Genomic DNA, 55397 nt, shown 5'->3' on the forward strand with positions numbered 1-55397 from the left:
CGGAGTGGCCGCCCTCATGTCACATCGATCTTCCCTTACGGGCGCCAAGGTGACGAACGGGTTCAAACCCGTACACCACTCCCGTGGACGCTAACAGGAGTACGACCAGCTGCAGCGTGCCGTGGGCGAGATTGCCGAGCAAGGAATCGACACCCATGGCCTTATCGGGAGCGGCGGCGGGAGGCGCAGTTCACGCAGGTCTTGATGGCAGCGAGGATCTTCAGGCGCTCGAAGGGGATGCGTTGCCCGCGCCTCGCACAGGTCCCGTAGGTGTTATCGCGCGTAGCCGTTCCGGAAGCGAAGTCAAGTGCGATGCAGTCCGTGGTTCTGCGGCGGTCGGCGTCGAGCAGGTCTCGTATGGTTGCCTGCTGGATCGACTGCCCGTTCAGCGGCGGGACCTGCGAGGTGCAGACGCCCAGATCCCGCAGGTCCCAGTGGACGAATCTCTCGTACTGCTCGCCCGCTGTCATCGACGTCTCCCTCGACGTTTCCGCCCTCCGGGGATTTCTGCGACCGAGGAGGCAAGGGCGCGGCGCCGCCTAGTACTCCAGCCGCACTTGCTAGGCGGGCTGAGGTGCGTCGATGAGCTGGTGCACGATTAAGCGCGCTACAGCGCGATAGTGCACGCCGGTTCATAGGTACGCATGCGTAGGCGTGCGTGTAGCCGGGTGAAAGGCGAGCGACCACCGCTGTGATCATTCAGGTGTGGTGGATCTGAAGATCATGCGGTGGCCGCGTTGGCCAGGGTAGAACATCTCAGCGCAGCGCGTCTGCAGGCAGGCTGGATGCTGCGTTTGCGCTGGTGGCCGGGCGTTTCAAACGCCACGAAGTCCGGCAGCGGGCTCGCGCGTGTATCGAAGGGCTGCTGTCCGGGCTGGAGCGTAAGAACGCGTGGTCGCTGGCCGAGTACGCCGGCGAGCGCACACCGGATGGGATGCAGCGGCTGTTCAACGCCGCCAAATGGGACGTCGACGGCGTGCGCGACGATGTCCGCGGCTACCTGATGGCGCACCTGGGCGAGCCCGATGGAGTGCTGGTCGGTGATGACACCGGCTTCGCCAGGCAGGGCGACTGCTCGGCGGGAGTGCAACGGCAATACACCGGCACCCTCGGAAAATCACCAACTGCCAGATCGGGGTATTTCTCGGCTATGCCTCCAACCACGGCCGGGCGGTGCTGGACCGGGAGCTCTACCTGCCCCGCGACTCGTGGATCGCCCAGCCGCAGCGGTGCGCGGCCGCGCAGATCCCCGAGCAGATCGGCTTCGCCACCAAGCCGCAACTCTTGCAGGCCGTGATCGAACGGACGCTGGGAGGCCGGCGTGCCGTTCGGCTGGGTGACCGCCGATGAGGCCTACGGCGACAACGGACCCCTTCGCCGCTTCCTGGAGGACCAGCAGATCAGCTACGTGCTCGCGGTCTCCCGCTCGCACCAGATCTCCACCGGCGTGAGCAAGGTCCGCGCCGACGTCATGGCCGGCAAGGTGCCCAAGAATGGATGGCAGCGCCTGTCCTGCGGAGCGGGCGCCAAGGGCGAGCGACGCTATGACTGGGCACTGATCGACACCGACAACCCCACTCATCGCCTGCTGATCCGCCGCTCGCTCAACAACCGGGGCGACCTGGCCTTCTACCTGTGCCATACACCCCGGCCAGCCTCGTTACAACGCCTGGTCCAGGTGGCCGGAGCCCGCTGGACGATCGAGGAATGCTTCCAGACCGGCAAGAACGAGGCCGCCTTCGACCACTACCAGGTCCGCCTCTATCCCGCCTGGTACCGCTACATCACCCTGGCCATGCTTGCCCTGGCTTTCCTGGCCGTGACCCGCGCCGCCCTCGGCCCCGAACCCGCACCAGCGGCCGACACCGGCCGGCTCATCGCGATCTCCGCTAACGAGATCCGCCGACTCTTCGCTCTGCTGACCCGGCCACCCATCAACGAAGGCCACATTCTGCACTGGTCAAACTGGCGACGGCGCCATCAAACCCGTGCCCGCCAAAGTCACTACCTGCGACGACAACCCAAAGATCGATAAGTGCGGCTGGAGTACTAGGCTCAAAAGGTGAAGCTCGGCCTTTCCCTGAGCGGAAGGTTCGCGTCTAGACTGCCTTTTCGTTATTAGCACGGAGAGTGGTTCAGAAGTCCGAAACAGAAAGGGTCATGACACTCTCTGGTGTGCCCTGGACTGGATAGGGCGCGAAATCCAGCGGCAGGCAATTCGTCTAATTCGGGAGGAAATTCGATGGATGTTGTGCCGTCTCTTGACCCCGACGCCGAGCGACTGGACCGGCTCTTCGGTACGCCCGACGGTGTTTCCTTCACCAGGCTCTACCAGCGCATCGTCGCCCAGCCCGGCGGCCCGGTCTGGTTTCGCAGCTGGGTCGAGGAGATCGAACCCACGGCCCGCATCCTCCGCTCCTGGGATCCCCTCCTGATCCCCGGCCTCCTCCAGACCGAGGCCTACGCCCGGCACCTCTTCAGCCAAGCTCCGCAGATCACCTCCGACGAGGTGGAAGAACGTGTCCAGGCCCGCATGCGTCGCAAGAGGATCCTCGACCGGGACAGCCCTCCGCTCATCCTCGTGCTCGTCGACTCGGGCGTACTGTTCCGCAGGGTCGGCGGAGCCGAGGTGATGCGCGACCAACTCGACTATGTGTTGCAAATCGCTCAGATGCCGACCGTTTCCATCCAGGTAGTCAGCCCGGACTGCCTAACAGGTCTGATGGGCGCCTTCACTATCGCGGAACTTCCGGACGGGCAGCCGGACGCCATTCACGCGGAGTCCTCTGCAGAAGGACAAGTCACCACAGATCTCGATTCCGTGACCGCGATGTGGAACCGCTACGAGGCGATTCGGCTCTGGGCCTATCCTGAGCACGCATCCCTCCAAATGATCCAGAAAGCGAGATCCGAATGGACCTGAGCTCTGCCGTATGGCGGAAGTCGTCCCGTTCGGGAGACAGCGGTGGCCAGTGTGTGGAAGTGGCCTCCAACCTGCCCGGAGTAGTCGCCGTACGCGACAGTAAGAACCCGGACGGCCCCAAGCTGACCTTCACCCCCGCCGAGTGGAAGGCGTTCCTCGGCGGCGTCAGAGCCGGAGAGTTCGACTCCCTGGGTTGAACCGCCAGCCGCGATTTCCATCACCCCATGGCAGTCACCGGTGCGACGTCTCCACGCACGCCAGGTCACCACATGACAACGCTTCTTGAGGTCGGTGCGGCGGCGTTTGACCTGGATGGCCTGGGCGGCAAATCGGCGTCACTGCTGTCGAAGCCTCAAGAAAGATCGATGGTGAGACCGGAGGTGGCGATGCCGATCTCGCCGTCGTATTCGGCCTCAGCAGCGGCTCGCGCGGCTGTGGCGTCTGTGCCTGGCTGCAGGTGAGTCAGTAACAGGTGTCGGGCATCGGCTTCCTTGGCTTGCCGACCTGCCTGGCGGGCGCTCGACAGGTGGCGCCGCGAATCCTGCGGGACCCGGTCCACGAAGGTGGCCTCGGCCAGGAGCAGGTCAGCGGCGCGCGCCAGGTCAACCACATCAGGGCTCGGGCCGGTGTCCCCGGTGTACGCGAGCACTCGCTCGCCCGCTGTCAGCCGTATGCCCGCATTGGGCACCGAGTGCGGCAGTAGACGGGTCTGCGCGCGGAACGGGCCGATGGCGATCTGGTCGCCGGCGTTGAACTCGTGCAGGACATAAGCGTCGGTCAGCATCCCCGGGCGGTCCAGCGCGAGCACCGCATCCAGGGCGCTGGGCAGCGAGTACACCGGCAACGGCGCCGGTGGGTCATCACGTAACGCACGCGCACGCAACAGCGGGTTCAGGTCGGCACAGTGATCGGGATGTCCGTGACTGATGAACACCGCGTCGACCTGATCGGCGGTGATCCGTTCCAGCAGTCGCGGCACCGTCGCGTATCCAGGGTCGACGAGCAGCCTGAAGCCGTCGTGCTCCACGAGGTAACCGCTGCAGGCCTGGCCCGCCGCCGGCCACGCGCCGCACCCGCCAAGGATTGTCAGCAGCATCCATGAACTCTAACGGCCGGCTCACCAACCATGGCGCGCCCGCATCAGCCGTGCGCGTTCGCAGAGGGATGGTCGGCGTGCCTGAGCGCTTGCGAATCGGCCAAGCCGTAACTTTGCGCTGGTCGTACGTCATGGTCGAACCCCGAGCAAGATCCGGGAAGGCCGATGAAAGCGAATCGACAGCGTCCGGCACGCCCAGCCGGCCGCACCCTCGTCAGGCCGGGCAGGTCCAGCGGGCGCATCGCACGCTGAGGGAACAGCTGCTTCCTGGCGGAACACACCGAAAATCAGTGAAAGGGACCGCATGCACACCGTTGTCTCCGGAGTGATCGCGGACGTGGTCGCTCCCTCCGCGGCCCAGGCCGACCGGACCGGGGAGTTCCCCCGCGCCGCCGTCGAGGCCCTGGCCAAGGCCGGGCTGCTCGGCCTGACCAGCAGTGCGGAGGTGGGCGGTGGCGGACAGGGGCTGAGGGCCGCCGCCGAGGTCATCACCGAGCTCGCCTCCGCCTGCGGATCCACCGCGATGATCACTCTCATGCACTACTCGGCCACCGCGGCGATCGAGGCGCACGGCCCGGCCGAGGTGCGCCGGGCCATCGCGGAGGGCCTCTACCTGGCCATGCTGGCGTTCTCCGAGGCCGGTTCGCGCAGCCACTTCTGGGCGCCGCTGAGCACCGCCGAGGCCGACGGGGACGAGATCCGGCTCGACGCGCGCAAGAGCTTCGTCACCGCGGCGGGCGAGGCGGACGGCTACGTCTGGTCGAGCCGGCCCCTGTCCGGTGACGGCCCCATGACGCTGTGGCTGGTGCCCCGCGACGCGGCCGGGCTGAGGGTCAGCGGCTCCTACGACGGTCTCGGCCTGCGCGCCAACGCCTCCAGCCCGATGGCGGCCGAGGGGGTGCGCGTCCCCGCCGCCGCCATGCTGGGCGCGGACGGGGACGGGCTCGACATCGCGCTCGCCACCGTGCTGCCCACCTTCCTGGTGCTCAACGCCGCCTTCTCCCTCGGCGTCATCGAGGCGCTGGCGGCCAAGGCCCACGAGCACCTGGCCACGACCAACCTGGCCCACCTGGGGCAGCGGCTGGCGGACCAGCTCCCGGCGAGGTCCTCCTACGCCCGCATCCGTACCAGGGCCGACCAGACCTGGGCGTTCCTGAACGACACCCTCGCCGCGCTCGAATCCGGGCGTGAGGACGCCATGCTGCGGGTCCTGCAGGTCAAGGCCGTCGCGGCGGAGGCGTCGGTCGAGATCGGCGACGAGGTCATGCGGCTTTGCGGCGGGTCGGCGCTGCGGCGGGACCTCGGCATCGAGCGGCACTTCCGCGACGCCCTCGCCGCCCGGGTCATGGCTCCCACCACGGAGGCGCTGCACGACTTCGTGGGCCGCGTCTCCTTCGGCCTGCCCCTGCTCGACGGGGACGCGTCGTGACGCTCGTCATGGGAGCGGTGGCCTACGACGCGAAGGTGGTGCCGATCTGGACCGGGTTCCGCTCCTGGCTCCTGCGCAACGGGCTGCCGTTCGACTTCGTGCTCTACTCCAACTACGAGCGTCAGGTCGAGGATCTCGTCGCGGGACGCGTCCACGCCGCCTGGAACTCGCCGCTGGCGTGGGTCCGCGCCCGGCGGTTGGCCGCCGCCGCCGGCCGCTCGGTGCGTCCCCTGGTGATGCGTGACACCGACCGCGATCTGCGCTCCGTCGTGGTCGTACGCGCCGACTCCGGCATCACCTCCTTGGACGACCTCAAGGGGCAGGTCGTGGGCACCGGAGCCGTGGACTCGCCGCAGGCCACCCTCCTGCCGCTGCATCACCTGCGCATGGCGGGGGCGCGGTTCGAGGTACGGCGCTTCGAGGTGGGAGTGGGCCTGCACGGCGACCACATCGGCGGCGAGCGCGACGCCGCCCGGGCACTGCTGTCGGGCGAGGTGGCCGCGGCCTGCATGGTCGACGCCAGCCACCTGCTCTTCAGCCGCGAGGGCACGCTGCCTCCCGGCGCCACCCGGATCCTCGTCGGTACGGCGGCCTACGACCACTGCAACATGACCGTCGTCGACTCCGCGCCGGAGGAGCCCGTCCGGCTGTTCGGCGAGCTGCTCACCGGCATGTCCTACGCCGACCCGGAGGTGCGCCCGCTCCTCGACCTGGAGGGTCTCACCGCCTGGGTGCCGGGCCGTACGAGCGGATACGGCGAGCTGGAGGCCGCGGTGGACGCCGGCGGCTTCTACGACCTGGCCGGCCGGATCACCGCCGAGGGTTACCGGCCGTGACGGTCCGGGCCCTCGACCTGCGGGACGTGGGGTTCGACCGGGGAGCGCACCTCCTGCTGCGCCGGGAGCTGGCGCTGCTGCCCGTCGGCGGCCGGCTCGCGGTCGCCGGTACGGACGAGGCGCTCGTCGTGCACCTGGCCGCGTGGTGCCGCAGGGAGGGCCACGACCTGCTCCCTGGCGACGAGCGTGACGGCCGGGTGCGCGCGTGGGTCGTCCGCGGCCGGGCGGGGCACGACCGGTGGGCCGGCGCGGAACGGGCCGGTGGATCGTCACCCGCCGGCCTGGTCGCCCGGCCCCCCGCGCACTGGGGGCTGGCGGCCCGTGGGGCCCTGGTGGAGTCGGGCGGCCCGGCGGTCCGCTTCGACTTCGACCGCAAGGAGACCGTGTGGTCCGAGCTGGCGCCGAAACTGTATCTGCAGGCGGTGGCCCGGCAGTGGGATCCGGTGGCGGCGGTCGACTGGGACACCCCGTTCGAGTTGCCCGCCGAGATCGAGGCGGCGGTCGTCCAGGTGATGACCTACCTGGTGGAGAACGAACAGGCCGCCCTGGTCATCCCCGCACGGCTGCTGGCCCGGGTGCACCCGCACTTCCGGGAGGTGATGCAGCTGCTGGCCGTGCAGGCGGCGGACGAGGCCAGGCACGTCGAGGTGTTCACCCGCCGGGCGACGCTGAAGGGCGAGGAGCTCGGGACCTCCTCCGCCGGCGGGCGCGCCTCCCTGATGACGCTGCTGGCCGAGCCCGACTTCTCCCTCGCCTCGTTCCTGCTGTCGGTGCTCGGCGAGGGCAGCTTCCTCAACCTGCTGTCCTTCCTGGACCGGTACGCGCCCGACCCGGTCACGCGGCGGATCGTGGCCCTGGCCCACCAGGACGAGGCCCGTCACGTGGCCTTCGGCATCGCTCACCTGGAGGAGCAGGCCCGCGCCGATCCCGCCTTCCGGGGCACGCTCAGAGGAGCGATCGAGCGGCGGCACGACGCGCTGGCCGACACCGCCGGCATCAACGCGGACGTGCTCGACGCCCTGACCGTGCTGGCGGCCGGTGAGTGGAGTCCCGCCGCGATCGCCCGGGGGCACGCGGCGGTCCAGCTGCTCCAGACGGAGATGCTCGAAGGGCGCAGGAACCGGCTGGTCCGTCTCGGTTTCCCGGCTGACGAGGCCGCCGACCTGGCCGCCCTGCACACCCGCAACTTCATGTGAGAGCGGGGCGGGTCAGCGGCGGCGGGAGGCGCACTTCACGCAGGTCTTGATGGCCGGGAGGATCTTCAGGCGCTCGATGGGGATGCGTTGCCCGCACCTCGCGCACGTCCCGTAGGTGCCGTCGCGTAGCCGCTCGGAAGCGAGGTCCAGCTCGGCGAGGTGGGTCAGGGCCTGATCGAGAAGGGCCTGGACGTGGGCCCGCTCGAACGCCGTGGACGTGCCCTCGGGGTCGTGCTCGTCGTCGGAGGCCGTCAGCGCCGACGAGGTGACGATCTCGTCACGGTCGCGGCCCAGCAGGGCGATGCGCTCCGTGGTTCTGCGGCGGTCGGCGTCGAGCAGGTCTCGTATGGTCGCCTGCTCGGAGGGGGAAAGCGCGGCGTCCCGATCGTGTTCGGCCATCACGGCTCCTCACCTTCCCCACCAGATTATTCGCCGCCCCTCCCTGGACATGACCTGGGCCGGTGCCATTCGCCCGCGAAGACCACGGCCGCCGGGTCACGGCCAGCGCACCTCCGGGGTGCGTTCCATGAACCGCGCGTACGGCTCGAACGCCCGCTCGACCTCCGCCCGGTCGCTCCCGCCGAGCTGTGAGAGCGGCTGAACGGCGATCCGTACCCCGCTCTTCGTGAGGGTGCGTGTCCAGGTGGCCACGACCCGGCCGGCGCGCACCACGGTGGACCGGAAGACCCCGTTGCCACCGGGGATGATGGCCGCCTTGTGCTCGTCGGCGACCATGAGGGAGCGGTCCTTGTAGCCCAGCAGGTATTCGTCGAACCCCGGCAGCACGAGCACCTCGTCGTCGCCGGCCGGGGGAGGGGCGGTGTCGAGGAGCGCGGCGTCGACGTACGTCTCCACCCCGTCGACGGTTACCCGGGCCAGCGCGTCGCCGGCCACGGCGATGCCGCGCTTGGCGTCGGCCGCGGTCAGGCCGGTCCAGCCCGCGAAGTCCTGCCGGGTGGTCGGTCCGTGGCCGCGGAAGTAACGCAGGGCCATGGTGCCCAGCGCCTCGTCGCGCTCCGGCCGGTGCGGGTCGGGGACCCACTCGTCGAGCAGCACGAAGCTCTGCTCGTTGCCGAGGTTGGGTGCGATGCACAGCAGGCCCCGCTGGCTGGCGTACCACAGCAGGTGGTAGCCGCGCTGGCCCCCGGTGTCGATGCCCTTCTCGGCCAGGACGGCCAGGCACTCCGACCGGCTCAGCCGCCCGCCGCCGGCCAAGGCCGCGCCCAGCACGTCCATGGCCTGGACGGCGGTCTCCTCCGAGAGGCCGAGTTGTTCGCGCCGCCTCGCCGCGCCGTTCAGCACCCGGACGCCCATCAGCTCGACCATCCAGCGGGCGTCACGGGACGGAACGAAATGGATGGTGCCGCGCATCGGCCACGTGCGCAGCGCCTCCCGCCGCTCCAGCGCGGCGGTGACGTCGGCGGCGGTGTGTCCGGGCAGCCGCGCACCGAACGACCACAGCCCGCTGGCCAGGTCCTGCGCCTGCATCGCCCCGAGCCAAGTCACCACCTCGGCCACGCCCGCCGCCCCGCCGGCGCCGCCGGACGACGCCCGGAGCAGCAGGCTGGACATCCGCAGGCCGAGCACCTGCTGGGGGGAAAGTTCCACTGGTTAACGCCTCCTCGCGCTCACCGTAGCCTTCGCCACCGACAATCCGGCCTACGGTGCGCGCCCACGTCCTCGACAGCCCGGGGGCGCCTGAGGTCGCCGAACTGCGCGAGGCGTACCGTGAGCTCTGCGCCCCTGCCGCCCAGCCTTCATGACGATCGCTTGACACGGTGAACTTGAAGATCAAGTTCTCGGTTCGGCGAGAATACTCCCACGGTTGCCCGTCACGTTCAGTTCGCCGCCGCTCTCCCCGCGACTTCGCCGGCAGTCAGCGCCACCGAGCGCGAGCCAGAGTGAGCCCGTACACGTTCACCGCGCCGCTCGCCTTGAGCCGCATGGCCACCGCGTTGAGGCTACTACCAGCGGTGAAGACGTCGTCGTAGACCATGACGCGTCGGCCTCGCACACGAGCCGGGTCCGGCACACGTAGCGCGGCGTACAGCTCATTCGCCGCGATCTGACGCTCGATAAGGGAGGTCGTGTCTCGCATTCGGGGAGTGGCTCGCGTCTTTTCGATGAGCGGCGGGTCTAGCACGAATGGGAGATCCTCATCGTCTTCGAGGATCGCCCGTTCGATGACGTACCCAGTGTGATCATTACCTTTGCGTGCCTGGTGTGACTCACGATAGGCGGGCATCGGGATGATGGCGTCCACCTCGTCGACGAGCTCGGGGTGGGTGTAGAGGTGACCTAAGATGATCCGTGCGAAGATCATCCCCCACCCGTATGCTCCGCGCTTCAGTCGGAGAACTCCCTGCTCCAGGGTGCCGGCCTTGACCCCGACGACCGCCGTCCACTCGAAAGCACGCTGTGGGTCGCTGCAGAGCCTGTTGGAGCAAGCGAGCTCGCCACCCCGCAACACCTGGTGGCAGATCCGGCAGTTGGGTTCGTTCGGCGGCCGGAAGCTCTCCGATGCGCACTCGTGGCAGATGCGGACGTGCCCTGCCTGCAGGTAGGGACATTCGCCGCAACTGCCGAACCCGGCGGGGGGTGGGCCGTCGCCATAGGCCAGCCGCCCTGGTCTGGTCACCACAGCGCCCCGGGCGATGGCGCCTCCAGTTTCAGATCTTCGAAGTCGAGGGTCATCTGAGCGCGGGACTCGTTGACCGCTTGGATCCGATCCGGGCTGGACAGGCTCTTCACGACATCGTCCACGTCCTCCACCATGAGCGCCCCGCGCTTCTTGACGTACTCCTGCGCCCACGGCTGAGCCTCGGTGAGACTACGTAGCAGGAACACCCTTTTGCCATGCTCCAGCGCCAGCCGCGCCTGCATCTTCGCCCCGGACGTGCTTGCGGCTTCGATCACCACCGTGCCTTGCGCGATGCCGGACATGGTGACATTGCGGCGGGGAAAGGTATGGGTCGCGCCGTTGGCTTCCGGCCAGAACTGGGAGACCACGGCTCCGTTCTCGGCGATCCGGTCGGCCAGGGCGCGGTTCTCGGCCGGGTAGCAGCGCAGGATGCCCGTCCCCACGACCGCGATCGTCCTGCCGCCGGTATCGAGCGCTGCAGTATGCGCCGCGGTGTCAACGCCTCGGGCGAGGCCGGACACTACGGTGACCTGACGTTCGGTGAGCAGGCCGGACATCCGGCGTGCCCGGCGTAGTCCGTCCTCGCTCGCCTGGCGGGTACCGACGACGGCCACGCTGCGTAGGTCCGCTTCGCGGAGTTCGCCCCGGACGAACAGGAACGGTGGAAGGTTGAAGATCAACCGGAGGGTGGCGGGATACTCCTTGTCCACGACAGTGACGAGTCGAGCCCCGCTGTCGGCCGCGAGTTCGGCCTGCTGAACGGCAGATTCGACGTAGCGATTGAGCTCCTGGGCGCTGTTGGTGATGAGGGCTCTGGCTTTGGTCGCCTCAGGGGAGGACTCGATGATGTTGCCCGACCATAGGCGGGCCAAGCCGTTGGGACGTTGAGCCTCTCGCGCGATGAGGTACCAGCTGACGCCTTTGACCATGCATATCGCGAGCAGTCGTGACTGCTCTTCAGTGATCCGCATCCTACTCTCCAAACACATGTTCGAATGCGTGTCTTATGGTACTGCAGATGCTTATGCCGCCCGAAGATATGTCCATATTGCCAAGTAGTACTAGATATCTAACGAGCTGCATCGATGATCGATATGGCGGCAAGCCATGATCGATATCGGCTAGCCAGTTTTGATGTAGCTCAGAGACATTGAGTTCTTACGGTGAGTATACGAACGATGTGTCTGGCGGCCCGTGCCTACCGAAAATGTCATCCGCGTGCCGCATGACGCCGCTCACCAGACGTTGTCCGCCCGCCTGGCCGACTCCCCACCGCTGCCTCGGTACTCCGTGAACCCGTGCGGTTCACGGTCTCCGCGAACTGATGGAGCTCCGTGTCAGAGCCGGGGCCGGATGCTCAGGCGAGGTGGGGCCCAGCAGCCGGACGCGGGCTATGTCTCAAGCAGAACGGTGCCTCCCGGAGCTGGTCCGGGAGGCACCGTCGGGGAGGGGTCAGGCCGCCACGTGAACGCGCTCCGTGCGGCGCTCGCGGGCCGGGACCAGCCGGGCGCCCAGGGCGCGGGCGCCGATGACCATGGCGGCGGCGGCCAGGACGATGTCCTTGAAGATGTACTGCGCCTCCAGGGTGGGGGCGCCGGGGAACAGGTCGGTGAAGAACAGTGCGTACGGTGCGAAGAAGCCGGCCAGTGCGCCGGTCATCACGACCAGTCCGGTCTTCAGGAGTCTGCCGGTCACCAGGGTGAGGCCGATGAAGACCTCCATGCCGGCGATCACGAGCTGGGCGGCGTAGCCCGACAGCATGCCCAGGGACAGCTTCTCCAGCGTGGCCACCGAGAGGGCCTCGGCCGGGCTGACTCCTGGGAAGAACTTGAGCGTGCCGAAGGCGACGAAGACCAGGCCGAGGCTGACGCGCAGGATGTCGATGCTGTGCCTGGACAGCCAGGCGGTCAGCTTTGAGGTCGCGTTCTCGATCATTTCTTTCTCCCCGTCGGTGTCGTTTCCGTCTGGATCCAGACTGGCGAGACGGTCGGCGGAGAACATCCGGCGACGGGAGGCAGTCGGTCTACGCCTTCACAGGTACGGCGGGTCACGCGCCTACTGCCTCACGCCTAAGGGTCCGCCCTAGGGGGAGGTCCGGTCCGATCCCCTAGGGCGGCGGGCGTAGTTCGCGATGGGACGCCCGGCGGACGCGCCGGCGCCGGGACGAGCAGGACTCTGGGCTCACCGTCCCTTCGCAGAAACGGGAGTCATCATGTTGCGCTTGCTCATGGCAGGTGTCCTGGCCGTCGATCCGCACGTCGTCGACTGGATCGACAAGAACGCCCAGCAGCAGGTCACCAGGGAGGCGATCGGCGCGGCCACCGTCGTGGGCCTGGGGGAGTCCAGTCACGGCACCCACGAGGAGGCCACGATCAAGTTCGGCGTCCTGCGCTTCCTCGTGGAGGAGATGGGGTTCCGCTCGATCGCGTGGGAGGACTGGACGACGAGCGTGCGGGTCAACCGGTACGTCCTGACCGGCGAGGGCGACCTCGACGCGCTCATGGGCGAGCTGACGACGACGTGGCGGAACCGCGAGGTGCGCGACGTGCTCGCCTGGCTGCGGGCGTACAACGCGGGCCACGACGACAAGGTGCGGTTCGTCGGCGTGGAGTACTACGCCACCCGCTCCCTCGCCTACGACGCCGTCTCCTCGTACGTGACCGAGGCCGCCCCGCAGCGGCTGGGCGAGCTGCGGAGGCACCTGCGGCACATCCGGCCCCGCCACGAGGACGCCGGGGCCAACCTGAGGTGGTACATGGGGGTGACCGACAAGCGGCCCTACATCCGTCACGCCCGCGCGGTGTACGAGCTGGTCGAAGGGCTGCCCGGGAACGACCGGCAGCGGCTGGCCCTGCACCACGCCCGTCAGATCCTCTCCTGGTACGAAGCGTTCAGCCTGCCCTTCGAGGACGTCTACGCCTACCGCGACGCCCGCGCGGCCGAGAACCTGCGCTGGTGGCAACGCCGCACCGGCGACAAGGTGGCCTACTGGGCGGCGAGCGCGCACACCGCCGCCGCGCCGGGCCTGCGGATGGTGCTCGGCGGCGAGGCGGTCGCCTTCGACAGCGCGGGCTCCTACCTGCGCCGCTGGTACGGGGACCGCTACCGCTCGATCGGCGTGCTGTTCGACCACGGGAGGCTGAGCACCGGAGACGGCTGCGGCGTGGCCCCGGCGCCGGTCCCGCGCCCCGACCCCGGCTTCGCCAACCGCGTGTTCGGCGACGTCGGCCGCGCCCAGTACGTCGTGGACCTGCGCGCCAAGGCGCCGGAGGCCGTGCGCGAGTGGCTGCGCGCGCCGGCGAAGGTACGCGGTTACTCGGACTACGTCCCGGCGGCGGCGCAGAAGTCGTACATGGAAGGCGGGTCGCTGGCGCAGTGGTTCGACGTGATCATCCACCGGCAGGTGATCACTCCCTGCACGCCCCTCTAGGGGGCGGCGCCCGTGTCCATCCGGCGCCTCCCCGTTCGTAGTCATGCGGTACGCGCCCTCTCGTGAAAGGACCGGACCCATGACCGCCCAACACCGCCGAACCACGCTCCTGCTGAGCTGCGGCGCGCTCGCCGGGGTGCTCTTCCCCGTCGTCTCGTTCGCGCAGGCCTTCACCCGCGAGGGCTTCGACCTGCCCCGGCACGCGCTGAGCTCGCTGACACTCGGCAATCTCGGCTGGCTCCAGATCGCGAACTTCGTGGTCACGGGCTTGCTGGCCGTCCTCTTCGCGGCCGGCATCCGGCGGGCGCTGCACCCCGGACGGGCGGGCACGTCCGGGCCGGCGCTGGTCCTCGTCTACGGCGTGGGCATGATCGGCGGCGGGATCTTCGCCCCCGACCCCGCCCTGGGCTGGCCGGTCGGCGCCCCCGAGGGTCTTCCCGGGCATCTCAGCGTGAACAGCCTCCTGCACACGGTCTTCGCGGCCGCGGCGTTCCTGTCCCTGATCGCAGCCGGGCTCGTGTTCGCCCGGCGGTTCGCCGGTCAGGGACGCCGCGGCCGGACGGTGTACAGCGCCGCGACGAGCGTCGCCACGTTCGTCCTCACGGTGCCGCCGTGGAGCGAGGACAGCGCGAGCCTGCGGTTCGCCGCCGCCGCGGTGATCATCTCCAGCTGGCTCGCCGTCGTCTCCTGGTGGTTGCGTGCCGGGTCTCAGGCGTTGTCGTCGCCGTACTGCGCCGCGATGTCCTCGGAGGAGGCCCAGCGGCTGTAGGTGGGCGACTGCGGCCAGCCGTCGGGCGAGTCCTGCCACTCCTCCTGCCGTCCGTACGGCAGGAGGTCGATCAGCGCGAAGGTGTGGGTGAGCTGCTCGGTGCCCCGGCCGTTGGTGTGCCAGGTGCGGTAGACGGTGTCGCCGTCGCGCAGGAACACGTTGACGGCGAAGCCTTCGCCGGGCGGCGCGCCGACGTCGGCGCCGAACGGGCTGTTCGCGGTGGAGTACCAGGTCATCTTGTTGCCGACCTGCCGCTTGTAGGCGAGTGCCTCGTCGATGGGGCCCTGGGTGACGATGACGAACCGGGCGTCGTAGTCGTCCAGGAACTCCAGCCGGGTGAACTGCGAGGTGAACCCCGTACAGCCCGGGCACTGCCACTCCTTGCCAGGGAACCACATGTGGTTGTAGACGATCAGCTGGCTCTTGCCTTCGAAGACGTCCACCAGGCGGACGGGTCCGTCCTCGCCTTCCAGCGTGTAGTCCGGCATCCGCACCATCGGCAGGCGGCGGCGCTGGGCGGCGATGGCGTCGAGCTCCCGGGTCGCGGCCTTCTCCCTGACCCGCAGCGCTTCGAGCTCACGCTGCCAGGTGGCGGCGTCGACGACGGGCGGTAGTGCTTTCGTGTCCATGTCTTCTCCCTGCTTGCCGTGTCCGAAAGAGGTAGACCTGCCCCGGCCGTCGAATTCATCGGCAGGCGTTCCTCTGGATTCGGTAGGAATGCCGCCAACCGCGATCCTTTAGGGTGCAGGCGTGGAGAGGATCTTGGCGGCGGCCTCGGCGGTCCTGGGCGAGGAGGTCAGCGGGCCGGTCGATCTCGGCGGGAGTTCGCGCAGCCACGTCCTGAGGTGTGCGACCCCCAGCGGCGGCACCGTGGTGGTCAAGGCGTACCGGGAGGTCGCGGGGTTCGCGGCCGAAGCGGCCGGGCTGCCGTTCTGCGGCGGGTCGGGGCCGCGGTTGCTGGCGGTGGACCCGTCCTTCCCGCTCGTCGTGATGTCGGATCTCGGCGTCGCGCCGAGTCTGGCCGACCTGCTGCTCGGGGAGTCGGCGGAGGCGGCGAGGGACGGGCTGCTCGCCTGGGCCAGGACGTACGGGCGGATCGCCGTGGCCGGCGCGGGGAGGCGGCGGGAGTGGGAGCGGGCGCGGGCCGTCTACTCCGGGGGCGAGGCGGGGCGGCGTCTTCTGGGCGGTCTCGGAGAGGTGCTGCCCTCGGTGCCCGCGGGCCTCGACGCCGAGCTCGCGGCCCTGGAGGCGGACCAGGAGCGGTTCCCGGTCTTCTCGCCGGGTGACATCTGCCCGGACAACAACCTGCTGACAGCGGGCGGGATGCGCGTGCTCGACTTCGAGAGGGCCGGATACCACTCGGCCTTTCTCGACGCGGCCTACGTGCGCATGCCGTTCGCGACGTGCTGGTGCGTGTTCCGGCTGCCGCCCGGGCAGGCGGCGGAGATCGAGGACGCGTACCGCGAGGAGGTGGTCGTCGTCCATCCCGAGCTGGCCGACGACGGACTCTGGGCGGCGGGGGTGCGGCAGGCCGTGGCCACCTGGACGATGTTCATGACGTGGGCCATGCTGCCGGGGGCACGTGAACGGGACCGGCCCACGCATTCCACCCGGACGCCGGTGCCGAGCAAACGCCAGCTGCTGCGCCACCGGTGGGGCTACCTGCTGGAGCATCTGGAGGCGGGCGAGTTCCCCGCTGTTCAGGAAGCCGTACGGGCGTGCCTGGAGACCACCGCGCACTGGGAGGTCGCCGAGCTGCCCTACTACCCCGCCTACCGGTAGGCGGGCGGTCTCTCCTGTCGCGCTACAGCATCGTCTGGCGCAAGCCACAGGACTGAGCCGGGCGGTGCGTGCGATTGGCCGTCCTTCGCGCGCGCGGCTCCGATATCGTGACCACGCTACGTGAGCAGATCGGCACGATTAGACACGTTCAACCCCGCTCGGGCTCTGCCCGCCCCCACCGAGGAGGATGTGTGAGCTCACTCCCCACGCGTATGGCCGACCGCTGGGAGAGACGGCGACCGCAGGACCGGCTCTACTGGCAGGTCCTGCTGGGGGATGACCCGGGCGCGCGGGCCATCGTCCAGGAGGCCCACGACCGCCTGGCCGGCGTGCCCGGCCTCGATCGGGTGCCGCCCGAGTCCGTGCACCTCACCACGTTCGTCGCCGGCCGCTCGGACGAGATCACCGGCGACCAGGTACGGGTGATGGCCCAGGAGGCGGCGGGCCAGCTCGCCCGGGTCGAGCCGTTCACCGTCACGCTGGGCCGGGTGCTGTACCACCCCGAGTCGGTCGCGCTGGAGGCGCGGCCGGTCGAGCGGCTCCGGCCGCTGCTCGAAGCGGCGAAGTTCGCCACGCGGGCGGCGACGGGCCGCGACGGCGTCCTGGACCACGAGCCGTGGACACCCCGGGTCACGCTGGCCTACAGCAACTCCGACGGCCCCGCGGCCCCCGTCATCGACGCGCTCGGGGAGCGGCTGCCGGACCGTGAGGTGACGATCCGCAGCATCCACATCGTCGACCAGGAGGCGGCGTTGAGCTGGCGCCCGGTGGCGGAGGTCCGGCTCGGCGCGTCATGAGCCGTCCTGGAAACCGCCCATAGGGTGACGATTGATCTGTGAAAGCGCGTGCAGTTGAATACTCGGGTGCGAGCTGGCCGAGTGATCTCCCCGGTTCTGGTGGGCAGGGAGAAGGAGCTCGCCCGGCTCGTCGCGCTCGTGGCCACCGCGCCCTCCGTGGCGGTGATCGAGGGCGAGGCCGGCATCGGCAAGTCGCGCCTGGCCGCCGAGCTGCTCGGCGACCCGGCCGTGGCGGGGATGCGGGTGCTGAGCGGGTCGTGCGTGCAGATCAGGGAGCCGTTCCCGCTGGGGCCGATCGTCGAGGCGCTGCGCGGGCGCGCGCCCGATCTGGCCGGGGCGGAGCTGACGCCGGTCGCGGGGGCGCTGCGCGACCTGCTGCCCGAGCTCGCCGGGGTGCTGCCCGAGAAGCCCCGGCTGCCCGACGACCGGGCGGCCGAGCGTCACCGGCTCTTCCGGGGGCTCGCCGAGGTCATGGCCGCTCTCGGTCCCGCCGTCCTGCTCGTGGAGGACCTGCACTGGGCGGACGGGCAGACGGTCGAGTTCCTCACTTACCTGATGTCCGTGCTGCCCGGCACGCTCCGCGTGGTGCTGACGTACCGGGGCGAGGAGGCGCCGGCGGCGGTGCGCGCGATCACCGCGCGGACGGCCGACGCGATCAGCGTGGCGCACGTGGTGCTGCCGCCGCTCGACGCCGCCCAGACGCGGATCATGGCGTCGGCCATCCTGGAGGCCGACCAGGTGACGGCCGAGTTCGCCGAACACCTCCGCGCGCGGGCGTCCGGCCTGCCGCTCGCCGTGCAGGAGCTGCTGGCGCTGCTGCGCACGCGGGGGACGCTCATCAAATGGGAGGGCGGATGGGCGCGGCGCGCGCTCAACGAGCTGGACGTGCCGAGCGGCGTCCGCGTCACGGTGCGCGAGCGGGTCGCGCAGCTCTCCGACGGGGCCAAGCGCGCCGCGGAGCGGGCGGCCGTGCTGCGCACGCCGGTGCCCATCGAGGTGCTCGCCGACGGTGACGCCGGGGCGATCGACGAGGTGCTCGGCTCGGGGCTGTTCGCCGAGACGGGCGGCGCGGTGGGGTTCCGCCACGTGCTGGCGGCGCAGGCCGTCTACGAGGCGATCCCGCCCGGCCGCCGCCAGGCGCTGCACGCCGCCGCCGCGGATCTCGTACGAGGGCTTCGACCGGTGCCGCTGGGCCGCCTGGCCCACCACCTGCGGCACGCGGGACGGGCCGAGCAGTGGGTGGAGACCGCCATCGAGGCGGCCGACCAGGCGTCGAGGCTGGGCGACGACGCCGAGGCCGCGCGCCTGCTGGAGGACGTGCTGCGCGACACCGACCTGCCGGCGGCACGGCGGGCGGAGCTGACGGTGAAGCTGGGCTGGGCCGCGCTGGAGCTGCTGCGCCCGCCGCCCGTCGCCGGCCTCATCACCGGCGCGCTGGAAGGGGATGTGCCGCGCCCGCTCCGCGGCAGGCTCCGCTTCCTGCTCGCCCTCCACCTGGAACGCACGCGGACGGACATCGCGCGCATCGGCGACGCCTTCGCCCAGGCGGTCGAGGACCTGGACGAGGAGCCGGGGCTGGCCGCTTGGGCCATGGTCGGGGTGGGCCGCCCGCCCAGCGACCTGCCGCCCGCCGAGAGCAGGGCCTGGCTGGAGAGGGCGCTCGCGACCCTGCCCGCCGTCGGCGACCCCGCCATGCGGATGCTGGTGCTCGGCAAGATCGCGATGATCTTCGTGGTGATCGGCGATCCGCGCTGGGACGGGCTGGCGGAGGACCTGCTGCGCGAGACCGGCGGGCGCGGGCTGCTGCGCCGCGAGGTCAACGCCTACCGGTCCATCGGGGGCGCGGCCCTGTTCAGCGGTCACCACCGCAAGGCCCGCCGCCTGCTGGCCGCGGCGATCGAGGACGGGGCCGAGCCCGATCTCCGCGGGCGGCTGGAGCTCCGCTGCCTGGTGAACCTGGCCGCCGCCGACTACTTCGACGGCTCGTGGGACGGGCTGGCCGCGCGGCTGGAGGAGCTGCGCGGCCATTTCGGCGACGAACCGCACGAGCGCATCCTGGTCGACATCGTGGCCGCCTGCCTCGGCGCGGTGCTCGGGCGGCAGGAGGCGGCGCTGCCGCCCCTGCTCGACGCGATCGCCATGGCCCAGTCGCGCGGCCAGTTCGACGACCTCGTCCTGCCCATCAGCATGCTGCTCAGGCTGGCCGCCGCGCGCGGCGAACCGGAGCAGGCGATCGCGACGGCCGCCGAGGCGGCCTCCCATTGGGAGGCGGGCGGGCTGTGGCCGGTGGCCGTCCGCGCCCTGCCCGCGCTGACAGAGGCGCTGCTGGCGGCCGGCCGCGCCGCGGAGGCGGCGGACGTGATCGACAGGCACGCGTCCCAGCTGGCCGGGCTCGACGCGCCGCTGGCCGGACCGGCTCTCGGCCACGCCCGCGGCCTGCTGGCCGCCGACGGGGGACGCGGCGCCGAGGCCGCGCGGGAGTTCGCCGCGGCGGCCGAGGCGTTCGAGCGGATCCCGGCGCTGTACGAGGCCGCGCAGGCGCACGAGCACGCGGCCGCCTGCCTGTTCGCCCTGGACGACCCCGAGGCCGCCGTCCACCTGGGCCGGGCCGTCACGCTGTACGGCGGGCTGCACGCCCGGTGGGACCTGGACCGCGCCACGGGACTGGGCCGCCGGTGGGGAGTCCGCCCGCCCGCGCCGGCGCAGAACGGCGGCGACCAGGCGCTGTCGGCCCGCCAGGAACAGGTGGCCCGGCTGGCGGCGGAGGGGCTGACCAACCAGGAGATCGCCAAGGAGCTGTTCCTGTCGCCGAAGACGGTGGACAAGCACGTCAGCGCGGCCATGCGCAAGGTCGGGGCGCGGTCGCGGACGGAGCTCGCCCGCCATCTGAATTCCTAGATTGGGGATTTTTCCCCATAGGGCTCCCCATACCCCATTCCGCCTGGCTGTGGCGACACTTGCGGCATGTCCGAAACCACCTCCGAGCCCGGCCCCGACGACCGCCAGGAAGAGGCGACGGAGTCACCCGAGCCGCCCGAGCCGTCAGAGCCGCCTGAGCCGCTCCTGCCGCCCGACGGCTTCGAGCCCGCCTGACCACCCCCTCCAGAAAGGCCACCATGGCACTGCCCCGCCCCCCGTTAGCGCGCCGCGCAGGCATGATCCTGACCGCGGCCACGATGCTCACCACGGCGCTGGCCGCCACCCCGGCGTCGGCCGCCGACGGGACCACGCCCACCCCCGCTCCCGCCGCGCAGGCCCGGACCCAGACCGTCACCCTGTCGGGCGTGCGCGCCGGCAAGGTCGTCGTCACCCTGATCACCGGTGACAAGGTCCAGCTGAGCCGGTCGGAAGCCGGCAAGTATCGGGTGGAGACCGCCCCGGGCACGCGGGACGAAGGCCGCCGCGTCAACCTGTTCACCCAGTTCACGCCCGACGGCGTCTTCGTGCTCCCGGACGACGCGGTCTCCGCCGTCCAGGCGGGGCTGCTCGACAAGCGGCTGTTCGACGTCAAGTATCTGGCCGAGAACGGGTACGCCGACGACGCGACCAAACGGGTGCCGGTCATCGTCCAGTATCCGGAGGACCAGGCCGAGGCGTCACTCAAGCGCTCGGCCGCGGCCATCCCCGCCAGTGAGCCCACCGGGACGATGGAGAGCATCCACGCCTCCGCCCTCGACGTCGACAAGGCAGAAACCGGCGCCTTCTGGGCGGCCGTGCGCGAGCGGTCCGACGCCAGGCGGGGCCTGGCCGCGCCCGGCACGCTGGGCGGCGGCATCGCCAAACTCTGGCTGGACGCCAAGGTCAAGGCCGACCTGGACGTGAGCGTGCCGATGGTCGGCGCGCCCCAGGCGTGGGAGCGGGGGCACGACGGGACCGGCGTGACGGTCGCCGTCCTGGACACCGGCGCCGACGCCGCCCACCCCGACCTGACCGGAAGGATCGCCGACAGCCGGTCGTTCGTCCCCGACCAGCCGGTCCAGGACGGGCACGGCCACGGCACCCACGTCGCCGCCACCATCGCCGGGACCGGCGCGGCCTCGGGCGGCAGGCACAAGGGCGTCGCCCCCGGCGCACGGCTCGCGGTCGGCAAGGTGCTGAACGACAACGGCGAGGGCATGGAGTCGTGGATCATCGAGGGCATGGAGTGGGCCGCGCGCAGCGGCGCCAAGGCCGTCAGCATGAGCCTCGGCGGCACGCCCACGGACGGCACCGACCCGCTCAGCCAGGCCGTCGACGACCTGACCGCTGAGACCGGCGCCCTGTTCGTGGTGGCCGCGGGCAACCTCTACAACGAGGAGACCGTGAGCGCCCCGGGCGCGGCGGACGCGGCGCTGACCGTGGCCGCGGTCGACAAGGACGACCAGCTCGCCCCGTTCTCCAGCCGCGGCCCGCGCGTCGGGGACTCCGGCCTCAAGCCCGACATCGCGGCTCCCGGCGTGAACATCGTGGCCGCGCGGGCGGCGGGCACGGCCATGGGCACCCCCGTCGACGAGCACTACACGGGCGCCAACGGCACCTCGATGGCCACGCCGCACGTGGCCGGCGCCGTCGCCATCATGGCGCAGCGGCACCCGGACTGGACGGCCCAGCAGCTCAAGGCCGCGCTGATGTCGACCGCCAAGGACGACGGCTTCACCGTGTACGAGCAGGGCGCCGGCCGGCTGGACCTGGACAGGGCCACCGGCCAGCGGGTCTTCACCACCGGCGGCGGCGTCGACTTCGGCCTGCTCGAAGGATCGGGTGAGCCGAAGACCGGCGAGGTCTCGTACACGAACCTGGGCGACCAGCCCGTCACGCTCGCGCTGAAGGCGCAGATGAGCGGTGGGGCGAAGGTGGGCGTCGCGGACGCGACGCTGACGATCCCCGCGGGCGGCACGGCGGGCACGACCGTCACCCTCGATCCGGCCGGGCTGGAGCTGGGCAAGTACAGCGGGGCCGTGATCGCCGAGGCCGAGGGCGTCCGCCTCACCACGCCCATGGGCGCGGTGCGCGACGTCCCCAAGTTCGACCTCACGATCCGCACCCTGGACAGGGACGGCAAGCCCCGCACCCCGACGGCCATGAGCGTCGTCGACGTCGACGGGACCAAGGGCGAGCTCGGCCCGCATCGCGTGCACGACGTGGGCGTGATCGTGACGCGGGTGCCCGCGGGCACCGTGAGCGTGCTGCAGGTGCTCGACTGGGTGGACGGCGACGACCGCGCCAACCGGGGCTGGCTGTTCGAGCCGGAGCTCACCGTCACCGGCGACACCGAGATCACCCTCGACGCCCGCGAGGCGTCCCAGATCCGCTTCACCACGCCGAAGACCGCGGAGCCGCTGAACAACAGCTACGAGGTCTTCTTCCAGCGGACTCTCCCCAGCGGGCAGATCTACGGCGGCACCCTGCTCAACGGGGCGCCCGTCGGGGCGTGGGAGAAGGTGTGGGCGCTGCCGACCAAGAAGGTCACCAAGGGCGCGTTCCGCTTCACCGGGCAGTGGGAGCTCGGCGTGCCCGAGGTCACGATGACCGCGCGGACGCCGAAGCGGCTGTCGCTGAACCCGGTCTCCAGGGTCCACGTCCTCGACCGGGCTGAGCTGCACCCCGGATACGTCCCCTTCGAGGGCACGCGGGACCTGCGGGTCGTCGACGCCGGCAAGGGCCGTCCCGAGGACCTCGCGGGCAAGGACCTGCGCGGCGCGCTCGTCCTGATCGACGCCGAACCGGCCGAGGGGTCGCTCGGGCCGCAGTGCGGTCTCCAGATCGAGCGCGTCGGGCCGATCAGGGACGCCGGCGCCGCCGGCATCCTGGCGTTCAACGAGCGGCCGGCCTCCTGCCCGATCCCGCTGGCCCTCGCGCAGAAGCCGTTCAGCGGGCCGCTGCTGCCGGTCAACCTGCCGATCGCGTACGTGTCCCACGCCGAGGGCGTGAAGGTGCGCGAGGAGGCCCGCCGGGGCCGGGTCACCATCCGGGTGGAGGGCACGCCGCACACCCCGTACTCCTACGTGTTCAAGCCGTACGCGGACGGCCGGATCCCGGACTCCATGCACTACAAGGTCACCGACCGCCAGCTCCACCGCGTCGACTTCGACATGCACGCCGGGCCGTACAGGAAGGCCTCGGTATGGCGGAGCACGTGGCGCACCGACGACGTGACCTACACGGGCACCGGCACGGACGCGGTGAGCTGGTCACTGCCGCTGCCGCAGCGCAGGCACCAGTGGGTCTGGCCGCTGGACCGTACGATCGTGCACTCGACGGGCATGTCGGCCCTGACCACGCCCGATCCGGCGGCGGAGACCGAGGAGTCGCGCTACCGCGTCGACGTCTTCGACAAGCCGGGACGGACGACGCAACGGTGGTTCGCCACCCCGAGCACGCCGGGCGCCGCGACCGCCTCGGAGAAGGTGTTCAAGCTCGCCGACCCGAAGGCCGCCCCGCTGGAGAAGCTGGTGGTCGGGGTGCCGTGCGCGATCTGCGTGCACGACGGCAACCTCTGGGTGACGCCGTCCATGGTCAGCGGGGTCGGGGAGCGGCGTGACGACGGCGTGGCCTTCGGGGACCTCCAGCCGCGGTACGAGATCCACCTGTACCGCGACGGCCGGGAGATCCCGAACGCGCCCGTCGAGCCCTTCGCCACCCTGCCGCGTTACCCGCTGCCGGAGGGCCAGGGTGTCTACCGGCTGACGGCCAGGAACGACCTGCAGGACGTCGAGTGGACGTTCACCGCCCCGCCGGGCGAGGACCACGCCAAGCCCGGTCTCAACTGCTACGCCTGGTGGATCGACGGCCCGGTGGAGCACTGCCGCACCACCCCCGCTGTGTACGTGAGCTACGACCTCGGTGACAGCCTGTCCACCGGGAACACCGTGGCCGCCGGCCGTAAGCACACCTTCGAGCTGGAGGCCTACCACGGGCCGTCGGCCGCGAAGATGCCCGCCATCGCGGGAGTCCGGCTCTGGACGAGCACCGACGACGGCGCCACCTGGCAGCCCGCCGATCTCAGGCGCGGCCGGGACGGCGTCTACACCGCCGGGGCCAGGTATCCGGCCTACCGCGCCACCAAGGGCGCGGTGAGCCTGAAGGTCGAGGCGTGGGACGCGGCGGGCAACCGCGTCAAGCAGACCACGCTGCGCGCGTTCGACCTGCGCTGACCCCTCGCGCCGGCGCCCGTCCCCGGTGGGGCGGGCGCCGGCTAGTCCTCGGGGCTGGTCCTGGAGTCGAGCCAGGCGTCGATCAGCCCCGTGAAGTCCTCGCCCGTGTGCTCGTTGACCCAGGCGGTGAACGACGCCCGGTCCTGGCCGGTGTTGCGGTGCTCCTGGACCCAGGCGCGGGTCATGGCGAAGAACCTGTCGTCGCCGATGCGCCGCCTGATCTCGTGCAGCATCACCGCGGGGCCGTAGTAGACGTTGTGGTCGGCGAACCGCTCGGGCCGGTAGTCGCCCGGCGGGCCCGCCAGCCGGCGCGCGAACCTCTCCTCCAGGCGCAGGTCGTCCATGTGGTCGTCCATCGAGCCCGGGCTGTGGTCGGCGGTCCACTGGATCTGGAAGTACATGGCGAAACCCTCGTTCAGCCAGACGTCCTTCCAGGTGCGCGGGCCGACGCTGTTGCCGAACCAGTGGTGGGCCAGCTCGTGCAGCACCACCTCGGGGCGCAGGTAGTCGCCGCCGAGGGTGATCATCTGCTGGGTCTCCATGCCGGAGTCGCTGGTGGCGACCAGGCCCGCGCTGGGGAACGGGTAGGGACCGGCCTTCTTCTCCATCCAGCGCAGCAGCTCCGGCATCCGGCGTATCACCGGCAGGGCATGCCTGTCCTCGCGGCGCACCCAGTAGGTGATGGGGAGGCCGCGCGGGCCCTTCGCCCGGTGCATCCGGTACTTGTCGACGGTGAACAGGGTCAGGTAGCTGGCGACCGGGTCGGTCGACTTCCAGCGGTAGGTGACCTTGCGCCCCTTCTCGGTCTTGCCGCCGTACGTGCCGTGCGCGACGCCGGCCCAGCCCTTGGGCACGGTGATGGCGACGTCGTAGAGCGCCTCGTCCGACGGGTGGTCGTTCACGGGGAACCAGGTGAACGCGCCGAAGGGCTCCTGCAGCGCCCAGGCCGAGCCGTCCGCGGACGAGCGCAGGCCGAGCCGCGCGAGGTCGTAGCGCATCTGCCCGGAGTTGTGGGGTTTCGGTACGCCGTGGTAGCGGATCACCACCCGGGCGGACTTGTTCGCGGCGAGGGTGGCGCGGAGCGGGATCGTCAGGTCGTCGCCCCTGCGCCCGGGCTTGGCGGTCTTGCCCGCGACGGTCACATGGTCGATCTTCAGGGCGCGGCCGAAGTCGAGCCTGATCTCCTTGATCGGCTTCACGGCCCGGACGGTGAGGGCGGCGGTGCCCGTCAGGCTCCGGCGGTCGGGCTGCCAGCCCAGTTTCAGCCCGTAGTGCAGGACGTCGATCGACGGGTTGCCGTATGCGGGGAACACCGGGTCCTTGACCGGTTGCGAGCGCCCTTTGGCGTAACGGGCGGGTTCGCCGGGAGTGGCCGCCGAGGCGGTGCCGCAGCAGGTGGCGGTCAGCGCGCCGACCAGGACCAGTAAGGGTAATCTCCGCATTCGCGACATCATAGTGATCACCGCCGGCGTCGGCGGGGGATTACTCGTCCTGCGATGCCGGTGAAACTTTCACCTCCGACACGGAGATCCGATAGGCCAGGTAGAGCCGGTGGCCAGGTAGGTAACCTGACACGCCGTCTCCGATATGTTTCGGGAATCGTTGACAACTTTCGGGGCCGGATGAACACTGTCGCCAGTTCGCATCACGCTCTCCGCCTTCGCGAGGAGGAAGCACACATGAACGGCGCCCCCGCCCCCCAGAGCACCCGCAGACGCGGCGGCATCACATCCTTCGTCCGCCGATCCTGCGCCGTAGCCGCAGCGCTGGTCATGGCGGTCGCGATGCCCGGCATCGCGCACGCCGCCCCGATCACCTCCAACCAGACCGGCAACAACAACGGATACTTCTACTCGTTCTGGACCGACAGCCAGGGAACGGTCTCCATGGAGCTGGGTTCCGGCGGGAACTACAGCACCTCATGGCGCAACACCGGCAACTTCGTCGCCGGCAAGGGCTGGAACCCCGGAGGACGCAGGACGGTCAGCTACTCGGGCAGCTTCAACCCCTCGGGCAACGCTTACCTGACGCTCTACGGCTGGACGAGAAGCCCGCTCGTCGAGTACTACATCGTCGACAACTGGGGCACCTACCGGCCGACCGGCACGTACAAGGGCACGGTCACCAGCGACGGCGGCACGTACGACATCTACGAGACGACGCGCTACAACGCCCCCTCCATCGAGGGCACCAGGACGTTCCAGCAGTACTGGAGCGTACGGCAGTCGAAGCGGACGGGCGGCACCATCACCGCCGGCAACCACTTCGACGCGTGGGCCAGGAACGGGATGAACCTCGGCAACCACGACTACATGATCATGGCCACCGAGGGATACCAGAGCAGCGGAAACTCGAACATCACCCTGGGCAGCACCGGCGGCGACCCGGGTAACCCCGGCAACCCCGGCAACCCCGGCAACCCGGGCGGCGGCTGCACCGCGACCCTGTCGCAGGGCCAGCAGTGGAGCGACCGCTACAACCTCGGCGTCTCGGTCAGCGGTTCGAGCAACTGGACCGTGACGATGAACGTGCCGTCACCCGCGCGGATCCTCTCCACCTGGAACATCAGCGCCAGCTATCCCAGCTCCCAGGTGCTGACCGCCAGGCCCAACGGCAGCGGCAACAACTGGGGGGTGACGATCCAGCACAACGGCAACTGGACCTGGCCGACGGTCTCCTGCAGCGCGGGCTGACCTCGTACCCCGTGGCGCGGCGGCCCGGCGGCCGCCGCGCCGCTGTCACTCACGGAGCCGCGACCGCCCGCAGGGCCTCCCGGTCGGCCGGGGCGGCGTCGGCGACGAACCACGCGGCGACCCTGCGGAACACCTCCTCCTCGGTGTCCACGTCGAGCAGCAGTTCGGGGCCGATGAGCGCGGCGACCTCCTCGAACGCGTCGCCATGGTCCGTCAGCTCCCACCCCGGCCACCGGGCGGGCAGGTCGCGCGGGTCGAGCGAGCAGTCGAGCGACCACCAGTCGAGCCGCCGGCCGGGGGCGTCCACGTAGAGGCCGTTCCAGGGGACGTTCTCCAGCGCCGCGAACGGGACGGCCTCCTCCTGCGGGGTCAGCAGCACGCCCGGTCCGGCGAGCAGGGGCTCGGCCAGCCCGGCGGCCCACCAGCCCCCGAACGACAGCCGCTCCCCGTCGCGGGCGGCGATGAGGACGTCGGCGACGGCGGACAGGTCGTCCTCCGCGGGCGCCTGGGCCCAGCGGGCGCGCGGCGCCGGTGTCTCGTCGAGGTAGAGCACGGTGTCGTACGGGAGCGCGAGGTAGTCCATGACCTGGTGCAGGCCGCGAGCGGCCCAGGTCACCGTCCAGCCCGGCCAGAGGGCCGCGACGAGCCGCAGCCAGGCGCGGACCTCCAGCACCGAGGTGTGCCGGTCGGGCCCCGGGATCCACTGGTCGGTGTGGACGAGCAGGCGGCGGGCGGGCAGGTCGAGGAGCGCGACGCCCTGCCACCAGATCGAGTTCATCCAGTGGTCGCGGTGACCGCCCCGCTGCTCGCGGATGAAGGCGATCACGCGGTCGGGGCCGCGGAGGAGGTCGTGGTAGAGGGTCTCGGCCGCTCTGTCGCGCGACCAGACGCGGTGACCGGACCCGTCCACGATGACGTAGTGCGCGTGGCCGCCGCTCATGCAGGCTTCCCGCGCAGCTCCCTGGTGGCCGCGCGGTGGGCCTCGCCGACGCGGGCCAGCATGTCGAGCAGCAGCGGCACCTGCTCCGGGGTGTAGTGCGCGCCGAGCGTCGCCAGGTGCCGCCTGGACGACTCGCAAGCGGCCTCGTAGTCGTCGAGCCCGCCCTCGACCAACTGCACGGTGACCATCCGGCGGTCGCGTTCGCCGCGCACCCGCCGCACGTAGCCCGCCTTCTCCAGCCGGTCGATCAGCCGGGTCGTCGAGGCGGACGGCAGCCCGAGTTCCTCGGAGAGCGCGCCCGCGGTCATGGGCCCGCGCGTCTCCAGCAGGATGGCGGCGGCGACGTCGACCGGCTGCAGGCCGAGCCGGTCGGCCACGGCCTCGTTGTGCAGCAGGACCGCGACCAGGAACTCGCGGAAGATCGCGTCCTCGGGTTGCTTGTGGGGCACTTTCCCAACCTACTCCACCCCGGAGTATCTTCGAATCGAAGATACTCCGAGTTGGAGAAAGATATGGACATCCTTGTCATGGGAGCAGGCGTCGGGGGCCTCGCCGTCGCCCGGGTGCTGCTCGCCGCCGGGCACCGGGTGCGCGTGTACGAGCGGGCCGCGGAGTGGCGCACCGGCGGCGCGGCCTTGATGATTTTCAGCAACGGCGCCGCCGTGCTGCACGACCTCGGCGTGAGCCTCGACGACGTGGGCGGGCGCGTCGACCGGATCGACGCGATGACCGCCGGCGGCCGGCTGCGCGTCAGCATGGACATCGCCCACGCCGCCGCCCACCACGGCTTCGAGACCAGGGCCGTCTCCCGCCGCGACCTCATGGAACTCCTCGCCGACGGCCTGCCCGGCGACCTCGTCCAGTACGGCAAGGCCTGCCAGGACGTCACCCAGGACCACGACCGGGTGACCGCGACCTTCGCCGACGGATCGACGGCCACGGGCGACCTGCTCATCGGCGCCGACGGTCACCACTCGGCCGTGCGGCACCGGCTGTGGGGCGACGCCGGCGTCCGACCGGCCACCTTCGGCACCTGGCAGGGCCTCAGCCCGATCGACATCGAGCTCACCCGTACGCACCGCCACCTCATGATCACCGGACGGGAGGGCGCGTGCGGCCTCATCCCCGCGGGCAAGGGCATGCTGCAGTGGTGGTTCGACGTGCCGTGGTCACCCGGCGACCGGCGGCCCGACGCGCCGCTGGCCGAGCTGCGGCGCCGGTTCGGCCACTGGGCGTCACCGGTGCCCGAGGTGCTCGCCGCCGCCACCGAAGCCGATCTCACCTTCTTCGGCCACCACTGGCGCAAGGTCGGCCCGGTGTGGGGGAAGGGCCGCGTCACCCTGCTCGGCGACGCGGCCCACATCATGCCGCCCACCCTGGGCCAGGGCGCCAACCAGACCTTGGAGGACGTCTGGGTGCTCGGGCGCGAGCTGGCCAGGGACGGCGACCCGGCGGTACGGTTGCGCGCCTACGAGAAGGCCCGATACCCGCATATCTCCCTGGTTTCCCGGATGGCCAAGCGCAACCCGGCCAACTGGCGCATCCCACCGCTTCTCGGCAGGCTGATCCCGGAGACGTCCCAGACCGCCATGCTCGCCCGCTACAGCAACCGCCTCACCGTGCGATCCCGCTGAGGTGCAACCTTCCGCCCGGCGGACCGCGCCTGCTCACCGGAGACCCTCATCTCGCGGAGGACCTGCTGCAGAGCGTCCTGGCCAACGTCGCAGGGCAGTGGTCGAAGCTCGACAGGAAGGGCAACCCCGAGGCGTACACCCGCAAGGCGCTCGTCAACCAGTACATCTCCTGGACGCGCCGCGCCCGCCCGGAATTACTCAGCGCCCACCCGCCCGAAGCGGGCGTCTCCCACGACGAGGCCACGCTGGACCGCATCATGCTCCGCCGGGCGCCGGCCCAGCTGACCCGCAAGCAGCGGGCCGTGATCGTGCTGCGCTTCCGGGAGGACCTGACCGAGGCGGCGGTCACGGCGCTGGCGGCGACGACGGCGGGCGCGGTGGCGGTCTGGCCGCACCCCGCCGGCATCGTCGCGACACAGGGGCAGGACGTGCCGGACCTGCGGGGCAAGGTCGGCGCGATCCGCTACGCGTACCAGACGCCGTGCGAGATCGACGAGATGACGCGGCGCTCCGACTGCAGTGCCGTGGAGTGGCGGGTGGTCACCCAGAAGGGGACGTACCGGCTGCCGCAGGCGCTCACCTCCTCCAAGAAGGACCCGCGGGTGCCGGTCGCGATCAGCCGGGACGGGCGGAGGCTCGCCTACTACAGCCGCGACGCCGGGGCGCACGTGATCAGGGACATGGCCGAAGGCGAAGAGGTGGTCTCCCCCGTCAAGGTGGCGGAGGAGCGGATCGGCGCCGGATCCACCTGTGGGTGACGCCGGTGACCGGAGGCGGCAAGCCGGTGCGGTTCGACGGCGTGTTCATCATGTTCAGCGAGCTCGCCCCGGACGGCCGCACGGTCGTCGCCGTCGAGTTCGACGAACTCAAGCCGGGCAGGCTCACCCTGCTCGATGCCAGGACCGGGCGGACCCTGCGCAAGGTCTCGATGCGTGGCCTGCCGCCGGGCGACCGGATCGACGGGACCGGCATCTGGCTGAACCGGGACGAGGTCACGGTGGTCGCGGGCAGCCGGGAGCTCGTCGCGTACGCCCTCGATGTCACCACGGGGCGCACGCGGCGCCTGGCCTCGTACGGAAACGAGCGCAGGTCCCTGACCCTGCCCGCGGTCAACCGGGACTTCAGATAGCCGGGCGGGGCGGCGCGCGCCCCGCCCGTCCGCTACCTCACCGGCCGGTACGTGAGGTGGGTGACGAGCGCGGTGCGGGAGGGCTCGCCGAGCGGTTCGAGGTCGATGTCCGCCAGGCCGTCGAACAGCCGCTCGCCGCGGCCCAGGAGCACCGGCGCGACGTGCAGGCGCAGCTCGTCGATCAGCCCCGCCGCCAGGTACTGGTTCACCGTCATGCCGCCGCCGGCGATGGCGACGTCACGGTCGCCCGCCGCCTCGCGGGCCAGGCGCAGGGCCTCCTCGGGACCGCCGGTCACGAAAGTGAACGTGGTGCCGCCCTTCATCGGCAGCGGCTCGCGCTCGTGGTGGGTCAGCACGAAGACCGGCGCGTGGTACGGGGGCTCCTCGCCCCACCAGCCGCTCCACTCCAGGTCCCAGGCGCCGCGGCCGGGGCCGAACATGTTGCGGCCCATGATGAAGGCGCCGGCGGCGGTGATGGCCTCGATCTCCGCCTTGTGGAGCTCCGGCTCGTCGACCATCCACCGGGTCAGCCGCCCGTTCTCTCCCTCGCCGAACGGATTGTCCAGGCTCTGGTTCGGCCCGGCCACGAAGCCGTCGAGGGACATCGCCATGTCGCAGATGACTCTGCTCATCTCATCGCCTTTCAGTTCCAGGCGCTCCTTCTTGCGCCTGCCACCGGGTGGTCGGAGCCGCCCGGCGGTTCTCTACATCCGGCGGGGGAGCATGTTCCCCCGTGCGGGGGAGGCCGGGGCCGGGAGGCCCGCCGATCCTGGAAACACCGAACTCGAACTCCAGGGAGCTGCCCATGACCGTGCGCCAGGCGCGCTGGCCCGCGTACACGACGGCGGTGCTGTTCCTCGGCTACGCCGCCGGCAAGGCCGTCTACGCCGCGCAGGGCAAGCTGGGTTTCCCCGGCGGCCCGGTGGTTCCGGCGGCCGACTACGAGCGCTACGCCCGCGAGATGATGGACGTGGCGGCCGCGCAGTGGATGGCGGCCGCCAACGGCCTGCTCGGCGCGGCCCTGGTCCTGCTGACGGTGACCGGGCCGGGCCGCCGGGTGCCGCGCGCGCTGATGCTGCTCGTGCTGGCCGTCGCGCTGGCGGGCGTCGGCGCCGGAGCCGTGATCATGGTGGCGGACGGGTTCGTCGGCATCGGGATCGGCTGGCAGTGGCACCACGGCGTGATCGGGATCGTCGCGCTGGGGCTCCTGGCCGCGACGACCCACTCCTACGCGCGCGCGACCCGGCCGGGGCATGCCGAGCTGACCGGCCGGTCGTGATCAGACGGGTTTTGCCACGTCGGACGGCAGGAGCTGTTCGGTGAGCAGGCGGCGGACGTTGGCGGGATCGGCCAGCCAGGGCCGCAACAGCTCCCATCCGTGGAAATATCCGAACATGTACGGGCTCATCGCCGACGGCCGCAGCAACGGCAGCGCCCTGGCGATCTCCGCGTCGTCGTACAGGCACCAGCGGGCCAGATAACCGGCCAGCTCCTCGTCCGTCCGCCCTTCGGCGGCGAGGTAGGCGACGTTGCCACACACTCCCCACAGCGCGTTCTTGACCAGGTGGATCGCCGCGAAGTCGCTGCCGTCGGGCCGGATCCCCAGGTCGGCCAGGACGTTGTCGGTCAGCCACGCCTGCGCCTCGTCCCCCGGGAAGAGGATCTCCTCGGCGCACAGCCCGAGCCCCTCGCTCAGCGCGAACGACGGGGCCAGCATGAACCGGACCCGCTGGTCCGTCCGGGTCGCCCCCAGGTCCTTCAGCAGCGACTCGGCGATGTGACCGGGATGGCCCTCGTGGGCGACGACGTAGAACAGGTCGGCCACGTTGAACGGGATGCCGGTGTTGATGAAGATCACCGACTTGAGGTCGCCCGCGTAGTGCCCGGCGGCGTGGAAGTGCGCCTCCGGCACGAGGTGGCAGCCGACGACCTCGTCCGGCGGCAGCGGGACGATCGCCTCCGTGCGGGCCCGGGTCTCGGCCACCGCCTTGTCCACCAGCGCGGGCAGCCGGTCAATCTGGTCCAGCGCGTGAGCCGACTGCCAGGCGTGCAGCCGGTCGGACAGCGAGCCGGCGGCCCTGGGCAACGCCGCGTCCAGCCGGTCGTGCGCCTCCTCGAACACGAGCTCGGGCACCCACCGCGGCCGCAGCCCCAGCACGAGCTCGCCGTAGTCGGTCAGCGGGAGCCGCTCGCCGTCCAGATAGCGGGCCACCGCGCGCATCGCGACCACCTGGGCCCGCAGGTAAGGGGTCAGCTCCCGGTCCAGTAACCGGTCGGCGCCGGCGATCAGGTCGCCGGGCGGCCGGACCGGCTCCGCCTGTGCCCGCTCGCTCCACTCGGCCGGCCCCCGGTAGACGAGCCCGGCTCCGTTCAGGTGCCGGTTGAGCCGGAGAGCGAGCATCGCGTATTCCTGCTGCCATTCCTGTTCGTCCATGCCCGCCACGCTAGTGGCACCGAACGCGCCCGGGCCGAAGGTGCATCTAGGTCTACCCCTGTCGTATTTCTAGCCGGATTCCCCGCGGGTGATCGCGTCCGTAGCGTCGGGGCCACGAGAACGTCATCGGAGAACGGGGTGCTTCCTGTGTTGCAGACGTCCGAGCCGGCCAGGCCGGCGACCACGGCCAGGGCCCTGGCCCCCGACCTGGCGCGCGGTTTCATGCTGCTGGCCATCGCGTTCGCGCACGCGCCGCTGTTCGTGGTGGCCGTCGACCGGGGCTCCGCCGCGGCCAACGCGATCTCCGAGTTCTTCCACGTGCTGTTCGTGAACAACCACGCGCGGCCGATGTTCGCCTTCCTGTTCGGCTACTCGCTGGTTCAGCTCCTGAACAGCCGGACCAGGCGCGGCGCCGACTGGGTGACGGTCCGCAAGCTGCTGCGCCGCCGGGGGTGGTGGCTGATCGCGATCGGGTTCGCGCACGTGGCGCTGCTGGTCCCGATCGACATCCTGGCGCCGTACGGGCTGACGGCCGTGGTGCTGACCGGGATGCTCCGGCGCGGGGACAAGGCGCTGCTGTGGACGGCGGGGACGCTCATGGTGCCCGCCACGGCCGTGGTCGGGTTCGCCATGTGGGTGGCGCTGATGCAGGGGCTCTCCACCTTCTCCCTCGGCACCATCGCCGCCGGGGCGCGGGGCTTCGGCGAGCTGTTCGTCACCAGGATGGCCGGCTGGCCGTTCGGCCTGGTCCTCGGCACCGTCATCGTGCTGCCCGCGGTGCTCTTCGGGATGTGGGCGGCCCGGCGGCGCATCCTGGAGGAGCCGGAGCGGCACCGGCGTCTCCTGGTCCGCTTCACGGTGATCGCCACCGTCGTGTCCGTCGTGGGTTCCGTCCCCGCCGCGCTCATCCAGACCGGCCTGTGGACCGGGGCGTCCGGCCCGGCCGTGGTGGCGGCCTCGGTCGCGCAACCGGTCACCGGATACTTCGGCGGCATCGCCATGGCCTGCGCCGTCGGCCTGATCGCCCCGCTGGCCGCCCGTGGCCGTGGTCCCCTGATCACCGCCGTCGAAGCGCTCGGCCGCCGCTCGATGAGCCTGTACCTGTTCCAGTCGATCGCGTTCGTCGTGGTGTTCTTCCCCTTCGGGCTCGGCCTGCAGGACGACCTCGGCATCGCCGGCGCCACCGGCGTGGCCGTGGCCACCTGGCTCGTCTCGCTGCTGATCGCCGACCTGATGCGCCGCGCCGACCACCGCGGCCCCGCCGAGATCCTGCTGCGCCGCCTGGCCTACCGCCGCACCTGACGCCCTGCGAGTACGACGAGAGCCTTCCGGAGGGTGATGGTTTCATCACTTAAGGTGATGGTCATGGATGCGGAGACGGACCGGCTGATCGGCGTGGCGACGAGGATGTTCGCCGAGGTGGGATACGACTGGACGTCGATGCGGATGATCGCCGAGGCGGCGGGGACCGACGTGGACCGGCTGGTCGAGACGGTGGGCGAGAAGCCGGAGCTCTACCACGAGGTGATGGTCCGCGCCGTCAACGCCGAGCGGGCGGCCATGGAGCCGGCGCTCAGGTCCTTCGTCCCCGGGGTCAAGGGGGCGTTCGACCTGGTCGACGCCTATCTCGACTACAACGTCGCGCACCCCGAGTATCTGTCGCTGTGGTTGCACCGCTGGACGGGCGACGCCGCCGACACGCCCGACCTGGAGGGCATGTTCTCGCGCCCGCTCGCCTTGGAGGTGGCGGAGACCATCCGGGAGCTGACGCCGGACGACGTGGACGGCGACCACCTCGTCTGGACCGTGGTGTGGTGCGTCTACGGGTTCCTGTCGGGCGGCATGCGCCACGTGTCGCCCGACTGGCCGCAGAAGCGGGGCGAGCCGGTCCAGCCGGGCGTGGTGGAGTCCTTCCGCGCCTACCTGCACACCCTGATCCGCCGCATGATCGCGCCCGCCGGGTGACGGGTCAGCCGATCGCGCCCTGGTCGCGCAGCGCCGCGAGGCGTGCCGCCGAGTAGCCGAGCTCCTCCCGCAGCACCTCGCCGGTGTGCTGGCCGACGGACGGCGCCGGGCGCGGCGGGCTTTGCTCGCCGTCCACGACCACCGGCGAGCCCGCCGAGAGGTGCGGGCCGACGCCGGGCTGGTCGAGCATCCCCAGGACGGGGTTGCCGGCCAGCAGCGCGTCGGGGTCCGCGGCCAGCTCCTCGAACGTCCGGTACGGCGCGTACAGCAGCCGCCTGGCCGACAGCGCCGCGTCCACCTCGGCGAACGGCCGCCCCGCGAACCACGGCTCCAGCAGCCCGCCGATGACCGCGCGGTGCGCGTACCGGTCGGAGTCGCGGCGGAAGTCGGCGCCGAGCGCCCGCTCCACCGCCTCGACCGCGGCGGTCAGTCCCGTCAGGGCGAGCAGGTCGGACCAGTGGCGCGAGGTGAGCACCACGAGCATGACGCGCCGGCCGTCGGCGGTGCGGAAGTCGCGCCCGTAGCCGCCGTAGAAGTGGTTGCCGTCCTTCGTCCGCGGCTCGCCGCCGAGCTGGGCGCCGGCGAGATAGCCGAGGTTGGCGACCATGGACAGCGCCACGTCGCGCAGCGCCACCGTGATGCGCCGCCCCTCGCCGGTCAGCAGCCGGTGCCGCTCGGCGGCCAGCAGCCCGGTCGCCAGGTAGAGCCCGGCCGCGATGTCCCAGGCCGGCAGCACGTGGTTGACCGGCCCCGCTTCCCCGGCCGGCCCGGTCACCGCGGGCAGCCCGGTCTCGGCGTTGACCGTGTAGTCGACGGCGGTGCCGCCGTCGCGCCTGCCGGTGAGCAGCGCGTGGATCAGGTCCTTGCGGCGCTCACGGAGCTTCTCGTACGAGAGCCCCGGCAGATCGGCGTTGGCCACCACGACGCCGCGCCGCTCGACCAGGTCGGCGATGACCGCGCGGCCCTCGTCGGAGCGGAAGTCGACCTCGACGGCCCGCTTGCCCTTGTTGAGCCCGGTCCAGTAGAGGCTGGTGCCGGACGGGCCGAGCGGCCACCGGGAGCGGTCGGCCTGGCCGCCGATCGGCTCCACCCGGACCACGTCGGCGCCGAGCTGCGCCAGCGTCATCCCGCACAGCGGCGTGGCCACGTAGCCGGACAGCTCGACGACGCGCAGGCCCTCCAGCGGGGCGGACATTCCGGCCGGGGTCACGCGCGTGCCCCGCGCATCAGCTCGCGCCCGACGATCAGCTTCTGGATCTCGCTGGTCCCCTCGTACAGGCGCAGCAGGCGCACGTCGCGGTAGATGCGCTCGACCGGCACGCCGCGCATGTAGCCGCTGCCGCCGTGCACCTGGACGGCCAGGTCGGCGACCCGGCCCGCCGACTCGGTGCAGAACAGCTTGGTGGCGGACGGCGCGAGCCTGCGGTCCTCGCCGGTCAGCCAGAGCCGGGCGGCCTCGGCGGCCATCGCCCGTCCGGCCATGCACAGGGACTTCTGCTCGGCGAGCATCGCCTGCACGAGCTGGTAGTCGCCGACCGGCCGGCCGCCCTGCCGGTTGTGCGCGGCGAACGCCACCGACTCGTCGAGCGCCCGCTCCATCAGGCCGACGGCCATCGCCGACATGTGCAGCCGGCCGCGCGCCAGCACGGTCATGGCCGCCCGGAAACCGGCGTCGACCTCGCCGCTGACCAGCGCGTCCGCGCCGACCCTGACCTCGGTGAACGTGACGTCGGAGGTCCAGGCGCCCTCCTGGCCCATCTTGGCGTCCTTGGGCCCCACCGCCACCCCGGGAGCGTCGGCCGGCACCAGGAACACCGCGATGCCGCTGCCCGCCGCGTCCGCGGGGCGGACCCGGGCGAACACCACGAACAACCCGGCGATCGGGGCGTTGGTGATGAACCGCTTGCCGCCGTCGATCACCCAGCCGTCGCCGTCGGGCGCCGCCGTGGTCTTCAGCCCCGACGGGTCGGAGCCCGCCTCCGGCTCCGTCAGCGCGAACGCCGCGGTGACCTCGCCGGACGCCAGCGACGGGAGCCAGCGGCCCTTCTGCTCCTCGGTGCCGAACCCGACCAGGACCTGGCCGGCGATGCCGTTGTTGGTGCCGAACATCGACCGGAACGCGAGACTGGTGTAACCGAACTCGAAGCCGAGCCGGACGTCCTGGGTGATGTCGAGCCCCAGCCCGCCGTACTCGGCGGGGATGGCGTAGCCGAACAGGCCCATGTCGGCCGCCTGGCGGCGGAGGTCGTCGGGGATCGCGTCGGAGTCGGCGATCTCCTGCTCCCTCGGCACGACCCGGTTGCGGACGAACTGGCGTACCTGCTTGAGGATCTCTTCGAACTCGTCGGCTGCGACCATGCTCCTGACCTATCGAATAATGTTCTGCCGTGTCAACGGTTGCGGTAGTCGCCGGGCCGCTTCTCGCGGAACGCGCCCATGGCCTCCGCGTAGTCGTCGGTCGCCTGCACGATCGCCATGTGGGAGGAGATCAGGTCAAGGCTGGTGCGCAGGTCGGTGCGCATCGACTGGTGGACCGCCCGCTTGATCATCGAGATCGCGATCGGCGGCTTGGCCGCGATGCCCCTGGCGAACTCCATCGTCTCCGCCATGAGCGTCTCGTCGTCGTAGACCCGGTTGACGATGCCCAGCCGCAGCGCCTCGTCGGCGTCGACGAAGTCGCCCGTCATCAGCAGCTCCATCGCCTTTGCCGGGCCGACCAGCCGAGGCAGGAAGTACGCGCCGCCGTCGCCGGGGACCAGGCCGATGCGGATGTAACCCTCGGAGAACCGGGCCGACCGGGCGGCGAACCGCATGTCGCACATGAGCGCCATGTCCATCCCGGCGCCGACCGCGACCCCGTTGACCGCGGCGATCAGCGGCTTGTCCAGGTCCTCGACCGCCCGCGCGACCTTGTGGACCCGGTCGGTCAGCATGCGCTTGCGCTCGATCGGCGTCGCCTCGATCTCGTCGAGCGCCTTCAGGTCGACGCCGCTGCAGAAGCCCTCGCCGGTGCCGGTCAGCACGACCACCCGGACGCCCTCGTCGTCCTGCGCCTCGCGCAGCGCCCGCGCCCACGCGTCGATCATCGGCCAGGTGAACGCGCCCAGGGAGCGCGGGCGGTTCAGCCGGATCACCGCCACCCCGCCGTCGACCTCGTAAACCAGCTCGTCCTCGTCCTCGGCCACCGGACACTCCTCTCATTCCGGACAACCCGCCGAGCTTCTCACAGCGGCCACCCCCGGCTCGCGCCAGGTCCGCCGCGTCCTCTACCGTCTGCCTCATGCCGACCTTCAGTCCCGTGGCTGCTCCCACCGTGCTCGACCTGCTGACACTGGAGAAGCTCGAAGAGGACCTCTACCGGGGCACGACCGTCTTCGAGGAACCGTTCCCGCTGTACGGGGGACAGGTGGCCGCGCAGGCGCTGGCCGCGGCGGGCGACACGGTGGAGCCCGACCGGTTGCCGCACTCACTGCACGGCTACTACCTGCGCAGCGGCGACGCGGCCCGGCCGACCGTGTTCCGCGTCTACCGTGACAGGGACGGCCGGTCGTACTCCGCCCGGCGGGTGGTCGCCATCCAGAACGGCAAGGTCATCTTCAACATGTCGGCGTCCTTCCACGTCCCCGAGGCCGGCGCGGACGTGCAGATCCACCCCGCGCCCGACGCGCCGGACCCGGACGGGCTCGAACCCGTGCGCCTGCCCCGGTTGTTCTCCATGGACAGCCGGCTGCCGCCGCAGCCGTACGAGGCGGCCGAATGGCCCACCCGGTTCTGGGCCCGCTGCACCCAGGACCTGCCCGGTGGTCAGCTCCTGCACGCGTGCGTGCTCACGTACCTCTCCGACATCTCCAGCGGGGTGACCGGCGTCCCGCACGGGGAGGGCGCGCGTTCGGGCTCCAGCCTGGACCACGCGGTCTGGTTCCACCGGCCGGCCCGCATGGACGAGTGGGTGCTGATGGACCTGGTGCCGCACACCGTGTCGGCCGGGCGCGGCTGGTACACCGGCACCATCCACACCCGCGACGGCCGGCTCGCCGCCAGCATCACCCAGGAGACGCTCTTCAGGAAGCCGCGCTGACCAGCTCGACGTCGAAGCGCACCTCGACGTCGTCGTCCAGCTTGAGCGCGCCGAAGAACGCCGAGTACGGCTTGACGCCCCAGTGGCTCTGCGTGACCGTCGCACTGCCCCGCACCCGCTCGCCGTCGAACCGGCAGTCGAGGGTGAGCGGCCGCGTCTGGCCCGCCATCGTCAGCTCGCCCTCCACCCGGAACGACTCCCGCGTCCCGGTGACCTGCCGCGACCGGAACGCGATCGCCGGGAACCGGCCGGTGTGGAGCACCTTCTCCTGGATGTTGCGCGCGATGTCGCGCCGGTCGGAGTCGGTGAGCGGCTTCACCCCGCCCGTCCCCGACACCACCCGCAGTGACCCGGCCTCCACCTCGACGCTCACCCGGCTCGCCCCCGGATCGTCGAGATCGACCACGGCCTCGCCGCGCCATCGGTCCGCCTCGATCGTCAGGTCATGACCGGCCTTGGCGCCCAGACCGGTACGCCTCGTCTCGACCAGCAACTGCCCCGTCTCCGGACCCAGCGTGTATGAATCCCCCATACTCCGCACGCTACCCACCGGCGCGCCGCCAAGACCCTTCCGTAGGGTCGGGGCATGAGTGTCGTGATCGAGGCCGTGCGTGAGGCGAGCGACGAGGTCGTGGCGGCGTTCGGGCGGCTGCTGCCCCAGCTCTCCGCCGGGGCGGCGGCCGACCGGGAGACGGTGGAGCGGGTGGTCGGCTCCGAGGGGAACACGGTGCTGGCCGCGCGGGCCGGGGGCGCCGTCGTGGGCCTGCTCACGCTGGTGATCTACCCGCTCGCCTCCGGGGTGCGGGCGCGGATCGAGGACGTCGTGGTGGATGGTGCGGCGCGCGGCCAGGGGGTGGGGGCGGCGCTCACCGGGCGGGCGCTGGAGCTGGCCCGGGAGCAGGGGGCGCGCACGGTCGACCTGACGTCCCGGCCGGAGCGGGAGGCGGCGAACCGGCTGTACGAGCGGGTGGGGTTCCGGCGGCGGGATACGGCGTCGTACCGGGTCGTTCTCTAGGGAGGGTTGGGAACGTCGGCGGAGATGATCGAAAAGCTGGGGTTGCTGGGGTGAAATTTCAGCAGAATACGGGATATGTCGTTTTCTGCGGGCGACGATCCGCCATCCCGGGACGACCACGCCCTCGAACCCGTGGGGGAGAGGCCGGGCGGGGTGTTCAGGAAGGTGCTGCGGCGGGCCGGGGGAAGGTACGCGCCCGCTGACTTCGGGGTTCCCCCGTACGCGCCGGACGGGCCCGCGCCGCGGTTGTACGCGCCGGAGCGGGAGGCCGACAGAGGGCGGCGCGGCGCTCTGGCGGTCGGCCTGGCCGTCACCGCGGCCGTGCTCGCCGTCGGCGGGGCGGTGGTGGCGGCGATCGCGTCCCAACTGCACGCGATCCCGGCCCCGCCCGCCGATCCCCCCACGCTGACACCGCACCACACGACGGCGGCCCCGGTGGACACGCGGCTGAGCCACGAGGAGTTCGGCGACCGGGACCTGGGCCGCAGGCTGACGGCCGCCAAGGTGGGCGGCTGGGACCACCCCACCTGCGACCCCGTCGACGGCAGAGGCCGCGTGCTGGGCAGGAACCACTGCGACCACGCCGCCCAGATCGCCTACTCCGCCCGGGACGGGAAGCTCCGGGCGGTCCAGCTCCTGCTGGCCTTCCCCACCGAGCGCCGCGCCCAGGCCGCCGCCGTCAGCCTGTCCAAGCGGACGTCGGACGCGATCCGCTGGCGGCGGGGCGGCACGCATGCCAGGTACGCGTACGGCAAGGCCGGGGTGGCGGGCGCCGGCCCGTACGTGGTGGTCACCGTGGTCACCGCGACCGGCCGGGCCGGCGGGCAGGCGCCGGCGTTCCACCGCGTGCTCCACTCGGACACCGTGCACCGTTTCGCGGCTCTGAACAGATCCTGAAGGCCGAGGCCCTAGCGTGCTCACCGTGAGCGGGAAATCAGCGACCGTCTTGGCCCCCCTCTTCGCGATCATGCTCGCCGCCTGCAGTGCGATGGGCGGCGGCGGCGCGGAGCGGCAGTCCCCGGACGCGTGGTCGGCCACGCCGGAGAGCGCGCCCCCCGAGCCGACGGGCTGCCGGCACGGCGAGCTCATCCCGGCGGTCGACATCCCGGCCGTGCACGCGGACCCGGTGGTGATCCCCGAGGTACGGATCGGCGGCGAGGTCGTCCCCGAGGTGACCATCCCGGGCGTGGACCTCCCCGCCCAGCGGATCCCCGCCCAGTGCACCGAGATCAGGCCCGCGCCCGGCGGCTGCCTGGGGGCCGCGTCGATCCCGCCGGTGTCGATCCCCGCCGTCGAGATCCCGCCCGTCGAGATCCCCGGCCTGGACGCGGGCGGAATCAAGCTCGACCCGGTGCGCGCCGAGGGCGAGAGCGCGCCCGCGCAGCACGCCGAGGGCGTCTCGACGCCGGAGGTGTGCCAGGCCGAGCCGAAGGACGGGGGCGTCGTCCTGTCCGTGGTCAGGCCTCCCCTCGTCCGGGCGCCGCTGGTCCGGCCGCGCCTGATGCGCGGCAACCTGATCAGGCCGTACGCCTGCAACGACCGGAACGAGTGCGTCCCGGCCGTCGAGGTGCCCGCGCTGGAGGTGCCCGCCGTCGAGGTGCGGGCCGTCGAGATCCCCGCCGCCGAGCTCAAGGCGTACGAGGCCGGCTCCTAGAGTTGGAGCTTTACCGATTCCTGGTGTCAGCCCCTCTGTGATGGTCCGGTGACCGGGTAGCCGCTGGTAAGGACAAAGGGGGAAATCATGAGACATGACGACTTCGTTGGCCAAGTACAGGCCCGAGCCCGTCTGGGCGACCGGGCACACGCCGAGCGGGCCATCCGGGCGTCGCTGGAGACGCTCGGCGAACGCCTGCCGGAGAGCCTGGCCGACAAGCTCGCAGCCCAGCTGCCACACGAGATCGGCGAGAACCTGCGCCGCACCGAGGTCTACGGCGGCCTCGGCACCGGTGAGCACTTCGGCCGCGAGGAGTTCATCCGCAGGGTGGGCGCCAGGGCCGGGGTCGACGATCGAAGAGCGGTGTTCCTCGCCCGGGTGGTGTTCGAGGTCACCGACGAGGCCACCCAGGGCCGCATCATGACCAAGGTCCGCGAGAGCCTCACCGAGGAGCTGCGCGAGCTGGCCACCGCGGGCAGCCAGGGACACCTCTGACAGGTCCGTGTTCCCGGCGCCGGTCAGGGTAGCTGCCCCGGGCATCCCCCCTGACCGAGCGTCGTGGAAAGGACCGCCGACATGTCCGATCGCATCGCCGATCCGTGGGGGAGACGCACCCCCTACGGCCCGCCTTCGGCAGCCGAACGGGTGGCGGCGTCGCTGCCCGGACCGGTGCGCCGGGTGCTGCCCCGGGAGATCGGACGGCGCGCCACCTGGCCCGTACGGGTGGACATGTTCCTGGAGGAGGGCGTCGCCGAGGCCGACGTGGACCGCTGGGTCCGGGCGGCCTCGATCCTGCACAGCAACGGCGACGCGATGGACATCGCGGTCGCCGGAGGACGGATCGTCGGCGTGCGCGGGTGCGCCGGCGACCGCGTCAACCGGGGCAGGCTCGACCCCAAGGACCTGTACGGCTGGCAGGCCAACAACAGCCCCGACCGGCTCACCCGGCCGCTGGTCAGGCAGGACGGCCGGCTGGTCGAGACCGGCTGGGACGACGCGATGGGCCGGATCACGGCCCGCTCGCGCGAGCTGCTCGACGGGCCGGGCGGCTGGGGCCACTTCGGCTTCTACACCAGCGGCCAGCTGTACCTGGAGGAGTACTACACCCTCGGCGTGATCGGCAAGGCCGGCATCGGCACGCCGCACATGGACGGCAACACGAGGCTGTGCACCGCGACCTCGGCGGCGGCGCTGAAGGAGAGCTTCGGCACCGACGGTCAGCCCGGCTCCTACACCGACGTGGACCACTGCGACGCCATCGCGCTGTGGGGGCACAACGTGGCCGAGACGCAGACCGTGCTCTGGATGCGCATGCTCGACCGCCGCCGCGGCCCCCGCCCGCCCGCGCTGATCGCCGTCGACCCGCGACAGACCGCCGTCGCCCGCGAGGCAGACGTGCACCTGGCCGTGCGCCCCGGCACCAACCTGGCCCTGATGAACGCGCTCGTCCACCGCTTGCTCGACAAGGGCTGGTACGACGAGCGGTATGTGCGCGCCCACACCCTCGGCTTCGACGAACTGGCCGAGACGGTGCGCGACCGCACGCCGGAGTGGGCCGCGGAGATCTGTGACGTGCCCGTACGCGACATCGAACGCGCGGCGGAGATCATCGGCACCTGCCGCAGGCTGCTCTCCACCGTCCTGCAGGGCTTCTACCAGTCCAACCAGGCCACCGCGGCCGCGTGCCAGGTCAACAACCTCCACCTGCTGCGCGGCATGCTCGGCCGCCCGGGCGCGGGCCTGTACCAGATGAACGGGCAGCCCACCGCGCAGAACACCCGTGAGACCGGCGCGGACGGCGACCTGCCCGGCATGCGTAACTGGGACAACCCCGCGCACATCGACGAGCTGGCCCGGCTGTGGAACGTCGACTCGTCCGTCATCCCGCACTGGGCGCCGCCGACGCACGCCATGCAGATCTTCCGCTACGCCGAGCAGGGCTCGATCAAGCTGCTGTGGATCTCGGCCACGAACCCCGCCGTCTCCCTGCCGGACCTGGCGCGCATCCGCCGCATCCTGGCCCAGGAGAACCTGTTCGTCGTCGTCCAGGACATCTTCATGACCGAGACGGCGATGCTGGCCGACGTGGTGCTGCCCGCCGCCACCTGGGGGGAGAAGACCGGCACGTTCACCTGCGCCGACCGTACGGTGCACCTGTCGGACAAGGCGGTGGACCCGCCCGGCGAGGCCCGCTCCGACCTGGACATCTTCCTGGACTACGCGCGCCGCATGGACTTCCGCGACAAGGACGGCGCCCCGCTGATCAAGTGGCACGACCCGGAGTCCGCGTACCGGGCCTGGCAGGCCTGCTCGGCGGGGCGGCCGTGCGACTACACCGGCATCACGTACGAGCTGCTGCGCGGCGGCGGCGTGCAGTGGCCGCTCGGCACCGAGCGGCTGTACGCGGGCGGCAGGTTCAACACCGACCCTGACTACTGCGAGACGTACGGGCACGACCTGGTCACCGGCGCCGCCCACGGCGAGGAGAGCTACCGGGCCAAGGAGCCGCGCGGACGCGCGTTCCTGAAAGCGGCCCCGTACCAGCCGTCGCCGGAGGTGCCCGGCGAGGAGTATCCGCTGACGCTGACCACCGGCCGCACCGTCTACCAGTTCCACACCCGGACCAAGACGGGCCGGGCCCCGCAGCTCGCGGCGGCGGCGCCGGAGCCGTGGGTGGAGATCAGCCCGGCGGACGCCACCGAGCTGGGGGTCGGCGAGGGCGACCTGGTGCGGGTGGAGTCGCCGCGCGGCGCGCTGGAGGCCAGGGCGCGGGTGTGCGGCACCCGTAAGGGCACGGTGTTCGTGCCGTTCCACTACGGCTACTGGGACCGGGACGAGTCAGGGCCGGGCGACGGGGCGGCGCGCGCCGCGAACGAGCTGACGATGACGAGCTGGGACCCGGTGTCCAAGCAGCCGATCTTCAAGGTGGCCGCGGTCCGGCTGAGCAAGGTGGCCACGGCGGAGGGTGCGGTGTCGGCCGCGCCCACCGTCGGCAACCGGCCGGCCGACCCGCGCGTCCCGGTCACCGCCGGCGGGCCCGCCGCCGAGGCGGACGAGCACGTCGAGGAGGAGTGAGCCATGCATCTCGCCCACTACCTGGGGCTGCTGTACCGTTCGCAGACCGAGCTGGCGTCCGCCTTCCGTGAGGTCGGTGAGCAGCACAAGGACGAGCCGGACGTGTTCCACGTGTGCGAGCGGCTGGCCGCCCAGTGCGACGCGCACGCCGGCCGGCTGCGGCCGTTCGCCGAGCGCTACTCGGAGGAGTCGCCGGACGAGCCGGAGCGGCTGCACTCCACCCTGTTCTCCGGCTCCCGCACCGGCGGGCTCGGGCTGCTGCGCGACCTGCACGACCTCTACCTGATGGCGGCCGAGTGCGACATCTCGTGGACGCTCATCGGCCAGGCCGCGCAGGGCGCCAGGGACCGGGAGCTGCTGGGCGTGGTCTCCGTGTGCGAGAGCGAGACCGCCGCCCAGATGCTGTGGCTGCGCACCCGGATGAAGCAGGCCGCGCCGCAGGCGCTGGTCGTCGCCGCCTGACCCCCGGCCCGCCGATCAGGCCGGGCGGGTGAACTCGCGCCGCTCGGCCGTCCACCCGGCCGCCTGCTCGCTCAGCGTGAGGCCGAGCCCCGGCCGGTCGGGCACGAGCATGCGCCCGTCGCGGATCTCCAGCCGCTCCTCGAACAGCGGCTCCAGCCACTCGAAGTGCTCCACCCAGGGCTCCTGCCCGTACGCGGCAGCGAGGTGCAGGTGGATCTCCATGGCGAAGTGCGGGGCGAGCTGCACCCGGTGGTGCTCGGCGAGTGCGGCCAGGCGCAGGAACGGGGTGACGCCGCCGATCCGCGGCGCGTCCGGCTGCAGGATGTCGGCGCCGCCCGCGCGCAGCAGCTCGGCGTGCTCGGCGACGCTGGTCAGCATCTCGCCGGTGGCGACGGGCGTGTCGAGCGCGGCGGCCAGCGCGGCGTGCCCGGCGTGGTCGTGCGCGTCGAGCGGCTCCTCGATCCACACCAGGCCGAACTCCTCCAGCGCCCGCCCCATCCGGGCCGCCGCCGGCCGGTCCCACTGCTGGTTGGCGTCGACCATCAGCGGCACCTCCTCGCCCAGCAGCTCGCGCGCCGCCCGCACCCTGGCCAGGTCGGCCCGCCCGTCGGGCTGGCCCACCTTGATCTTGATGCCGCCGATGCCGCGCTCCAGCGCCGCGGCGGCGTTCTCCAGCACCCGCTCGATCGGGGCGTGCAGGAAGCCGCCCGAGGTGTTGTAGCAGCGCACCGAGTCGCGGTGCGCGCCCAGCAGCTTGGCCAGCGGCAGCCCGGCCCGCCTGGCCTTCAGGTCCCACAACGCGATGTCGAAAGCGGCGACGGCCTGGATCGACAGCCCGCCGCGGCCCACGGACGCGCCGGCCCACACCAGCTTCTCCCACAGCCTGGGGATGTCGTTGGCGTCCTCGCCGATCAGCTCGGGGGCGATCTCGCAGGCGTGCGCGTACTGGCCGGGGCCGCCCGCCCGCTTGGAGTAGCAGAACCCGATCCCCTCCAGGCCGCCCTCGGTGGTGATCTCGGCGAACAGGAAGGCGACCTCGGTCATCGGCCGCTGCCGCCCGGTGAGCACCTTGGCGTCGCTGACCGGTGTGTCGAGCGGCAGGTAGACGGACGACAGGCGGACCCGGGCGATGCGGTCGAGGGGATTCATGAGGGGATCATACGAATCCGGTTGTCATGGCGCGGGGATGACAGGTGTCATGCCCGGCCGGTGACTGAGCGGACTGGCCCCGGCGGCCCATGATCGACCAGGCTCGTGCGTGACGTTGACGCCGAGACCGGAGGTAGCAGATGTCGATCATGACACGCGTGCTCGCGGGGGTGAGCGCGCTGGTCGTGGCCGGGGCGGTCGCCGTTCCCGCCCAGGCGGCCGCGCCCGGCGGGGGCGAGCTGCGGGAGTCGCTGGACGCCGTCCACGAAGCAGGCATGTACGGGGTCTACTCCGCGGTACGCGACGGGCGCGACACCTGGAAGGGCGCCTCCGGCGTGGCCGACGTGCGCACCCGGCGGCCGGTGAAGCCCGACATGGTGCACCGGGTGGGCAGCATCACCAAGACGTTCACCTCGGTCGCGGTGCTCCAGCAGGTCGAGCGCGGCACGGTCGAGCTGGACGCGCCAGTGAGCCGCTACCTGCCGGACCTGGTCCCCGGCGACCGGATCACGGTGCGCATGCTGCTCAACCACACCAGCCACATCGCCGACTACATCCCCGGCGCCTTCCCCTCGCTGCTGGAGGGCTCCACGGCCAGCCTGGACGAGCACCGCTTCCGCCGCATCGAGCCCGAGGAGCTGGCGCGTCTCGGTCTCCAGGCCGCGCCGACGGGGCAGCCGGGGGCGACGCCCGGCTCGTACTCCAACACCAACTACATCCTCGCCGGACTGCTGCTGGAGAAGGTCACCGGCACGGACGCCGAGGCGTACATCACCCGCCACGTGATCCGCGAGGCCGGGCTGCGGCACACGTCGTTCCCGCGCACGCCGCGCATCCCCGGGCCGAGCTCCGGCGCGTACGAGTCCATGTACGGGCTGATCGACCCGCCGCGTGACTACGGCGTCTACGACATGTCGTGGGCGGGGACGGCCGGGGCCGTCGTGTCGACCATGGACGACCTCAACCGCTTCTACCGCGCGCTGCTCCAGGGCGAGCTGGTCGGGGCCGCCCAGCTCGCCGAGATGCGGCGGACCGTGCCCGTGTCCGCCGGGGGCGGCGTCATCGAGTACGGTCTCGGCCTCTACGCGCTCGACCTGCCCTGCGGCCGCTTCTGGGGCCACGACGGCGGCGTCTGGGGCATGATCACCCAGTCGCTGTCGAGCCCCGACGGCAGCCGCCAGATCTCCGTGGGCCTGAACCGCGCCAAGTATCAGACCGTCGACGAGAACGGCCAGATCGTCCCCCACCCGATCGACGCCGCCTTCGTCGGCCACCTCCTGCTCGCGCTCTGCGGGCCGGGCCAGGCCAGGACGCTGTCGACGCCCGTCACCCCGTTCCCGGCGGACCGGCTCCAGCTCAGCCGATGAGCCGCGCCACCAGCCGGGGCACCGCCTCGCCGATCGGGTCCCTGATCACCTCGTCGGCCAGGTCGTCGTACGGGGTCGGCCCGGCGTTCACGATGACCAGCCGCGCCCCGTTGCGCTCGGCCAGCGCGGCGAGCGACGCGGCGGGCATCACCTGCAGCGACGTCCCGACGGCGACGAACACCTCGGCCCGCTCGGCGGCCTCGGCCGCCTCGGCGATCACGTCCTGAGACAGGTTCTCGCCGAACATGACCGTGGTCGTCTTCAGGATCCCGCCGCACTCCTGGCAGGCGGGATCCTGCTCGCCGTCGTCGATCCGGTCCAGCGCCTCGTCCAGCGTCGAACGGTCGCCGCATCCGACGCACACCACCCCGAACATGTTGCCGTGCAGCTCCAGCACCCGGTCAGGGCTGGATCCCGCCCTCTGGTGCAGGCCGTCGACGTTCTGCGTGATCAGCCGATCGAGCCGCCCGGCCCGCTCCAGCTCCACCAGCGCCCGGTGCGCGGCGTTGGGCTCGGCCGTGCGCGCCGGGCTGCCCCGGCGGAACGCCCAGGACCGGCGCCGGATCTCGGGATCGGCGAGGTAGTAGCCGATGGTGACGAGCTTCTCGTGGTCGGGGTCCTGGCGCCACAGCCCGCTGGGACCGCGGTAGTCGGGGATCCCGGACCCGGTCGAGATGCCGGCCCCGGTCATGACGGAGATCATCACTCCATGGTAGGGACAACCGGTAGTTCGGCATCAGCTGTGCCTGTTAACCTCGGGCTTTCACGGGGAATTTGAGCCGAACTGATCGTTTACATGAGAAAAGTGCCTTTGAGCTGGGAGGATAGGGCTTGTCGAAGGTCCTGTCCGCGCCAGAGCAAGAGGCACTTTTCACATGCAGACTATCGCGTCCAACCGCAAGATCAGCCTGTCCGCTGACGCAAACGGTCTCCTGTCCCACGCAGGCGGCCTCCTCCTCACCCGGACGCTGGCCACCACCGGCCTGAACCGGGCGCTGTCACACGAACTGGAGCGGTGGCGCCCCTCACGCGCCGTGCACGACCCAGGCAAAGTCATCGCTGATCTCGCCCTCACTCTCGCCCTGGGCGGAGACTGCCTGGCCGACATCGCCCTGCTGCGCTCCCAGCCCGAGCTGTTCGGCCCCATCGCCTCCGACCCGACCGTCTCACGCCTGATCGACCGGCTCGCCGCCGATGAGACCCACGCGCTGAAGGCCATCCGCACCGCCCGCGCCACCGCCCGCCAGCGCGCCTGGCACCTGGCCGGCGCTCATGCCCCTGGAGCCGATGCCCAGCCCGTGATCGTCGACCTCGACGCCACCATCGTCATCTCCCACTCCGACAAGCAGCACGCCGCCCCGACCTGGAAGAAAAGCTACGGCTTCCACCCGATGACCGCCTTCGCCGACCACGGCCCCGGCGGCGGTGGAGAACCGCTGGCCCTGCTGCTGCGGCCCGGCAACGCCGGCTCCAACACCGCCGCCGACCACATCGCAACCACCCGCCTGGCCCTGGCCCAGCTGCCCCGCGCCCAGCGGCGTAACGTGCTCATCCGCACCGACTCCGGCGGCGGCACCCACGAGTTCCTGAACTGGCTCACCCGCCCCGGACGATGGCTGAAGTACTCCATCGGCTTCACCATCACCGACGACATCGCCACCGCCATCCTCAAACTGCCCGCCACCGCCTGGACCCCCGCCTACAACGCCGACCGCCGGCCGCGCCCGGGCGCGTGGGTCGCCGAGCTCACCGGCCTGCTGGAGCTGACCGGCTGGCCCAAAGGCATGCGCGTCATCGTCCGCAAAGAACGCCCGCACCCCGGCGCCCAGCTGCGCTTCACCGATCTAGACGGACACCGCTTCACCTGCTTCGTCACCGGCACCAAAAGCGGCCAGCTCGCCGACCTGGAATTACGCCACCGCCGCCGCGCCCGCGCCGAAGACCGCATCCGCGCCGCCAAGGACACCGGCCTGCGCAACCTGCCCCTGCACGACTTCGCCCAGAACCAGATCTGGCTCGAGATCGTCGCCCTGGCCTGCGAACTGCTCGCCTGGATGCAGATGCTGGCCCTACACGGCACCGACGCCCGCCGTTATGAGCCCAAACGCCTGCGGTTACGTCTGTTCGCCGTCGCCGGACGCCTGGTGCGCGGTGGCCGTCGCCTGCGCCTGCGCATCGCCACGCGATGGCCCTGGGCCGGCACACTCCTGACCGCCCTGGCCCGGCTCCAAGCCCTGCCAGCGCCGACCTGACCAGCACGAAACCATCCCCACGAACCAGGAAGGAACCCTCGGGCCCTGGAACCCCGCCCACCCGGCGCGACAGCCGGGCAGCCACGCTGACCACAGCGAGGAAATCGATCTCCAGCCGAAGACCTCAGCCGACCAACTCAAGGTCGAGAAAGATCGAGGTTAACGGCCCCGAATAGTGACTATGTGAGAAATGAACTGCTTTCATGTCTATGTCCGATAAGTCTTACGTGTAGGGCTTCTGTGTCATGGGCATGACCATCACGCTCAATGCGACTCATTTCACCATCAGTCCGATTCGGGGGAACGGCTCGATGTATATAAACGGAATTCGCACCATCATCGGAGGCGCCGTTCTCTCGGCCGCCGCGCTCGCGGTCGGAGCGCCGGCGGCCGGCGCGGGGGCGAGCGTACCGTGCTCCGGGCGCGCACTGGTGAAGGCGATCGACAACGCCGCGTCGGGCGCGACGCTCTATCTGACGCCCGGCTGCAGATACGTCCTGAACGACTTGACCGGCCCGCTTCCGGCCATCGACGCGCCCCTCACCATCCGCGGGGGCAGCAGCACGATCCAGCGGGACCCGGCGGCCGATGCGTTCCGCCTGTTCACCGTCAACAGCGACTTCAACCTCGACCGGGTCAAGCTCCTCGGCGGTGACGCGAGGACCTCCCCAGGAGGATTCGGCGGAGCCGTCGCCGTCAACAATGGGACCACGAACCTCAACAGAGTGTTCATCCGGAACAACACCGCCACCTTTGCCGGTGGTCTCGGCGGCGTCGCCGGAGCCGTCGTCAACGTGTCGAACAGCAATATTCAGAACAACACCGCGACCAGGAACGGCGGCGGCGCGGCCAATGACGGGAGAATGACGTTCATCGACACCGTCGTCAACAACAACCGCGCCGGGGAGAAAGGCGGAGGAATAGCCAGCGACGGAATCCTGGTGGTGACCGGAAGCGTCGTCAACGACAATACGGCCGGCACCGTCGGAGGGGGCGTGGCGAATTTCGGTCCCGGCACCGCGTCGATCATCCGCAGCATCGTCAACGGCAACACGGCGAACAACGCCCCGGGAGGCATCGACAACGAGGGCGCCCCCGGCGCCGTGACGCTGACGCGGTCGATCGTGCGGGGCAACACCCCGACCAACTGCGCGCCCACGTTCGTCCAGGGGTGCGTCCGCTAGGCTGAGCGAATCCCCCCGATCATCCCGGCTTGACCTTGACGTAGCGTCAAGGTCTCTAATGAGGGCATGCGGATCGGCGAGCTCGCCGCGCTGGTCGGGGTGTCCACCCGGACCGTGCGGCACTACCACCAACTCGGGTTGCTGCCCGAGCCGGCGCGGACGGCCGGCGGCTACCGGGACTACCGGTTGCGCGACGCCGTGCTGCTCGCCCGCGTCCGCCGGCTGGCGGAGCTGGGGCTGTCGCTGGACGAGATCCGCGACGTGCTCGCCGACGACCGGGGCAGGGACCTGCGCGAGGTGCTCCTGGAGCTGGACTCCGACCTGGCCAGGCAGCAGGAGCTCATCGCGGCGCGGCGGGTCCGGCTGGCGGCTCTGCTGGAGGAGGGGGAGCTGCGGGCCGACTCGGCGGTCTCCCCGGACATGGCGGCGGTGCTGCGCGACCTGGACACGGAGGGGTCGACGTTCGCCGAGATGGACCGCGAGATGCTCACGCTCATGGACACGGTCGCCGATCCCGGGATGCGCGACGAGATCGTCGAGCTGATGCGGCCGCTCGCCGAGCCGGGCATGCGCGAGCGCGCGCACGAGCTCTACCGGCGCCTCGACGGGCTGGCCGACGCCGAGCCGGGCGATCCGCGGGTCCGCGAGCTGGCCGCCGACCTGGCCGCGCACATGCCGGACGAGCTGGTGCGCGGGGTGATCGAGCACCTGCCGCCGGAGGGCGGGCCGTGGCTCGACGCCATGCTCGAAGAGCTGACACCCGCGCAGGGCGAGGTGTTCCGGTTGATGGTCGGCATGCTGAAGGAGCAGGCGTGAGGGTGCTGCGCAGGATCGCCGGATTCGACGCCAAGGGCATGGCCAGCCTCGCCCTGTGGGTCGCCCGACGCAGGGACGGCGTGCCGCCCGGCGCGCTGGCGGTGTCCTACTCCAGGGCCCAGTCCGCGACGATGATCCTCCTCCTGGTCATGATGGCCGTCGAGGTCGTGGTGGTGGAGGTGGTGCTGCGCGCCTTCGACGTGCCGGCCTGGATCCGCGTGCCGATCCTGGTCGCCGACCTGTACGGGCTGCTCGTCGGGTTCGCGGTGGTGGCCGCCTGCGTCACCCGGCCGCACGTCGTCACCGGCCGCGAGCTGCGGATCAGGTACGGCGCCTTCTTCGACCTGCGCATCCCGCGCGAGCTCGTCGCCTCGGTGCGCCCGGTGCGCTCCTACAACGAGGCCGGCCTGGTCGGGGTCCAGGACGAGCGGCTGACCGTGGCGGTGGCGTCGCAGGTGAACGTGGTGGTGGAGCTGTCGGAGCCGGTCACCGCGGTCCGCCCGCTGGGCGCCGAGGCGGAGGTCACCACGGTGCGCTTCTTCGCCGACGAGCCGGCCACGCTGGTGGCGGCGCTGCGCCCGGCCCAGGAGAAGGCGGTCTAGCCCGCGCCGATGGCGTGGTCGATGAAATCGAGGAGCACGGCGGTCTGCTGGTCCAGGTCGACGCCGGGGTCCATCGCCCATGACTCCAGCACGCCGTCGACGCAGCGCACGATGATGTTGGCGACGCCGCGCGGGTCGAAGGACCGCAGCTCGCCGTCGCGCTGGCCCTGGGCGAGGATCTCGGCGATCCCGTCGACCTCCTCGGCGAGTTCGTCCGAGTAGGCGTACGAGCCGTCCTCGCCGCGGTGGTTGGCCATGATCTCGCTCATCGCGAGGAACTCGACGCGATGAGCCTGGAAGAACTCCAGCTGCGACCCGATCCACGCGCGCACCCGCCCGGCGGCCGTCTTCTCGGCCGCGATCCGGGGCTCCATGTGCTGCCAGCCCCGGTCGAAGAGCCGGGTCACCACCAGGCGGAGGATCTCGTCCTTGCTGCCGAAGTGGTAGCTGATCACGCTCTTGCTGATGCCGGCCTTCTCGGCGATCCGCGCGAACGAGGTGTGGGCGTAGCCCACCTCCGCCACCACCTCGGCGGCGGCCTCGACGATCTGGGCCCGCCGGGCCTGCTCGATGAAGGACGGCCGCTTCCGCCCCGGCGGCTCGTGGCCCGGCCGGCTCATCCCGACACGTCCGCCGCATGGGCGAACAGCAGCCCGAGCCAGACCCAGCCCACGACGATCGTCGCGCGCTGCACGAGCCCGGCCTTCGGGTGGTCGGTCTCCCACGCGTGCCCGAAGGCCAGGAAGCCGGCGGTCCCGGCCGCCGCCGTGAGGGCCGAGTACCACTTCCACCCGGTCTCGGGCAGGACGAACGCCGCGATCAGCGCCGCGGCGGGCAGCGCGAAGAAGACCAGCGCCCCGGCGTAGTCGTGCAGCTTGTGCGCCGTCGACACCTCCGTGGGCGTCTCCTCGGAGGTTCCCGGCGGGTAGCCCCGCATGGGGTCCATCGGGAAGACGCCCGAGGCGACCAGCGAGAGCCCGAACACCCCGATCACGACGGCGAGCGGCACGCTGCCGAGGGCGCCCGCGACGGCGACCGCGCCCGCCGTGATCGCCGCGCCGCACACGATGAAGTTGGCCCCTTGCACCCATCCGCGCGGCCCGAGGGCCAGCGCGCTCACCGCGTGCCGGACCGGCCGGTATCCCGGCCGGGTCCAGCCGTCCAGCACGAACGTGACGACGAACAGCCACGAGCCCAGCGTGCCCAGCCACAGGACCGTCGTGGTCATGAGCCCAGTCCGTCCGTCTTGATTTCAGGTCGCATGGCCTGATTTTAGACCAGTCGGACTGATTTCGCGTTCTAGCGGCAGCGGTCTCCGTTCACGTGGAACACCTCGGGTGACGGGTTCGGGCCGGCGGGGGCGGTGCCGGCGAAGCCGAAGGCGGCCGTGGCGCGGGGCCGGAGCTTGCCGTGGCCCTTCGCGGTCACGACAGGTCCGTCCTGTGAGACGGCCGCGCCCCAGGAGTCACGGACACGCTGGGCGCCGGGGAACGACCAGCGCAGATTCCAGCCGTCGAGCGACTTGCCGCCGGTGTTGCGCACGGTGACGTGCGCGACGAAGTTCCGGCCGCCCTGCGCCGTGTAGCGGACGTCGCAGCCGGCGTGACCGGACCGGTCGGCCAGGAACGCGGAGATCCAGGCCAGCGGGGCGTTCCAGTTGATGGTCAGCTCGTTCGTGGCCCACGACTCGATGTGGTCGACGTAGCAGAACTGCGGCTCACAGCCCTGGAGCAGCCGCTGGGCGACCGGGTCCTGGATGGCCGAGTTCGGCCCGCCGGAGAGCGTGCCGCGTGGCGGGTTGGGCAGCGACGCGTCGAGCTGGCGGGCGTACCAGCGGCTGTGCTGGTTCTGGGACGACACCTCGCCGTAGCCGGTCACGTACGACTGGTTGAGCGCGTTGCGGCCGAGGATGTAGTCCATGCCCTCGCGCACGCCGGCGCGGTACTTCTCCTTGCCCGTCAGGTCGTAGGCGACGGCCATCACCACCATGTTGTTGAGCACCAGGTTGTTGGAGCCCCAGTCGTAGTCCGGCGGCCCGTACGGCTGCCCGTAAGCCTGGTCGCGCTGCACGGCGAGATACTTCTCCGCGCCCTCCAGCACCGAGCGGCGCACCCGCTCGCGGTCCCGGATCGCGTTCGGCACCGTCGCCAGCTCCAGGCGGCCGAGCTGGGCGGTGTTGCCCCAGTCGAAGCCGCGCTCGCGCCAGATGTCGCCGGTGTGGTGCGGCGAGGCCAGCACGAACTGGGCGAACTCCTTCTCGCCCGTGGTGATGAACAGCTCGGCGGCCGCCCAGTAGAACTCGTCGCTCACGTCGGTGTCGGAGTAGGCGCCGCCGCCCACGCCGTCGTTCGGGTCGGCGAGCAGGTCCGGGTTCGCCACGGCCGCGGCCCACGCCCGGCGGGCCGCCGCCAGGTTGCGCGCGGCGAACGCGGTGTCGTACGGGGCGAACACGCGGGCGGCCTGGGCGGCGGTCGCGGCCAGGTTGAGCGTGGCGGCGGTGGACGGCGGGTGCAGCTCGCGCGGCTGCGGGTCCAGGTGCGGCATCAACGGCAGCCCGGTCCACTGCGCGTCGTGGATCTTGTGGTGCGCCATGCCGGCCAGCCGCTCGCCCTGCGGGACCTGCATGCTCAGCAGGAACTCCTGCTCCCAGCGGGCCTCGTCCAGCACGTCGGGGACGCCGTTGCCGCTCTCCGGGATGCGCAGCTGACGGTCCGCGAAGGCGGCCTTGTCGCGCTCGTACAGGCTCATGAGCTGGTGGACCGAGATACCGCCGTTGACCACGTACTTGCCGTGGTCTCCGGCGTCGTACCAGCCGCCGCTGACGTCGAGCGAGTAGTCGCAGACGCCCGGCTGGCAGGGGACGGAGGTGTCGCCCCGGTTGGGCGCCGTGCCGACGTGGCCGGCGGGGCGGCCGTA

Annotated in this window: 53 protein-coding genes and 2 pseudogenes (1 of these 55 running past the window's edge); 33 read left to right on the forward strand and 22 right to left on the reverse strand. The window is 71.4% G+C overall.

Going from position 1 to position 55397, the window contains the following annotated elements; translation table 11 throughout:
* Positions 1-161 precede the first annotated feature (161 nt).
* Positions 162-470, reverse strand: a complete 309-nt coding sequence (locus ACZ6YG_RS21480; protein WP_466019005.1) for a hypothetical protein — start codon at positions 468-470, stop codon at positions 162-164.
* Positions 471-781: 311 nt separating this feature from the next.
* Here ACZ6YG_RS21480 and ACZ6YG_RS21485 point away from each other — a divergent pair.
* The 3 genes and pseudogenes from ACZ6YG_RS21485 to ACZ6YG_RS21495 all read left to right on the forward strand — a co-directional run bounded on the left by ACZ6YG_RS21485 (position 782) and on the right by ACZ6YG_RS21495 (position 3120).
* Positions 782-2035: pseudogene (locus tag ACZ6YG_RS21485) on the forward strand (IS701 family transposase).
* Positions 2036-2242: 207 nt separating this feature from the next.
* On the forward strand, positions 2243-2923 hold the full coding sequence (locus ACZ6YG_RS21490; RefSeq protein WP_466019006.1) for a DUF5753 domain-containing protein: 681 nt from the start codon (positions 2243-2245) through the stop codon (positions 2921-2923).
* On the forward strand, positions 2914-3120 hold the full coding sequence (locus tag ACZ6YG_RS21495; RefSeq protein WP_466019007.1) for a DUF397 domain-containing protein: 207 nt from the start codon (positions 2914-2916) through the stop codon (positions 3118-3120). The genes ACZ6YG_RS21490 and ACZ6YG_RS21495 overlap by 10 nt, the downstream gene beginning before the upstream one ends.
* 155 nt (positions 3121-3275) lie before the next feature.
* On the opposite strand, the gene ACZ6YG_RS21500 is transcribed toward ACZ6YG_RS21495, so the two are convergent.
* The gene (locus tag ACZ6YG_RS21500; protein ID WP_466019008.1) at positions 3276-4019 is read right to left on the reverse strand and encodes an MBL fold metallo-hydrolase; all 744 of its coding nucleotides are present in this window, start codon (positions 4017-4019) and stop codon (positions 3276-3278) included.
* A 304-nt stretch (positions 4020-4323) separates the two neighbouring features.
* Here ACZ6YG_RS21500 and ACZ6YG_RS21505 point away from each other — a divergent pair, with 304 nt between their 5' ends.
* The 3 genes from ACZ6YG_RS21505 to ACZ6YG_RS21515 are packed head-to-tail and all read left to right on the forward strand — an operon-like array spanning position 4324 to position 7480.
* Complete coding sequence (locus tag ACZ6YG_RS21505) at positions 4324-5448, forward strand: acyl-CoA dehydrogenase family protein (protein ID WP_466019009.1); 1125 nt, start codon at positions 4324-4326, stop codon at positions 5446-5448.
* Positions 5445-6284, forward strand: coding sequence for a phosphate/phosphite/phosphonate ABC transporter substrate-binding protein (locus tag ACZ6YG_RS21510; RefSeq protein WP_466019010.1), 840 nt, complete (start codon positions 5445-5447; stop codon positions 6282-6284). The genes ACZ6YG_RS21505 and ACZ6YG_RS21510 overlap by 4 nt, the downstream gene beginning before the upstream one ends.
* On the forward strand, positions 6281-7480 hold the full coding sequence (locus tag ACZ6YG_RS21515) for a ferritin-like domain-containing protein (protein ID WP_271278831.1): 1200 nt from the start codon (positions 6281-6283) through the stop codon (positions 7478-7480). The genes ACZ6YG_RS21510 and ACZ6YG_RS21515 overlap by 4 nt, the downstream gene beginning before the upstream one ends.
* A 12-nt stretch (positions 7481-7492) precedes the next feature.
* Here the strand turns inward: ACZ6YG_RS21515 and ACZ6YG_RS21520 are convergent, their stop codons facing one another.
* From ACZ6YG_RS21520 to ACZ6YG_RS21540, 5 genes are all read right to left on the reverse strand, one after another.
* Positions 7493-7879, reverse strand: a complete 387-nt coding sequence (locus ACZ6YG_RS21520) for a TraR/DksA family transcriptional regulator (RefSeq protein ID WP_271278830.1) — start codon at positions 7877-7879, stop codon at positions 7493-7495.
* Positions 7880-7975: 96 nt separating this feature from the next.
* Positions 7976-9088 (reverse strand): winged helix DNA-binding domain-containing protein, encoded by a 1113-nt coding sequence (locus ACZ6YG_RS21525; RefSeq protein WP_466019011.1) that lies wholly within the window; start codon positions 9086-9088, stop codon positions 7976-7978.
* Between the two features lie 268 nt (positions 9089-9356).
* Entirely contained in the window at positions 9357-9803 is a 447-nt protein-coding gene (locus ACZ6YG_RS21530; RefSeq protein WP_466019012.1) for a ComF family protein, read from the reverse strand.
* Positions 9804-10114: 311 nt separating this feature from the next.
* Positions 10115-11092: a DNA-processing protein DprA gene (gene dprA / locus ACZ6YG_RS21535; protein WP_271278827.1), complete on the reverse strand. Its 978-nt coding sequence runs from the start codon at positions 11090-11092 to the stop codon at positions 10115-10117.
* 481 nt (positions 11093-11573) lie between these two features.
* Positions 11574-12056, reverse strand: coding sequence for a DoxX family protein (locus tag ACZ6YG_RS21540; protein WP_148034074.1), 483 nt, complete (start codon positions 12054-12056; stop codon positions 11574-11576).
* A gap of 277 nt (positions 12057-12333) precedes the next feature.
* On the opposite strand from ACZ6YG_RS21540, the gene ACZ6YG_RS21545 reads away from it, so the two are divergent.
* Together ACZ6YG_RS21545 and ACZ6YG_RS21550 are read left to right on the forward strand one after the other, a co-directional pair.
* On the forward strand, positions 12334-13551 hold the full coding sequence (locus tag ACZ6YG_RS21545; protein ID WP_466019013.1) for an erythromycin esterase family protein: 1218 nt from the start codon (positions 12334-12336) through the stop codon (positions 13549-13551).
* A 79-nt stretch (positions 13552-13630) separates the two neighbouring features.
* Positions 13631-14320, forward strand: coding sequence for a DUF998 domain-containing protein (locus ACZ6YG_RS21550; RefSeq protein ID WP_466019014.1), 690 nt, complete (start codon positions 13631-13633; stop codon positions 14318-14320).
* Here the strand turns inward: ACZ6YG_RS21550 and ACZ6YG_RS21555 are convergent.
* Entirely contained in the window at positions 14260-14949 is a 690-nt protein-coding gene (locus tag ACZ6YG_RS21555) for a DUF899 domain-containing protein (protein ID WP_466019015.1), read from the reverse strand. The two genes, ACZ6YG_RS21550 and ACZ6YG_RS21555, sit on opposite strands and share 61 nt — an antisense overlap.
* Positions 14950-15070: 121 nt before the next feature.
* On the opposite strand from ACZ6YG_RS21555, the gene ACZ6YG_RS21560 reads away from it, so the two are divergent.
* From ACZ6YG_RS21560 to ACZ6YG_RS21580, 5 genes are all read left to right on the forward strand, one after another.
* Entirely contained in the window at positions 15071-16102 is a 1032-nt protein-coding gene (locus ACZ6YG_RS21560; RefSeq protein WP_466019016.1) for a hypothetical protein, read from the forward strand.
* 191 nt (positions 16103-16293) lie between these two features.
* Positions 16294-16899 (forward strand): 2'-5' RNA ligase family protein, encoded by a 606-nt coding sequence (locus ACZ6YG_RS21565; protein ID WP_219551266.1) that lies wholly within the window; start codon positions 16294-16296, stop codon positions 16897-16899.
* A gap of 81 nt (positions 16900-16980) precedes the next feature.
* Positions 16981-19797, forward strand: coding sequence for a helix-turn-helix transcriptional regulator (locus ACZ6YG_RS21570; RefSeq protein ID WP_466019017.1), 2817 nt, complete (start codon positions 16981-16983; stop codon positions 19795-19797).
* Between the two features lie 66 nt (positions 19798-19863).
* Positions 19864-19992: a hypothetical protein gene (locus tag ACZ6YG_RS21575; RefSeq protein WP_261808818.1), complete on the forward strand. Its 129-nt coding sequence runs from the start codon at positions 19864-19866 to the stop codon at positions 19990-19992.
* 62 nt (positions 19993-20054) lie between these two features.
* Positions 20055-24032, forward strand: a complete 3978-nt coding sequence (locus ACZ6YG_RS21580; protein ID WP_466019018.1) for a S8 family serine peptidase — start codon at positions 20055-20057, stop codon at positions 24030-24032.
* Between the two features lie 41 nt (positions 24033-24073).
* Here the strand turns inward: ACZ6YG_RS21580 and ACZ6YG_RS21585 are convergent, their stop codons facing one another.
* Positions 24074-25474 (reverse strand): M1 family metallopeptidase, encoded by a 1401-nt coding sequence (locus ACZ6YG_RS21585; RefSeq protein WP_466019019.1) that lies wholly within the window; start codon positions 25472-25474, stop codon positions 24074-24076.
* 237 nt (positions 25475-25711) lie between these two features.
* Here ACZ6YG_RS21585 and ACZ6YG_RS21590 point away from each other — a divergent pair, with 237 nt between their 5' ends.
* A complete protein-coding gene (locus tag ACZ6YG_RS21590) occupies positions 25712-26725 on the forward strand; it encodes a glycoside hydrolase family 11 protein (RefSeq protein WP_466019020.1) in 1014 nt (337 codons plus the stop codon).
* A gap of 49 nt (positions 26726-26774) precedes the next feature.
* On the opposite strand, the gene ACZ6YG_RS21595 is transcribed toward ACZ6YG_RS21590, so the two are convergent.
* Both ACZ6YG_RS21595 and ACZ6YG_RS21600 read right to left on the reverse strand, forming a co-directional pair.
* Positions 26775-27665 carry a hypothetical protein gene (locus ACZ6YG_RS21595; RefSeq protein ID WP_466019021.1) on the reverse strand — a complete coding sequence of 297 codons (891 nt, stop codon included), beginning with the start codon at positions 27663-27665 and terminating at the stop codon, positions 26775-26777.
* A complete protein-coding gene (locus ACZ6YG_RS21600; RefSeq protein WP_466019022.1) occupies positions 27662-28114 on the reverse strand; it encodes a MarR family winged helix-turn-helix transcriptional regulator in 453 nt (150 codons plus the stop codon). Before ACZ6YG_RS21600 ends, ACZ6YG_RS21595 begins: the two co-directional genes overlap by 4 nt.
* Before the next feature lie 63 nt (positions 28115-28177).
* Here ACZ6YG_RS21600 and ACZ6YG_RS21605 point away from each other — a divergent pair, with 63 nt between their 5' ends.
* The 4 genes and pseudogenes from ACZ6YG_RS21605 to ACZ6YG_RS21620 all read left to right on the forward strand — a co-directional run bounded on the left by ACZ6YG_RS21605 (position 28178) and on the right by ACZ6YG_RS21620 (position 30428).
* Positions 28178-29299 carry an FAD-dependent oxidoreductase gene (locus ACZ6YG_RS21605; protein ID WP_466019023.1) on the forward strand — a complete coding sequence of 374 codons (1122 nt, stop codon included), beginning with the start codon at positions 28178-28180 and terminating at the stop codon, positions 29297-29299.
* Between the two features lie 77 nt (positions 29300-29376).
* Positions 29377-29427: pseudogene (locus tag ACZ6YG_RS21610) on the forward strand (hypothetical protein); the annotation flags it as partial.
* 129 nt (positions 29428-29556) lie between these two features.
* A complete protein-coding gene (locus ACZ6YG_RS21615) occupies positions 29557-30057 on the forward strand; it encodes a hypothetical protein (protein WP_466019205.1) in 501 nt (166 codons plus the stop codon).
* 5 nt (positions 30058-30062) lie between these two features.
* Positions 30063-30428, forward strand: a complete 366-nt coding sequence (locus ACZ6YG_RS21620; protein ID WP_466019024.1) for a hypothetical protein — start codon at positions 30063-30065, stop codon at positions 30426-30428.
* 32 nt (positions 30429-30460) lie between these two features.
* Here the strand turns inward: ACZ6YG_RS21620 and ACZ6YG_RS21625 are convergent, their stop codons facing one another.
* Complete coding sequence (locus ACZ6YG_RS21625; protein ID WP_271278429.1) at positions 30461-31060, reverse strand: dihydrofolate reductase family protein; 600 nt, start codon at positions 31058-31060, stop codon at positions 30461-30463.
* Between the two features lie 173 nt (positions 31061-31233).
* Between ACZ6YG_RS21625 and ACZ6YG_RS21630 the strand changes: the two genes are divergently transcribed.
* The gene (locus tag ACZ6YG_RS21630) at positions 31234-31707 is read left to right on the forward strand and encodes a hypothetical protein (RefSeq protein WP_397198413.1); all 474 of its coding nucleotides are present in this window, start codon (positions 31234-31236) and stop codon (positions 31705-31707) included.
* Here the strand turns inward: ACZ6YG_RS21630 and ACZ6YG_RS21635 are convergent, their stop codons facing one another.
* Positions 31708-32862, reverse strand: coding sequence for a hypothetical protein (locus ACZ6YG_RS21635; RefSeq protein ID WP_466019025.1), 1155 nt, complete (start codon positions 32860-32862; stop codon positions 31708-31710).
* A gap of 147 nt (positions 32863-33009) precedes the next feature.
* On the opposite strand from ACZ6YG_RS21635, the gene ACZ6YG_RS21640 reads away from it, so the two are divergent.
* On the forward strand, positions 33010-34164 hold the full coding sequence (locus ACZ6YG_RS21640) for a DUF418 domain-containing protein (protein WP_466019026.1): 1155 nt from the start codon (positions 33010-33012) through the stop codon (positions 34162-34164).
* A 63-nt stretch (positions 34165-34227) separates the two neighbouring features.
* The gene (locus tag ACZ6YG_RS21645) at positions 34228-34827 is read left to right on the forward strand and encodes a TetR/AcrR family transcriptional regulator (RefSeq protein WP_466019027.1); all 600 of its coding nucleotides are present in this window, start codon (positions 34228-34230) and stop codon (positions 34825-34827) included.
* 4 nt (positions 34828-34831) lie between these two features.
* Here ACZ6YG_RS21645 and ACZ6YG_RS21650 read toward each other — a convergent pair whose 3' ends face one another.
* Genes ACZ6YG_RS21650 through ACZ6YG_RS21660 form a run of 3 tightly spaced genes read right to left on the reverse strand, consistent with a single transcriptional unit; the run spans position 34832 to position 38012 of the window.
* Positions 34832-36037 (reverse strand): CoA transferase, encoded by a 1206-nt coding sequence (locus ACZ6YG_RS21650; protein WP_466019028.1) that lies wholly within the window; start codon positions 36035-36037, stop codon positions 34832-34834.
* On the reverse strand, positions 36034-37185 hold the full coding sequence (locus ACZ6YG_RS21655; RefSeq protein ID WP_148034054.1) for an acyl-CoA dehydrogenase family protein: 1152 nt from the start codon (positions 37183-37185) through the stop codon (positions 36034-36036). Before ACZ6YG_RS21655 ends, ACZ6YG_RS21650 begins: the two co-directional genes overlap by 4 nt.
* A gap of 32 nt (positions 37186-37217) precedes the next feature.
* The gene (locus tag ACZ6YG_RS21660; RefSeq protein WP_466019029.1) at positions 37218-38012 is read right to left on the reverse strand and encodes an enoyl-CoA hydratase/isomerase family protein; all 795 of its coding nucleotides are present in this window, start codon (positions 38010-38012) and stop codon (positions 37218-37220) included.
* Between the two features lie 95 nt (positions 38013-38107).
* Here ACZ6YG_RS21660 and ACZ6YG_RS21665 point away from each other — a divergent pair, with 95 nt between their 5' ends.
* A complete protein-coding gene (locus ACZ6YG_RS21665; protein ID WP_219545583.1) occupies positions 38108-38905 on the forward strand; it encodes an acyl-CoA thioesterase in 798 nt (265 codons plus the stop codon).
* Here the strand turns inward: ACZ6YG_RS21665 and ACZ6YG_RS21670 are convergent.
* Entirely contained in the window at positions 38889-39437 is a 549-nt protein-coding gene (locus ACZ6YG_RS21670; protein ID WP_466019030.1) for a YceI family protein, read from the reverse strand. The genes ACZ6YG_RS21665 and ACZ6YG_RS21670 overlap by 17 nt on opposite strands.
* A gap of 54 nt (positions 39438-39491) precedes the next feature.
* On the opposite strand from ACZ6YG_RS21670, the gene ACZ6YG_RS21675 reads away from it, so the two are divergent.
* The 6 genes from ACZ6YG_RS21675 (at position 39492) to ACZ6YG_RS21700 (ending at position 45111) form a co-directional block, all read left to right on the forward strand.
* A complete protein-coding gene (locus ACZ6YG_RS21675) occupies positions 39492-39920 on the forward strand; it encodes a GNAT family N-acetyltransferase (protein ID WP_466019031.1) in 429 nt (142 codons plus the stop codon).
* A 75-nt stretch (positions 39921-39995) separates the two neighbouring features.
* Positions 39996-40817 (forward strand): hypothetical protein, encoded by an 822-nt coding sequence (locus tag ACZ6YG_RS21680; protein WP_466019032.1) that lies wholly within the window; start codon positions 39996-39998, stop codon positions 40815-40817.
* Positions 40818-40842: 25 nt separating this feature from the next.
* On the forward strand, positions 40843-41574 hold the full coding sequence (locus ACZ6YG_RS21685) for a hypothetical protein (RefSeq protein WP_466019033.1): 732 nt from the start codon (positions 40843-40845) through the stop codon (positions 41572-41574).
* Positions 41575-41661: 87 nt separating this feature from the next.
* Positions 41662-42069: a DUF2267 domain-containing protein gene (locus tag ACZ6YG_RS21690; RefSeq protein WP_148034047.1), complete on the forward strand. Its 408-nt coding sequence runs from the start codon at positions 41662-41664 to the stop codon at positions 42067-42069.
* An 81-nt stretch (positions 42070-42150) separates the two neighbouring features.
* Entirely contained in the window at positions 42151-44649 is a 2499-nt protein-coding gene (locus ACZ6YG_RS21695; RefSeq protein ID WP_466019034.1) for a molybdopterin oxidoreductase family protein, read from the forward strand.
* Positions 44650-44652: 3 nt separating this feature from the next.
* A complete protein-coding gene (locus tag ACZ6YG_RS21700; RefSeq protein ID WP_466019035.1) occupies positions 44653-45111 on the forward strand; it encodes a hypothetical protein in 459 nt (152 codons plus the stop codon).
* Positions 45112-45126: 15 nt separating this feature from the next.
* Here ACZ6YG_RS21700 and ACZ6YG_RS21705 read toward each other — a convergent pair whose 3' ends face one another.
* Complete coding sequence (locus tag ACZ6YG_RS21705; protein WP_219545588.1) at positions 45127-46260, reverse strand: L-talarate/galactarate dehydratase; 1134 nt, start codon at positions 46258-46260, stop codon at positions 45127-45129.
* Between the two features lie 149 nt (positions 46261-46409).
* On the opposite strand from ACZ6YG_RS21705, the gene ACZ6YG_RS21710 reads away from it, so the two are divergent.
* On the forward strand, positions 46410-47627 hold the full coding sequence (locus ACZ6YG_RS21710) for a serine hydrolase domain-containing protein (protein WP_466019036.1): 1218 nt from the start codon (positions 46410-46412) through the stop codon (positions 47625-47627).
* Here ACZ6YG_RS21710 and ACZ6YG_RS21715 read toward each other — a convergent pair.
* On the reverse strand, positions 47617-48330 hold the full coding sequence (locus tag ACZ6YG_RS21715) for an SIR2 family NAD-dependent protein deacylase (protein ID WP_466019037.1): 714 nt from the start codon (positions 48328-48330) through the stop codon (positions 47617-47619). The genes ACZ6YG_RS21710 and ACZ6YG_RS21715 overlap by 11 nt on opposite strands.
* 172 nt (positions 48331-48502) lie before the next feature.
* Here ACZ6YG_RS21715 and ACZ6YG_RS21720 point away from each other — a divergent pair, with 172 nt between their 5' ends.
* The 4 genes from ACZ6YG_RS21720 (at position 48503) to ACZ6YG_RS21735 (ending at position 52481) form a co-directional block, all read left to right on the forward strand.
* Positions 48503-49879: an IS1380 family transposase gene (locus ACZ6YG_RS21720; RefSeq protein ID WP_466019038.1), complete on the forward strand. Its 1377-nt coding sequence runs from the start codon at positions 48503-48505 to the stop codon at positions 49877-49879.
* A 251-nt stretch (positions 49880-50130) separates the two neighbouring features.
* Positions 50131-51063, forward strand: coding sequence for a hypothetical protein (locus ACZ6YG_RS21725; protein WP_466019039.1), 933 nt, complete (start codon positions 50131-50133; stop codon positions 51061-51063).
* 66 nt (positions 51064-51129) lie between these two features.
* Entirely contained in the window at positions 51130-51879 is a 750-nt protein-coding gene (locus ACZ6YG_RS21730) for a MerR family transcriptional regulator (RefSeq protein WP_466019040.1), read from the forward strand.
* A complete protein-coding gene (locus ACZ6YG_RS21735) occupies positions 51876-52481 on the forward strand; it encodes a hypothetical protein (protein ID WP_466019041.1) in 606 nt (201 codons plus the stop codon). The genes ACZ6YG_RS21730 and ACZ6YG_RS21735 overlap by 4 nt, the downstream gene beginning before the upstream one ends.
* Here ACZ6YG_RS21735 and ACZ6YG_RS21740 read toward each other — a convergent pair.
* From ACZ6YG_RS21740 to ACZ6YG_RS21750, 3 genes are all read right to left on the reverse strand, one after another.
* Positions 52478-53101 (reverse strand): TetR/AcrR family transcriptional regulator, encoded by a 624-nt coding sequence (locus ACZ6YG_RS21740; protein ID WP_466019042.1) that lies wholly within the window; start codon positions 53099-53101, stop codon positions 52478-52480. The two genes, ACZ6YG_RS21735 and ACZ6YG_RS21740, sit on opposite strands and share 4 nt — an antisense overlap.
* On the reverse strand, positions 53098-53709 hold the full coding sequence (locus ACZ6YG_RS21745; protein WP_271278449.1) for a DUF998 domain-containing protein: 612 nt from the start codon (positions 53707-53709) through the stop codon (positions 53098-53100). The genes ACZ6YG_RS21740 and ACZ6YG_RS21745 overlap by 4 nt, the downstream gene beginning before the upstream one ends.
* 71 nt (positions 53710-53780) lie before the next feature.
* Positions 53781-55397 carry the 3' portion of a glycoside hydrolase family 9 protein gene (locus ACZ6YG_RS21750; RefSeq protein WP_466019043.1) on the reverse strand. The gene runs 891 nt beyond the window's last position, so 1617 of the gene's 2508 nt are visible here — the last part of the coding sequence; the start codon falls outside the window, past its right edge — the gene reads right to left on this strand; the stop codon is at positions 53781-53783.

It is taken from the genome of Nonomuraea sp. NPDC054003 (genome assembly GCF_055585125.1).

Coding starts and splice junctions, on each gene's coding strand:
- ACZ6YG_RS21480 (WP_466019005.1), bottom strand. CDS start 470: ATGACAGCGGGCGAGCAGTACGAGAGATTCGTCCACTGGGACCTGCGG.
- ACZ6YG_RS21490 (WP_466019006.1), top strand. CDS start 2,243: ATGGATGTTGTGCCGTCTCTTGACCCCGACGCCGAGCGACTGGACCGG.
- ACZ6YG_RS21495 (WP_466019007.1), top strand. CDS start 2,914: ATGGACCTGAGCTCTGCCGTATGGCGGAAGTCGTCCCGTTCGGGAGAC.
- ACZ6YG_RS21500 (WP_466019008.1), bottom strand. CDS start 4,019: ATGCTGCTGACAATCCTTGGCGGGTGCGGCGCGTGGCCGGCGGCGGGC.
- ACZ6YG_RS21505 (WP_466019009.1), top strand. CDS start 4,324: ATGCACACCGTTGTCTCCGGAGTGATCGCGGACGTGGTCGCTCCCTCC.
- ACZ6YG_RS21520 (WP_271278830.1), bottom strand. CDS start 7,879: ATGGCCGAACACGATCGGGACGCCGCGCTTTCCCCCTCCGAGCAGGCG.
- ACZ6YG_RS21530 (WP_466019012.1), bottom strand. CDS start 9,803: ATGATCTTCGCACGGATCATCTTAGGTCACCTCTACACCCACCCCGAG.
- dprA (WP_271278827.1), bottom strand. CDS start 11,092: ATGCGGATCACTGAAGAGCAGTCACGACTGCTCGCGATATGCATGGTC.
- ACZ6YG_RS21540 (WP_148034074.1), bottom strand. CDS start 12,056: ATGATCGAGAACGCGACCTCAAAGCTGACCGCCTGGCTGTCCAGGCAC.
- ACZ6YG_RS21545 (WP_466019013.1), top strand. CDS start 12,334: ATGTTGCGCTTGCTCATGGCAGGTGTCCTGGCCGTCGATCCGCACGTC.
- ACZ6YG_RS21550 (WP_466019014.1), top strand. CDS start 13,631: ATGACCGCCCAACACCGCCGAACCACGCTCCTGCTGAGCTGCGGCGCG.
- ACZ6YG_RS21555 (WP_466019015.1), bottom strand. CDS start 14,949: ATGGACACGAAAGCACTACCGCCCGTCGTCGACGCCGCCACCTGGCAG.
- ACZ6YG_RS21575 (WP_261808818.1), top strand. CDS start 19,864: ATGTCCGAAACCACCTCCGAGCCCGGCCCCGACGACCGCCAGGAAGAG.
- ACZ6YG_RS21580 (WP_466019018.1), top strand. CDS start 20,055: ATGATCCTGACCGCGGCCACGATGCTCACCACGGCGCTGGCCGCCACC.
- ACZ6YG_RS21585 (WP_466019019.1), bottom strand. CDS start 25,474: ATGCGGAGATTACCCTTACTGGTCCTGGTCGGCGCGCTGACCGCCACC.
- ACZ6YG_RS21590 (WP_466019020.1), top strand. CDS start 25,712: ATGAACGGCGCCCCCGCCCCCCAGAGCACCCGCAGACGCGGCGGCATC.
- ACZ6YG_RS21595 (WP_466019021.1), bottom strand. CDS start 27,665: ATGAGCGGCGGCCACGCGCACTACGTCATCGTGGACGGGTCCGGTCAC.
- ACZ6YG_RS21605 (WP_466019023.1), top strand. CDS start 28,178: ATGGACATCCTTGTCATGGGAGCAGGCGTCGGGGGCCTCGCCGTCGCC.
- ACZ6YG_RS21615 (WP_466019205.1), top strand. CDS start 29,557: ATGCTCCGCCGGGCGCCGGCCCAGCTGACCCGCAAGCAGCGGGCCGTG.
- ACZ6YG_RS21625 (WP_271278429.1), bottom strand. CDS start 31,060: ATGAGCAGAGTCATCTGCGACATGGCGATGTCCCTCGACGGCTTCGTG.
- ACZ6YG_RS21630 (WP_397198413.1), top strand. CDS start 31,234: ATGACCGTGCGCCAGGCGCGCTGGCCCGCGTACACGACGGCGGTGCTG.
- ACZ6YG_RS21635 (WP_466019025.1), bottom strand. CDS start 32,862: ATGGACGAACAGGAATGGCAGCAGGAATACGCGATGCTCGCTCTCCGG.
- ACZ6YG_RS21645 (WP_466019027.1), top strand. CDS start 34,228: ATGGATGCGGAGACGGACCGGCTGATCGGCGTGGCGACGAGGATGTTC.
- ACZ6YG_RS21655 (WP_148034054.1), bottom strand. CDS start 37,185: ATGGTCGCAGCCGACGAGTTCGAAGAGATCCTCAAGCAGGTACGCCAG.
- ACZ6YG_RS21665 (WP_219545583.1), top strand. CDS start 38,108: ATGCCGACCTTCAGTCCCGTGGCTGCTCCCACCGTGCTCGACCTGCTG.
- ACZ6YG_RS21670 (WP_466019030.1), bottom strand. CDS start 39,437: ATGGGGGATTCATACACGCTGGGTCCGGAGACGGGGCAGTTGCTGGTC.
- ACZ6YG_RS21675 (WP_466019031.1), top strand. CDS start 39,492: ATGAGTGTCGTGATCGAGGCCGTGCGTGAGGCGAGCGACGAGGTCGTG.
- ACZ6YG_RS21680 (WP_466019032.1), top strand. CDS start 39,996: ATGTCGTTTTCTGCGGGCGACGATCCGCCATCCCGGGACGACCACGCC.
- ACZ6YG_RS21690 (WP_148034047.1), top strand. CDS start 41,662: ATGAGACATGACGACTTCGTTGGCCAAGTACAGGCCCGAGCCCGTCTG.
- ACZ6YG_RS21695 (WP_466019034.1), top strand. CDS start 42,151: ATGTCCGATCGCATCGCCGATCCGTGGGGGAGACGCACCCCCTACGGC.
- ACZ6YG_RS21700 (WP_466019035.1), top strand. CDS start 44,653: ATGCATCTCGCCCACTACCTGGGGCTGCTGTACCGTTCGCAGACCGAG.
- ACZ6YG_RS21705 (WP_219545588.1), bottom strand. CDS start 46,260: ATGAATCCCCTCGACCGCATCGCCCGGGTCCGCCTGTCGTCCGTCTAC.
- ACZ6YG_RS21710 (WP_466019036.1), top strand. CDS start 46,410: ATGACACGCGTGCTCGCGGGGGTGAGCGCGCTGGTCGTGGCCGGGGCG.
- ACZ6YG_RS21715 (WP_466019037.1), bottom strand. CDS start 48,330: ATGATCTCCGTCATGACCGGGGCCGGCATCTCGACCGGGTCCGGGATC.
- ACZ6YG_RS21720 (WP_466019038.1), top strand. CDS start 48,503: ATGCAGACTATCGCGTCCAACCGCAAGATCAGCCTGTCCGCTGACGCA.
- ACZ6YG_RS21725 (WP_466019039.1), top strand. CDS start 50,131: ATGACCATCACGCTCAATGCGACTCATTTCACCATCAGTCCGATTCGG.
- ACZ6YG_RS21730 (WP_466019040.1), top strand. CDS start 51,130: ATGCGGATCGGCGAGCTCGCCGCGCTGGTCGGGGTGTCCACCCGGACC.
- ACZ6YG_RS21740 (WP_466019042.1), bottom strand. CDS start 53,101: ATGAGCCGGCCGGGCCACGAGCCGCCGGGGCGGAAGCGGCCGTCCTTC.
- ACZ6YG_RS21745 (WP_271278449.1), bottom strand. CDS start 53,709: ATGACCACGACGGTCCTGTGGCTGGGCACGCTGGGCTCGTGGCTGTTC.